Origin of the sequence: Sporosarcina thermotolerans (assembly GCF_042658975.1) — a bacterium.
Classification (GTDB): Bacteria; Bacillota; Bacilli; order Bacillales_A; family Planococcaceae; genus Sporosarcina; species Sporosarcina thermotolerans.
Window position 1 is genome coordinate 576,716 of record NZ_JBHSRM010000013.1, and the last position, 57,525, is coordinate 634,240.

Here is a 57,525-nt window from a genome sequence, read left to right on the forward strand (position 1 = left end):
GTATTCAACTGTTTCAGGCGTGATATTGGAGTTCCCTCCGTAACCGATCTCTTCATTGTTCGATATATAGAAGTGCGTTGTATTTGGTAATTCAATCCCATTTTCCGTTACCGAACGGACGAGGTCAACCAACAACGCTGTGCTCGCTTTATCATCAAGATGTCTTGATTTGATAAACCCGCTTGGAGTCACTTCAAATCTTGGGTCAAATGAAACGAAATCTCCCACCTCAATGCCAAGCGCTTTCGTTTCAGCTGCATTTTTCACCTTTTCATCAATGCGAACTTCAATATTGTCTGCATTTCTTTCTGCAGTACCTGAGTTGCGGTATACGTGAACTGTAGTTTGGTGCATAAGGATTGTCCCTCGAACTTCCTTGCCGGAAGCTGTATGTATATGACAATACTCTCCTTCAACAGCATTCCAATTAAATCCGCCAATCATCGCTAACTTAAGTCTTCCGTTACTCTTTATTTCTTTGACCATTGCTCCGAGTGTATCAGTATGTGCCGTCAATAATCGATGGCGGGAATCGTCTTTCCCTTTAACCGTCGCGATAATTGCCCCTTTATTCGTTCGTTTGTAAGTGACACCAATATTCGTAAATTCATCGCTGATTACTTTCATCACCTTTTCGGTAAAACCGGAAGGACTTGGTGTTTCCACTAATCTTTTTAACAGCTCTGTCGTTCTTGCCTCATTAAATTGATACATTCCCTACATCCCCTTTTTCGTTTTATATGATACTTATACTACTACAATAAAACAGGTTTTTCCCAGTATAATTATCGAATGATTCGCTTGATAAGCGAAAGTTTATTTCCATATGGCGGGAATCCCATACGCACAGAAAGTTTCGTACTCTTCTTCAAAATTGATTTTGAATGGGTGAACAAATCAAAACTTGCTTTGCCATGGTAGGCGTTCATACCGGATGCGCCGACTCCCCCAAACGGTAGATGAATGTTACCAACATGGGAAATCGTATCATTTATACAACCTCCACCAAATGGGAGATTTCCCAAAAAGTATTCCCGTGCTTGTGTATTCTCACTAAATAGGTAAGCTGATAGCGGCTTCGGTAATTTTTGAATTCTATGAATAACTCCCCCTAAATTCTGATAAGTTAGAATCGGTAGGATAGGTCCGAAAATCTCATCCTCCATGGACGGATTCGACCAAGTGACATTATCCAAAATCGTCGGGCTGATGAATAAATCATCGCGATCCATTTTACCGCCGAATACAATATTCTTCTTCTCTTTTTGAATCAACTCCGACAAACGATCAAAATGCTTGGAGTTAACAATCCTGCCGTAATCCACACTTGCGGAAACTTCTTCGCCGTAAAAATCTCGTATGCAATTGACAATTTCCTTTATCAGCTTATCCTTCACAGTCTCATGTACAAGGATATAATCTGGCGCAACACAGGTTTGTCCATTATTAAGAAATTTCCCCCAAACAATCCGCTCAGCTGCAATTTTTATATTCGCTGTTTGATCAACAATTACAGGACTTTTTCCACCTAACTCGAGCGTTAAAGGAGTAAGTCTTTCAGCGGCAGCTTTCATGACGATTTTTCCGACCGTTACACTTCCAGTAAAAAAAATATAGTCGAATGGTGCGTGTATAAGAGCATTTGTCTCCTCAATTCCGCCATTTACGACATGGATAAAATCGGATGGGTAGAGTTCCGTTAATAGTTCATTTATAAGTGTCGTTGTGTGAACAGTAGCTTCTGACGGTTTAACAACTGCACAATTACCGGCTGCAATGGCTCCAACTAACGGATCCATTATTAATTGGAAAGGATAATTAAAAGGGCCGATGATTAATACCGAACCATATGGCTCGCGTACGATGAAACTTTTTGCAGGTTGTAAATGGGCTGGTGTTTTCACTTGCTCAGGCTTCATCCATTCTCTCAAGTTTTTTATCATCAATGAAATACTCGATAAAACAAATCCTACTTCAGTTACATACGCTTCAAAAGGACTCTTCCCTAAATCTTTCTTCAAGGCTTCATGAATTTTATCTTCATTCAATTTGATCGCATCTCTCAAGCGCATCAACATTTCAATTCGAAAATCGGCGTCTTTTGTCTTGCCCGTCAGGTATAAGCTTTGCTGCAATTCGATTATTGTATCAATATTATTTTGAACATCCAACATCTCGGCGCCTCCTTCAGCGAAAACAAATTGTCAATATAGCAAAAGGACTGAATTTAAAACGACAAATTCCGACCAATTACGCAGTTTGGCGAAAAGCTTGTCAACATATACTATGGTTACACAAATCGTTGGGGCATTCCTGCTTTTCTGTTATTTTCAATTGAAATCACTACCAAAAGATGGATTGAAGGACTCCATCTAACAATAGGCCTTAAGATTCTTTTTCAATGGTTTACGTTTTAGTTCCTTTCAGTACAGGGTAAGGAATTACACAATCGCAAATAGTGAATATAATTGAAATGGAGGAAATGAACATGACAACAACAGATACTTGGTGGGAAACAATCTTTGAGGGAAATCTTTCATTAGGTCTCAACAAGGAACGCATCTCGGACCTGAACGATGAAAATTTCCTCTTCTTTGACGACCGCTTTGAACAAGAAAACGAACATACACATTCATAATAAATAACCTGGCTTTCCTATATAGGGAAGCTTTTTTCATGCTCAAAGTGTCACTCTATACTTCTCCATAAATACAATGCGGCGTAGCTTAAGTATGGTTTCCAAATCGGAATTTGTTCCATAATTTCTTCTTTTGTCGGTTTACGGTCCATTGCCCATATATTTTTCAGGGCGTTTTGCAACCCTATATCTGCTATAGGGAATAGATTCGGCCGCCCTAAACCGAACATGAGAAAGTTTTGTGCAGTCCATGGCCCAATCCCACGATGGGCAACCATTTCATGAATTATCTCTTCATCTTCCATCTTTTCAAACTTATTCAAGTCTAGATTTCCATCGACAATTGCACGTGAAAGTCCGATTACATATTCAGCTTTCCTCCCACTAAATTGAAGCTGACGTAAATCCTCCACTTTTAGTGCGGCGATTTTTTCAGGTTCTGGATATCGCCATACCCCATCTTGATTTTCGCCAGAGTTCTCAACAAATCGCATCGTTAAAACATGCGAAAATGCAAGATTTAGCTGTTGGTGAATGATACTTTTCATTAGTGTACCGTAAAGCGAGAACTCTTTGATAAGCGGTGTACCAGCATGTTCGACGAAAAGCTTCTCAAGGTTGGTATCCCGGAAATGATCAGAAACCGTATCTAAACGCCGATCAAAATGAAAAAAGGATTTCACTTTATCAACTTGCGATTCATCTATTGCGTTCTCCAGCAAAAACGAAGGTGAATCCGTGGTGCCTAAACCGCGTAGAGTGATGACATTCCCCTCTTCCATCGGAATCTTCACTTCCCGTTTTTGTAAATCGACTGCATTTACAGGATCCCCCGCCAACCGTTCGAGTGCTCGTTCAAAATCATAATTGAATGGTAAGGAAATTTGCATTTCCAGCCACCCCCCTTTTCTTTCCATTCTACCTTTATATCATCGAAAGAAAAAACTTTTAGAAATGATGTTGACTTCTTGGACAAACCCGCTATAATAATAAATGTGCAGTAAGCAAGTACAACTTCTCCCGATTCCGTAGCTCAGCTGGGAGAGCGCTACCTTGACAGGGTAGAGGTCGCTGGTTCGAGCCCAGTCGGAATCATTGGGTGCCAAACCCTTGGAAGTATTGTCGGAACAACGATACTTCTCCGAAACAGTCCTATTAGGCCGGATGCCTAGGGGCTGTTTTTTTATGGTTTTTTTACCTAATGTCCGCAATTTGTCCGCAGTTGCTTTTCTTGTTTTTTCTTCCTCCATAGCATCCGGTATGCCACTTCAATAAAAAAGGCTTTACTCCTTCTTGAAGTAAAGCTACCCGTTAGTAAAAACTCACTTTAAAAAGGACCTGTCAAAATACTCCTTTATTAGTATTGCTAGCCCCAAAATCGTAAACAACAATCCTACAACAAATGGGAATCCTAAGAATAAACTTTGAACAGTTTCAATCCCATATTGCTTTCCTCCAAAAATCGCATACCACAACTTTGAACCAGACCAACTAGTCATGCTTGGAATATACGTCATTGCTACCAAAATTATAGTTAGTGTAGTAAATAATCCCCCTATCATTATAAAACCACCAATTACTGTCCTTTTCATTCTTTCGCCCCCAATCTTTATCTCCAATCAAAATAGTATATTTTTTACTTCAAGTTAAAAATCCCCTTACCAGTTTCCATATTTATTGGCAATGATGAATGTTCATGAGCTATGACCCAAGATTCATTCACTTTCTTTAAACCAAATGTGAACCGATTGGTCATTTGACGAAGTTTCTCACCAGATTCTTCTTGGTGAGCAGCATATGTTATTGCACAATGAACAAATGCTATATATGAATCTTCTTCAACTACTATGTCATTAAAATCAACTTTAAGTAAAACGCCATCCTCACTCAATCCATTAAACCACTCTGTTACATTTTGCTTCCACGAAGAAATACCCTTGCTTTCCCAGTTCCCCCAGCAATCATAAATATGCATTTCGCGATCATACATGGATAAGAATTTTTCAACATCTTTTTCGTAAACTGCTGTTTTGTAATTTTCAAGTATGTCTTGAACTTTGAAAAAACCCTCCGTCATTAAGTGCATCCCCTTTACTAATCTCAGAAATGTAAGAATGTTACTATAGATAAATTCTATACTCAATCATTTTTTCCTTCTTCAATTACCTGCCCCTTTAGTTCAATTAAGAAATGATCCTCCAAGCAGTTCAATGATCTATTAAAAAACACCCGTTTGGATCAGAACTCAAATTCAAACGACATCAATCGATGCGAATATTCGAAACCCAATTTTCCAGCTACTCTTTTGGACGGCTCATTCGATTCATCAGTAGTCCAAAACACACCAATCCCTCTTTTCAAGCATTCCTTTATGTATTGTTGTCCTAGTATCGTTGCCAAACCGCGATTTCGGACATTTTGATCAAATGTTGCTATATAAATTTCATGGCGGTCTCCGTTCACACAACATGTGTAACATGTACTTATTACTTTACCATTTTTTAAAACAGCATATCCTTCCCCATATTGAGTAAAAGATTCCGCTGAAGACCAGTATTCTGTTAACTCTTCCCTTAGATTCTCGTCAGCGTTAATCAATTCCTTAGTGATCTTTACCATGGTAATACCTTCATCAAGCACATGACATAGTTGCTCCAAACCTTTATTGAAACGAACCGTATCCAATTCGTAATAGACGTTATATCCCACATAATATTTACGCCCATCAACCATTTTTTTCAGAGCCTCTTTCCAAGTTTCGTTAAAGATATTGGCGATAAACCAGGTTCCTCCACATAAATCCAGACTTTCTTGCTTTAATTGTGTGGAAATTAAATTACCCAGGTGGCTGTTAAACAACTCATTCTCTGGATCACCGAGCAGATAGTACCCCAAGCCCACCGCGTATACAATTGCAGTACGGGGCTCCTCTATCTGATCAACATATACTACGCCTTGATTCATTCCGCTAAGAACTGCATTTAATACATTTTCATTTTTTTCTTGCGGACTAACCAACAATTTATTAATTTTGTAATAATTTTCTTTTGGCAGTTTAACGATCATCATTTATTCCTCCCTTAAGGTTTTATTTTTATTCTACTAGTAACCAAGCGCATTTTTTCACAAACCTCTTATAATATAGAAAATATTATGTTGTTCAGTAAATACATTTCATAATCTCGCTGATTTCATTTAAATTCATATCAAATATAGTGGAATATGATGCGGTTGATTTACTTATCGATTCAAAGTATTTATCTTTACAATTTCATAGTTTCTTTTTGTTTCATTCATTTAATTTTCCTCCCCATGAGCTAATCAGTAATTCAAATTGTTCCGATAAATCCTTCTTCCCTTTATCTTACAATATTTACTAATGCAACATGACATTATCACAACTATATATTTGTACAAAAAGGCGAGGATTGAAGAGTTTTTTTCTATATAAGTTCAAGTTCATTGATGTTTCGGCATTGGATCGCAGGTATATAGGATATAGTTGATTGAAGCGGAGAACGGCGACTCCAACGGGAACAGCGCGAGCTGAAGACCCTGGACTGAGCGAAAGCCGTAACGTAGAACGGCTTTTGCGAGCAAAAGCGTAGCGTTGCGAGCACGGATGCAAAGCTGCCTTTATTTCTGCAAAATGCGCAGAAATACGGCAAATCGAACTCTTCGTGGTTCCATTGGCTGAAGCCTTGCCCGCGAAAAGCGTCCGTTCGGAGCGGAAATCAACATTGCCTAATATTACCCCTACAGTATAAAATTTTAAGTTAACCTCCACCCTTTATGGACGTCTAAATCTGTTACAATATATATTGAAATTAATTGGAAGGAATAGAGTATAATTTGACTGAAGTTGTTATCTTTTTAATAAAGGAGGAGAGTACAATCTACCCAGAGGAAATCGGTAGGAAGGTAAAAGAAGCGAGATTAAACAAGTCCTTTACTCAACAGGAATTAGCAGATAAATGCTCGTTAACAAAGAGTCATATATCCAAAATCGAGAATGGACAAGCTTCCCCCGCCTTAGCAACGTTATCGAAAATAGCAAAAGAATTAAATGCACCCTTGTCCTATTTTTTGGAATCAAATAATCAAAGCAAGATGGCAATCGTTAGAAATACTGAAAGAACATTAAAAGTTGGAAATGAAGAAATTGGTTATACATATGAAGCTTTGGCGAAGCGTCCTCATTTCAGCAAAATTGAACCAGTAATCGTGACAGTCTTGCCGGAAGCGGAATTAGTAGAACCTTTTACACATGCGGAGGATGAATTTATATTCGTCCTTTCCGGCTCCATTAATCTTTATTATGATGGTGAATTACATTTATTGGAACAAGGCGATAGTGCTTATTTCGAAGGAACGATTCCCCATATATTTCTTTCAACTGGAAAAATAGAAGCAAAGGTCTTAACGATGTTCATTCAGGTAGATAGCCTGTAGTCTGAAAAATAATTTTGTTTTGAATGTAAGTGTTTACATTATTTTCGTTTTCATGTACTATTTTGTGTAACCGCATTCAACTCAGTTGAATGTAATTACACAACAAGGAGTGTATATTAATGACAACTACTAGAATTCCAGGATTTTATCGTTTATCAACTCAGGAAAGATTAGATATTGTTACGAAGGGACGCGGCTTAACAGAGGATGAATTATCATATCTATCTGCCAATCAAACGCTACCTATGGACCTCGCAGATTCCATGATTGAAAATGTTGTTGGCCAAATCAGTATCCCGGTTGGAATTGCAACTAACTTTAAAATAAACGGAAAAGATACGTTCATTCCAATGGCTACTGAAGAACCATCAGTTGTAGCAGCAGCAAGTAATGCAGCAAAAGCTACATATGAACATGGCGGATTCTTCACATCTATGAGTGGAACAATTATGCGAGGACAGATTCAAGTTCTTAATGTTGCTGATCCTTATGCAGCAAAAGCTAAAATCTTCGAACATAAAGAAGAGATTATGAATCTTTGTAATGAGAAAGACCCAACATTAGTTTCTTTAGGCGGCGGAGTAAAAGACCTCGAAGTGCATATTATTCCAACGACAAATCATACTATGCTTGTTATTCATCTCATCGTTGACACGCGAGATGCAATGGGTGCAAATGCTGTAAATACGATGGCTGAATCCGTTGCGCCTATGATTGAAACAATAACAGGTGGTAGAGTGCTTCTAAGAATCATTTCAAATTTGGCAGATCGTAGACTAGTTCGTGCACGCGCAGTATTTTCAGCCGAAGCCCTTGGTGGCAAAGAGGTTGTGAAAGATATTGTAAGTGCTTATGAATTTGCAGAGTTTGATCCTTATCGTGCAGCTACACATAATAAAGGAATTATGAATGGTATTTCAGCGGTTGTTTTAGCGACTGGTAATGATACTCGTGCTGTAGAAGCGGGTGCCCATGCTTACGCTTCCATCTCCGGACATTATAAATCCTTGACGAAGTTTGAAATAAATGCGGATGGTGATTTATCAGGTTCAATCGAGCTTCCTATGGCGGTTGGAATTGTTGGCGGAGCAACAAAAACGCATCCAGTTGCAAAGGCTTCGTTAAAAATTATGGGGATAAGCTCTGCGGAAGAACTCGCAGGTTGCATTGCAGCGACAGGACTTGCCCAAAACGCTGCTGGTCTTCGTGCACTTGCATCAGAAGGCATCCAGAGAGGTCATATGTCGCTACACGCAAGAAATTTAGCGGTTATGGCTGGCGCAGCTAAGTCGGATATTGATCGAATTGTTGCTCAAGCAGTAGCAGAAAAAGATTTAAGATACGATCGAATTTTGGAGATCACTAAAGCAATTCAAAGAGGTGAATAATTTGAACGATAAACATGTCAATTCGACCGATACTTCTTCAAAAAATAAATACTTAGAAATACTTGGAGATACAATTGTACCTAATCAGTTGCTCTTCTCAATTGTAATAAGTGTCGCAGTAAGTTTAGGTGGTTATAATCTTGGTCTCTGGTTTTTCCCATCTATTGCGAGTGAAAATATGGTCGCTTCCTATTCCCTACTTCTTGGTATTACAGGAACCGTCCTTTCATTAGTATTATGTTCTTTTGTCTTTAAACCAAAACGAATATTGATCGAAGAAGAGACTTCAACTAACAGTATGAGAGAAGTTTTTGAGGATTTACAATTAGATGCAGATGAAGAGCTTGCACTAATAGAGAACGACCCAATTACCAAAAAAGAATTAGAAGAACTTGGTGTTCTTGAGCAGTTTAGAGCTCTCGGGGGTGACAAAAAGAAATGAGTTTATTACTAACGGCAATTATATTTGCATTTATTGGTGCAATTGTGTTTTCTTTAATCGGATTGATATCCGGTACGGATGAAACAGCGATCATGGTACCCCTTACTCTGTTAGTCATTCTTTTGGGCGCTCCCCCAGTAGCCGTCTTTTCATTCTTCATGGCTGCTGTTTTGGCAAAGCACCTCACGCATGCTGTACCTACAGCGTTAATGGGGATTCCTGGTGATACTACGGCGGTCCCTTTAATCGACCATGCCAATACACTAAGAAGAATGGGAATGCCCCATGTCGCTCTGAGAAAGATGATCTCTGGAGGTATTATTGGAGCGTTCATCGCCCTACCTACAGCGGTTCTGTTAGGACAATTTTTAGGTCAGTTTGCTGATTTCTTTAAATCATCGGCTGGAATCATTTTCACACTTGCAGCAATATTAATTGCCTACTTCTCAAAAGGTAGATGGGTAAGTGTTTTAATGATCATCCCTTTTGCATTCTTTATAAAAAGTTTAGATTTAATGAGTTTTACACTATTGGACAAACATTTATCAATCAGCTTCTTCTTAGGAATTGCTGTCGGCCCTATGTTTTCTGATATTTTATTTGCCACTTCTGCAAGTGCAAAACGTTCAATTGAAAGAAGCAAGCCTAAAGAGTATCACTTGGCTCCTGAGACGAAAGCATGGAAAGGATACTTTCCAAACCCATTAAAAATACTCACAGGCAGGCAAAAGTTTTTCACAGCGATTACGACATTTATTTCTTCATTAACGTTTGTTTTCAGTCCAGTCGGTATGACCTCATTAATGGGTGAAATCGTTGGGTCCCGTACGAAAGGGGCTTATAAAAAATCGACAACAAGTTTAACAGTTATGAATGGTGTTACTGAGTCTACATATATTGCAGAAGCAATCATTCCACTTATTGCGTTCGGGATTCCTTTGAGTCCTGTTGCATTAGGGCCAGCTTCTCCTTTATTCAATGCACCACCTGTTTTTACTGTTGACCCTGTCAATAATTTGCATACGTACATGACGTCATGGGATTTCTTCATTTATGGATTTATAGGTCTCGCTGTGGCTGCACTCATCGCATATCCGTTTTCAATGAACTATGCAAGAAAAGCTTCCGTTATCGTTATGAAATTCGTCAGTCAGGAAGCAATCGTTGCAATGTTCATTGGATTAGCATGTCTACTTGCTTTTCATGAGGCACAATTTGTCGGTATCGCGCTTACCTTTACGGTAGCAGCTGTTGGTGGGCTATTGAATCGTATCCTCGGTATTGGAGCAGGTGTACAGTTTATGGTGTTCTATGCTTCAGCTTGGATTATGGCTACCCTATTTGGATTTTAATTGAAAGGGGTTTGTATAAATGACATTTAAACAATTCCCGGAACAGGTATTTATAAGAGAAGTCGGTCCAAGAGACGGCTTACAGAATGAAAGCAAATTTATCAATACAGAGGACAAGATCGAATGGATAAACCAGCTTTCTTCAACTGGTTTGAGCTATATAGAGGTCACTTCTTTCGTTAATCCTACATGGATTCCTGCATTATCTGATGCGGATTCCGTTGTCAAACAGATTACAAAAGCTCCCGGAGTGACATATGCAGCTCTTGTACCAAATATGCGAGGACTAAACCGCGCTTTGGAGAGTCAAATAGACGAAGTTTCAGTTTTCATCTCGGCTAGTGAGACTCACAACAAGAAAAATATCAATAAGACAATTAGAGAAACAGAAACTGTTCTTGCTGAAGTTGTACGAGAATCAATTACAAACAATAAGTCGGTAAGGGGTTATATCTCAACTGTGTTTGGCTGTCCTTTTGAAGGTAACGTCGAGATAAATGAAGTACTTCGATTGACGGATTCTCTTTTTGAAATGGGCATAGAAGAATTATCATTAGGGGATACTATTGGCGTCGCTAATCCGTTGCAAGTAAGAATACTTTTGGAAGAGCTTTTAAAGCGGTATCCACAAGAAAAAATAGCGATGCATTTCCATAATACCCGTGGTACAGCTATGGCAAATGTGCTTGCCTCTTTAGAGATGGGGATCACTAAGTTCGACAGTTCCCTTGGCGGTCTTGGAGGTTGTCCATATGCACCGGGCGCATCGGGTAATTTGGCAACAGATGATCTTCACTATATGCTTTCAAATATGGGCATTCAAACAAATATAAATGCTGAAAAACTTCTTTCGGCAGCGATGTTCATGCAGGATAAAATGGATAAGCCTTTAGATAGTCATACCGTTAAGTATCGAATGAACAACTAATATAAGCATTCATTTACAATCCGAGACTAAAATCTTATAGTCTCGGATTGTCTAATAGAGAGGACGATTTAAGATGGCAGATAGGAAATCATTGGCGGATTATCAGAGGGAATATGAGATAATTATCTTTGCAGATCAACCAAAAAAGGATATACTACTTGCCGGTTTAATGAATGAGATGGAAAAACAATTCAATATCCCCTTCCCGAGAAATGTGTCTTGGGAAAGAGAGAATCCTAAGATTAATGCAATGTACAGGAAAATAGCGATTACTAGGACACTTTAACATCCTGTTCGAATAAAATAATAGTATGATCAATTCAGAGACTGGGTGAATAACGTGTTCATAGGTGATCAAAAAAGAAATGATTTGATTAATTATCCTAATGGAAATGGCGCACAACAGACGAGTGTAAGTAAAGGGGCCTTATTGGGATTAATAGGAGGAATCACCTCTACCATCGGTGACGCACTCCAAGCATTCGGGACAGCGGTATCCATCACGGAAGATCAACAACAACAAATTCAACAGGATCAACAACAGCAGCAGGTAAATAAGCAACTTCAGGATTTACAACAACAAATCGAACAGCTGAAACAACAGCAACAACAACAGCAAACCGAGCAACAAATGCAACAACAAATTCAACTATTACAGCAGCAGATGATTAAAACACAAGAGAAACAAGAGGAACAACTCAATATATTGAAAGAATTTATCAAGCATCTTCAAAAATAGTAAAGAAAGCCATGAGACAATTTCATGACTTTCTTTTTTCATTTATGAGAATCAATGAATCGGTATTAGGATTTCAACAACTTCTTCCTTTGCGCCATTCTCAAGGTAGAAAATTTCGATTGGACAAGAGTCGTTAAACTGGTTTTGTTTATATCCGTTCTCCCCCATCCAAGCAAACAATTTACTATACCCTTGGTCAATTGTTCTATTTGAGCAGCAGATTTTTGCGTATTTCATTAATGGTAATTCGAGTCCCATCATGCCATCAGGTATTTCATTTAACTCATCAACCTCTAAACTAGCAAAATAAGTGGCGAAGATACCATTGGACATGTATGGACTAAATAATACCTGTTTACTTTTGCTATTCGCTATCTCATCCATTCTTCTTTCGAAATCCATTTGAACCTTTATGGCAGCATCCGGGAATCCTTTAGGAAAGTTTGCGGTTATGCTCTGCCCTACCAACTGGTACTCCTTTTCGATAATTCCACATTCAAAACTGGCAATTGTTTTCACTTCCATTGTTATCTCCCCCACAACTGTATTTCCTACTAAATTCGCCATTTGTTTTTGAATTCCTTTCGAGTATAGTAAAAATATAAGGGGGAATTTAAATGGAAATTATTGCAGTAACTGAAAGACAAGATCTTTTCGAAAAGGCGGCAAAAGCATTTTGGGAGCAATGGGGAAACGAATCGAATTATAAGTTTTACAAGGATTGCATGATTCATTCGACAACTGAAAGCGTCCCATCATTTTACATTGCAGTGGATGGTGATTCAATCATCGGAACATATGCGATTTTGCGGAATGATTTGGTTAGTCGACAAGATCTCTCTCCGTGGCTTGCCTGTCTGTATGTGGACCCAGCTTACCGAGGACAAGCGATGGGCTCGAAGTTAATGGATCATGCTATTGCTGAGGCCAACAAGAAAGGATACGACAAGCTGTATTTGACGACCGATCATATTGGATATTATGAAAAATATGGATGGTCAAGACTAACAGAGTGCTATGACTTATTCGGAAATCAGACATCCGTTTACGAAAAAAAATGTTAACTATTTATTAATACAAAAACCGCCTACATCGTAAGCGGTTTTTTCTTCAGGATAAAAATGATGCTATGAAAATAACGATGATGGCAAGAGGTGCAACAAAACGTACGATAAACTTCCATGAACGATTCAAAAACGGATGCATTTTTAACTCATCATCGGTATCAGCAGTCGTTAGTACATAGCCGGCAAAAATCGAGATAAGAAGTGCTCCAATCGGTAATCCGAATCGGCTTGTCAGAATATCTGCGAAGTCGAAAAACGTGCCTCCGGGCAATTTCAGATTCTGTAACAATCCAAATGATAAAGCACTTGGGATCCCGACGATGAAAATAAGCAAACCAAACAACCAGGAAGCTTTCCTTCTCCACTCATGTTTTTTCCCAATTCCTGTAGACACGACAATTTCCAACATTGCAATCGAAGAAGTTAGCGTAGCAAATAATAATAAAATGAAAAACAGCACTATGAAAAATCCACCCAAAGGAATTTCATTGAAGATAGCTGGTAAGATAACAAATATAAGTCCCGGACCTTCAGCAGGTGATTGTCCAAGCGCGAATACAGCTGGAAAAATGACGATGCCAGCCAGTAGAGAGATGAAAATATTCAATATGGAGACATTAAACGCCGATTGACCGAGCTTTTCTTCTTTCGACAAATAGGACGCATATGTCAGCATCGCCGTCACCCCGACACTTAACGAGAAAAAGGCTTGTCCAAGTGCAAGTAAGAACGTTTTCGCGGTTAAATAAGACCAATTCGGAACGAAAAGAAACCGGATTCCTTCCATAGCCCCGTCAAGTGTAACCGACCGTATTGCAAGCACAATGAAGAAAATGAATAATAAAGGCATCATCCATCGACTCGCGCGCTCAATTCCGCCTTTAATACCGCTTTGAACAATCCAGATTGTCATAAGCATAAAGACAGCTTGAGCAAGCAACACCTCCATCGGATCTGCAATAATCGAATTAAATAGTCCGCTATAATCCGTGGTATCAAGACGTGAAACAATTGCCCTTGCGAGATAGGATAAAATCCATCCTCCAACTACGCTATAAAATGATAATAAAATAAATGAAGAACCTAACCCAAGCCAACCGATCAAATACCAGCTGCTTTTCGGTGCAAGACGTTTTAGGGATGTAACCGCATCATGCTGTCCCCTTCTTCCAACAACGAATTCTGCTAAAAGTATGGGCAGACCAATTGCCAACGTACAAATAATAAATAGCAAAACAAAGACACTTCCGCCATTTGTTCCTGCCATATAAGGAAACTTCCATATCGCCCCAAGTCCTATAGCGCTACCTGCGGCCGCTAAAACAAATCCAATCTTAGATGTCCATTGCTCTCGTTGTTTCACCAAAATCACTCACTTCGTATAATGTGTCCCCACTGAATTTTTCTTATTATACCTTATTCAAATTGAAATGATCATTATTTTATTATTCCGTAAAACAATAAGTAAAAAGCAAATATTTCCATTGATAATCCAGTAAAACACATGTATTATATAAACATAAGCTGCATTGTACGTATAACATTAAGTTTTAACCTTTATGCTGTAAAAGGGAGTTTTATATAAGAACAGGAATGGCAAGCCCTATCCTTTACTGATAGGGACAGACAGGAATGTTTTTGCGAACACCCACTTTGAGGAGTGGTGGTTTAAAACTTTCTATGATAAATACGGCAAAGGCGGCTTTACTTACATAAAATTATTTAGCACCTCCCTTATCTTATAGGGTGGTGCTTTTTTGAATGATTATAATCAAATTCGGCATCCTATAGAAAAGGAGCTGAATTTGAAATGCGAAATATGCTGATTGCTCTTGGGCTAATAATAACTACTCATTCTACACTGACTCATCATCCGGTGGTCGTTAACGAGCCTGTTGAACCTGCTTACGCAAAATGGGGACAGCTTGCTATGAAAGAAGTTAAAGCAAAGTACCCTAATGCAGAAATTATCGACTACTTGCACGAAGGAACCGAATCTGTTGGGGACTCAACAATTGAAAAGTTTAAACTATGGCTTAAAGAGGGAAACCGTGAATTCGGTGTTTTTGTGAGGATCACATATACAACCAAAACGGGTGAACTAAAAGGAATAGACTATCGGGAATCCGACCGATGAAATCAATTAGGATCAATCACAAGTTCGGATGTAATTGATCCATTCCTTCCCTTCTATTTCAAAAATAAAACCATTAATTCCTCATCAAAATATGTCCCATCAATTTTCAATGCATTTTTCTCAATCCCGTACGTTTCAAATCCAAATGAAGCATAAAGGCTATTTGCAGCCTTATTGGAACTGACCACTGCCAAATGAATTTGTTCAATGCCTTTTATTGTCCTTGCAGTTGTTATCGCTTCTTTGATAAGTTGTTTCGCTACGCCATTTCCGCGTTTTTCGGGTTTAACGTACATGGCGACAATCGATGCACGATGGTTAAGTTTCACCAATTTTTCTGGAATTAACGTAACGGTGCCAATTAATCCATCATCATCAAAAGCTCCAAATGTAAATGAATCATCGTTTCTAAATCTCTTTAGATACTTCTCGGCTAATTGCCCCTTCTCCTCCAAGTAACTAACAGCAAATGCTTCTGGGTTCATATTTAACGCCTCTAACCGAATAGCATAGTAATCTCCTGCATCTTGCGCGCATAATCTTTTAATCTGCATCACTTATCCCCCTCACCATGTTTTCTCTAACGATAATTTATACGACTATCATTGTCCAGTAAAATTAGCACACTCGTCTTTTACACCTCGAACATACATTAGTTTAGTATAATAGAAAAATATACAGACGTTGATAATTGCAGAAAGGGTGGTCAAATGTCAAAAGAACTTTTCATCACAACAGATCTACAAAAAGAATGGATGGCTAAAATAATGGGCCTGGAATCACAAATTCGAGGCTCTGCCGAAAAGACAGACAAACTTGCCGTCTTTCCAAAAGAAAATATTCAATCCCTCGTAGAGCTTGGCTATACAACACTCACACTTCCAAAAAAATATGGAGGTGGTGGAATTACGGTGAAAGACATGGTTTTATTACAAGAAACGATTGCATCCTTCGATGGCGCCACCGCGTTATCCATCGGTTGGCATCAGGGCGCGGTTGGTGATCTTTATGAAAACGAACTATGGGAAACGAGCCGGTTAGATCATTTCGCAAAAGATGTCTTGAATGGTGCATTAGTGAACCGTGCGGCAAGTGAAGCCCAAACTGGCAGTCCAACTCGAGGTGGTCGCCCACGAACAACGGCGGTCAAAAAGGATGGACATTGGGTCATTACCGGTCAGAAAAACTTCACTTCGATGTCACCTGTACTCACTCACTTCCTTGTCTCAGCTTGGGTAGAGGAACGCGAAGGCATCGGCTTTTTCCTCATCAAAAGAGACAGTGAAGGGTTATCCATAAAAGAGACTTGGAATATGCTCGGCATGCGTGGCACTGAAAGCCATGACTTGGTTTTGAATAATGTGAAGGTCAATGAGGAAGCCTTCGTTGAGTTCAGCAAAGGCCCCCGTGGAGACAAATTGAATGGATGGCTTCTACATATTCCAGCCTGTTATTTGGGAATTGCGCAAGCTGCCCGTGATTACGCCGTGAAGTTCGCAGTAGAATATAAACCGAATAGCATTCAAGGGAGTATTTCTGAATTGCCGAATGTCCAAAGTCATATCGGGCAAATTGATCTCGAATTGATGCAAGCGAGACATTTCCTTTATAGTGTCGCCGCCGCGTATGATGACACAGATAGACGGAAATCGATGAAACAAGAATTAGGAGCCGCAAAGCATGTAGTCACAAACGCTGCAATTCGAATTGTTGACCGCTCAATGCGTCTCGTCGGGGCGAAAAGCCTGGAGTTAACCAACCCACTTCAACGCTATTATCGGGACGTCCGTGCCGGTTTGCATAATCCTCCAATGGATGATATGGTCGTTTCGAAAATAGCGAAGGTGGCAATCGAGGATATGCTTAATGATTAAAAGACTTGTCATAACAGGTTACAAAGCACATGAATTAGGCATTTTCAACGATACTCATCCTGGTATTGGTATTATCAAAAAGGCGTTAGAAAGCAGATTGACTCCCCTTTTAGATAGTGGCCTTGAATGGGTGATCCTCAGCGGACAACCGGGCGTTGAGACATGGGCGGCAGAAACAGTGATTGACTTACAAGAAATCTATCCTTCGCTACAATTTGCAGTCATCACACCTTTTTTGGAACAAGAAAAAAATTGGAATGAAGCGAAGAAAGAAGCTTATGAATTCATCCTCACCCATGCAGACTATACAGTTAGTTTAACGAAACGTCCTTATGAAGCCCCGTGGCAATTTATCGAGCGCGATAAATTTTTATTGCGGAATTCGGACGGGATTTTGCTTGTTTATGATGAGGAAAACGATGGATCTCCGAAGTTCATGAAGAAAATGGCTTTGAAGTTTGCGGAAACGAGCGATTATGAAGTGCTGACGATAACGGCGGATGATTTACAACTAATAGCTGAGGATTTGCAGAGACGGGATTGGGATTGAACTTGATCGAACGAGAATTCCTCATGAAGAAACGAGCGCTTTTCAGTATAAACGAGCGGTTCCCGAAATAAACGAGCACTTTCCAGAATAAACGAGCGGTTCCCGAAATAAACGAGCGCTTTCCAGAATAAACGAGCGGTTCCCGAAATAAACGAGCACTTTCCAGTATAAACGAGCGGTTCCCGAAATAAACGAGCGCTTTCCAGAATAAACGAGCGGTTCCCGAAATAAACGAGCACTTTCCAGTATAAACGAGCGGTTCCCGAAATAAACGAGCGCTTCAATCAAAATAGCTGTCCGCCGGTCAGATAACGACCGATGGACAGCTATTCCTTTTATTACTTCTGATGCTTTTCCAAAAACTCCAACATCAAACTGTAAACCTTTATTTCATTCTCTTTCTTCGAAAAACCATGACCTTCATCTTCCAATATTAGGTACTCAACATCTCGTCCTAAGCCTTCCAACTTTGCAACAATTTGGTCAGACTCCTCTTTCACGACACGCGGATCCTTCGCGCCTTGAATAACCAACATTGGTTTCACCATTCCGTCCAGATACGTAACTGGGGAATCTTTAATGAATCGTTCTTTATCACGTTCAGGATCTCCAAGCCAGCGATCCATTATCGGCTTCCAGTGAGGAGGAACTGAATTGACGAATGTAAATAAATCGGATGGACCGAAAATATCTACGACTGCTTTGAAGTAATCTGCATGGCGACCGTGCAGCAGTAACGCCATATAACCACCGTAACTTCCCCCGACAAGGAAAAGACGGTCACGGTCCGTGATATCGTTATCGAATAACCATTCGATCCCTGCCAAACAGTCAAGGCGAGGGCCTTCGCCCCAGTCCCGCTCCACCATTTTCGTGAATTCCGAGCCGTACCCAGTACTTCCCCGGAAGTTTGGCGCAAAAATGTTATATCCCCTGTTCAAGAAGCATTGGAACATCGAACGGAACATTTTCCGTTCAGAGGCTTGCGGACCGCCGTGTGGCCAGAAAATCGTAAAGCCATTTGCATTCTCAGGCTTTGCCTTGAATAGTAAAGATTCAATTTCCAAACCGTCGAATGACTTATAGGAAACAACATCAGGCTCAACCATTCCATCTTTGCTGACACCAAGCACCCTGTTTTCCGTAAGCTGCTCCCACTCTTGTCCATCCGCTGATTTGAAAATATTATGCGGAGCTGTAGCACTTGCTCCTAAGATATAGAGATTTCCAGCTTTCGTAAAATTGATTTGATAAAGCACATCAACCGGCAACGTACACTCTTCCGGCTTTTCCCCTTCTAACTTAAAGCGGTATAATTTATCAGTTACCCCTCTGGAAGTGACGAAGTAGAACTCGCCTTTATCCTTATTGAACTTGATTGTCTGGATACTTTCCCCTTCAACTTCCAAAACTCTTGAAAATTCTTTTGTCGTCAAATCAAATTTCGCAATATAAGAGAAATCTCCCTCATAATCCGTTACAAAGTAAATTGTATTATCATCCGTAAATACCGGATCATAAGCGACATGCACCTTGGAAACGTCAGGCGTTAAGTTGAAAGTCTCTTCCCCGATTTTCACGAAACTAATTGAATATGTGTTCGCAAATGAACGGGAATATACAAACTTCTCTTCGTCATTTGATACTGCCGAAAGACGCGTAGGTGATGTCTCTCCAATATTCAATAAAGTATCTACACCACTTTCCAAATTCCGCATATGCGTATTCAAGTACATCGGATTATCCAAGGACGTCACATAGTAAATTCTTTTTCCATCTTCACTTAGGTGGCTGAAAAAGAATTTTTCATTAGAATCCCCTGTAATTAATGGATGTGGCAAACCACCTTCTAGGGGAATCGAATAGATTTGATAGTTTTCATCCCCATCACTATCGAATCCGGCAAGAACATATCGATTGTCCGGATCGAACTTGATGAAATTGCAGGACTCGTCCCGATGAGCAAATAAATAAGGAAACGATTTAGGAAGATCCATTGCCCATAAATTCATCTTTCCATTTAAATTCGTGTTGAAGACAAGTTTAGTTTCATCAGCATTTACATCAAAATTCGTAATTGCATACGTACGGAAAAACTGCTCAACTGTTGGTTTCGCGAAAGTAATCATGATTTTCCCCCTACTTGAATTCTATTTCCCACTCAAAGTATAGTATAACATTTCTATACTTATGAAAGAATCATATTTAACTATCTTTGTCGAATAATCGTACATCTCAGTTTTCATTCAAATTAGCAGCTCCACAAGCATACGCTGTCATAGTGGGGGTGAAGCTTTTGGAAATCGAAAAACAGCAAACAAATGGAATGGCTGTTAGTTCACTTGTTTTAGGAATTCTTGGAGTCGTGTTAAATCTAATACCAATCCTCCCTTATCTACTTGGTATTTTAGCTATCGTTTTCGGAACGATGGGCAAAAAAACAGAAAGTGGAAAAGGGATGGCCGTTGCGGGTACCATTTTAGGTGGTATTGCTTTAGCCATGAAAGTTGTTTTTTGGCTCTTTGTCATTGCGATTGGGGGACTAAATTATTAGGTGTTTTACAGAAGAAATCCGCCTCGAAAGAATCGGGACGGATTTTTTTCATACATTATTTAGTTGGTTCTCTACCAAATCTCCGATGAACGGCAATTTGAAGTAGTTTCCTTTATACGCCTGGTACATCAAGAAAATCATTAACACAAATGAAAGTGGACCTAACAGCAGACTAATCATGAAACCTATGATAGGAATGAACCCTAACACAATGCCGATTAAGAAAATTGCAAGTGCAGTGAAAACTGCTTGCAAGGCGTGGAATCTGATGAAACGATTTTCTTTTTCTATAATCAGAAAAACAATACCGATGATGAAGATATAACAAAGCATTCCCCCAACATTCTCTGTAAGTCCAATTGACGTCTTATCGGACTTATCTTGGGTAACTAAAAGATTACTTTGTTTGTCATCATCTAATTTGTTTTCACTCAATCAGCGTGCCTCCTTTTTAGCTACTATATGGGAGTGCCACTAAAAACATTCCATATATATTATGTGTTTGGATCATACTCATTTTGAGCCTGCTTTCCTTTCACTAATATACGAAAAACTTTTATCAATTTTTTCGGCGATAAAATGTGTTCTTTCAAACAAAACTGATTTCAGGAAGTCCATTTGCCGCATCAATTTGTCGACCAATCCTTCCTGCTGTTCAATCCTGTCCACGATTTTCTCCTGTGTACTCTTCTGCTCCTCCAGTGATATCGAAAATTGCTGCTGACGATCGAGTTGCTCATCCATCTTTCTCAAAAGCATTTCCTGATCTACGTCAAACTTTTTTAGTTGCTCGGCTATTTCCGAGTTTGATTGACTTAACTGATTAATTTGCTGGACGAGTTCTTCATTCTTTTTCCGCTTTTTCTCCAAAGCACTTTGCAGCTCTTTGTTTTGATTATCCAGACGTTCCAATGTTTCCATTGCTTCCCGCTCAAAATGGTGGTGCTGTGATTGATTTTCCAGGATTTCATCGAACCGATAGTCGGTCGTCTTCCATCGTTCGGATTGAATCCTTTTCTGATTACGAAGTTGTTTCTCCAGAACACCATATTTCTCATTCATTTTGTCAAAAGCTTTCTGTTGCTCTTCCAAAGCCGTTGAAACCGTATCAGTACGAAAGACCTCCTGATTATGATTATCTATATTGTTGCCTTCATATATTTTCAATTCATTTTTTCTGTTAAAGAACAATCCCATCATTCAACCCCCCATCCATCGTTTTCTTTATGATATGTCGTCAAGTCTGTATTTGTACGGAAGAGGTATTTAGTGCGATGGAAAAAATAGGCAAAAAATAGAGAAGGGAACCGAAAATCCCTTCTCTACATGTTCATCGGTTACTTTTCAAAAACTTGGTGGAGTACTTTGTCCGCCTGAACGTTAATTAAGTTTTTATAAATACTGTTATTCGGTTTAGTTCGAAGTGTTTTGGCAAATGAGTTCGCATGCTCCGCCTCACCAACTACATATAATTCCTTCCAGTCACGTTCTTTTCGGATCCTTTCGACAATGACGCCCATTTCTTTATAAAACCGCTGTAGATTTTCTTTAAGACGCTGATCAAGTCCATCGCTATTACCTTCACCTGTTCCTGTTTGAAGTGACGATTTCACCCTATTATTTTCTTTCCAAACATCCAAGCCCGAGTCAAATCCATATGACCTCTCACCCGTAATGAACCCCATCGCAGTATCCAAAATACGTACTTCCCCAAAGCTTGGCAAAACAATGCCCGCCTCTGGGTAAGCCTTTAGCATATACTCCATTTCCTCTGTAACTGGGTGGTCCTCCCAGTGGAAGCTGTTCTTCACTTGCACTTGAACGTAGTGGACTGACCATAATTCGGGATCCTCGGACGCAAAAATAACGACTCCTTTATTAAAGTCGCCTTGATTGGTTTCAATTTCCTTCGTTACTTTATCCCTCAATTTTTTGTACGCTTTTAATTCCTTTTCATCGTTAGAAGCTTCCAAATACTCATGGATGCGCTTCAATCCAGTTTTCAAATGGATTCGCCAAGCACCATTCTGTTGTTCCGGGTCGGCAGCGTTGGTATTTAAGTAAACACTTAACACACAGCGGGAGTCGCATTTGTATTCCTTCAGTTTTTGCAGTTCTTTACTAAATGTCATCTATCCCGAACCTCCTTAAAGTATGCTCACTTTTAGCATACCCTGGTGATTCAAATCTAAAACGAGGAGTTTCGGCATGTCAGTCGATTGTAATGTTTCACTGTAATTTCTCAGCATAAAACGATTGAATAGCGCCATATTATGAACGACGATAACGAAAGGAGCGAAAAAACATGGGAAGAGATAATCATAATAACAAGACCGGAAATAATAAAAACTCTTTGCCGCAAACTCCTAAAAACCAGAAGATCAAACCAGGAGATATGAAAGAGGAAATAGCAAAGGAATTTGCAGAGCTACGAAGTGGCAATAAGGATAAAAAGAAGAAACAATTTAGATGGCCTTAATAGTATGCCCCTACACGAAAAATTCACGTGTAGGGGCATCAGATTTTTAATTTTAAATGAATGAAATGAAATAAAAACGCATAAATGTCTGGAAAGAAGCATAAAACCCTAAAAAGAAGCATAAAGTCCCGGAAAGACGCATAAAAAATAGTTATGCGTATCTTGGTCGATTTATGCGCACCTAACAAGATTTATGCGCATTTCAACCAATTTATGCGTTTTTGTGATCAAATTAATTATTTTGTTCCAGACTTTCATATACAGCCATCATATCCCGTTTATTCAACTCACGAATACGGTCGAAAATTGGAATGTCTGATACGGCTTTTGAACTTTCATCCACAACGTCCCTAACTTTGCCAGTGAGCCAAGTTAGTACGTCTATCCCCTCGACGAGTTCCTTCAGACCTTCCTCATTGATGCCTGTAGCATGGCAGCTTACACAAGGGATTGTTAATTTGAACACGCCATCATGTAAATTTTCCTCTGATATCACTTTTTTACCTTTACAGAACGGACAAGGATGGGCTTTTCTAATTTTGTTAATATGTGTGACTAATTTTTTATAACCAAATGCTTCATAAACATAGGTCAGCTTTTTGTATTTTCCGTTTGTGAAATACTTATCGATAATTATTTCTCTTGTTTCATTCACATTGGGGAAATCGCAGATCGTAACTTGATTATTCCTACTGATCGACTCGATATTACCTTTAATGTTATCCCAAAAAGGCAAAGCATTCTGTAAGACGATTTCATATCCAGTGAAGCTTGCCTGTTCCAATTCAAACATTTTCAGTGCGACTTGTACTTCCCGAGGTTGCAATGAAATATCCTTCGTCAAAATCATCTCACCGCCGACAATCGATTTTAGTTTGACAAGGACAGGTAAATCACCAACGATTGCTAATACTTCACTAACTTTCAAATTGATCATTTCACGAATATCCGTGTTTTCGTACTTTAGCGGTTTTTGGTGGTTCAACACTGTACCTTCACAAATAGGACATCTAATCTTTTCTTTAGAGACTTTCATTTGCTCTTTAATATCTGATTTTGAAACGACCATATACATGCCTAAAATTGTATTAAATCCTACCCATGTTCTGCGCGCCTTTCCTTCCTTATCATAAAATGACTTCTCAAAGTATCCATACCAAAACGTATGCTTTTCTTCATCGGTCATCTCGTTATAACTCTTTGAAAGGTCATGTCCTAATTCGTTCTTAATTTCTTCAAATAGAAATTTCAGCTTATCGTGTTTATAATACTTCAATACTTCCATCACTTCAGGATGAAGCAATCCATTCCAGAAAGGAACGTCTTTGTTTTGAATGACAAGTTCTTTATCAAAAACTTCAATCTCAAGACGGCCGGAGCATGATGGGCAATGATTGTCTTTATTATAGAAATCAAAGCTTTTCGTATCTTTGTTTGTAGGATGCGCCGCCACGATATGGTTGATAAGCCCACCGATTTCATACAGAAAACTATATTGGCTATACAAATGTCTTTCAAGGTCAATGGCAATGACGGGTGCGATGGTGTCAGATTCGTATTCACCGTAAATCAAACGGGCCATCGAGGACAAACTTTTTAAGATACCGCCTTTATAGATGTTCTCTGCGTTTTTAAAGTAATCGATATGATTTTCTTTTAAATAAGAAATGCCATTTTGCTGTTTCAGTGTAGAAGAAATATGCGCGGGCACCTCAACATCTTCCCTATTTTTATCCTTATAATAATCGTTATGACTAACGACATCTAAATGTGTAACAGGGTCACTTATTCTCTTCCCAAAATCGGCGATGAAATCCGAACTCTCCATCATATACCCATTATGTTCAATCATGATAATTGAAACGGTTTCATCTTCAAGAATTAGCCTGAGACTATCAATGAATTGATTCAAAATATTTTGGGATAAACCTTTTGAAGGCTCGTCAAATATAAAAAGTGTATGCGGTTTTCTTGTGTTAGAAAACAGTTCTGAAACTAAATGGACACATTGAAATTCACCCGTCGACAAAGTCTGTGTCTTTCTTTCCAACGTTAGGTAACCGAGTCCAAGTTTGATCAATAAGCTCAAACGTTTATGAGCAATGTCTTCATTCGGCAGATCATCGATAATATCTTCAATCGACCGTTCAAAAATATCATCAATCTCATCGCTGTATTTATTAAGCTTCTGTTTAATATCAAGGAACGTTGCAACTGTCGAACGGCTCGTAATCGATTGGTTGCGGTCCTGGCCAACTGTGACCAATTTATCTTTCGGATATCGCTTCACAAAATCTTTGGCGACACATTCATTGATAAGTGTAGATTTACCGCAACCGGACTCGCCCGTAACGGTTACAAGTCTGTTTTTCGGAATCTCAAATTCAGCCATTTGGATATTACGGCAATAAAGATCCTTAAACAGATAGGTTTCTGTTGGCTTTTCTACATTCAGTTCCTGAAAAACAGGTTGTGGACGCGGTGATTCTTCAACAATTTTCCCGCCATATTTACCACTGCCAGGTCCGAAGAAAACTTGCTCATCCGTTATATCGAGCACCGTGTCCGAATGGTCGATGAGCAAGATTTGATTTTTATAGCCCAATTGCTTAATCTGCTCTAAGATTTTCAGTAATGTTTGGCGATCAAGACCGACTGAGATTTCATCGATAATAATAACGGTATTTTCACTAGCTGCCATGAATTCCGCCAAGTAAAGGCGTGTCAATTCTCCACCAGATAGTGTACCCATTATGCGGTTTACTGTTAAGTAACCGATATTCATATTGATAATATTTTTGAGGATCAGTTGTTTCGCTTCACTAATATGTAATTCTTCAGCAAGTGAAAGAATCGTTTCAACGCTCAAGTTGTTAATATCGGCAATCGTATGCGGTTTATCAAGTAATTCAATCGTATATTGCATTACATCTTGATTATAGCGTTTACCTTCACACGCCTTACATTCAACGTTACTATTACTCCCGCGTCCTTTACATTTCGGACACCAGCCTAATTCATTGTTGAATGAAAACACTTCTGGAGAAAGATTAAATTTATCGGCAATACTTGCTCGAATCTCTGTGAAAACGCCTGTATGTGTTCCAATGGTTGATCGTGGATTCGAAGAAATGGATGATCTACCGAGAAAAAGCACTAAAGGCATCTCTTCCATTTTGATGGCACTGAAATTGGTTTCCATAATATTTGGGAATAAATATTGGTAGTCTGCCTTCGGTAATAAGGAAACGAGTCGCTTCTTCGACTCTTCGCCGATTGTCTGGCAAAAAGTAGTTTTACCAGACCCGGATAATCCAGCAATGCCTAACGATTTATCTTCAGGAAGATCTGCATTTAAGCGTTTAATATTGTTAGCGATTAATTGGTTTATTTTCATTTTGACATCCTCTCCAATCTCTGACTATAGTATCGCCATGTTAATAGAACTTCATTACTTATTCCAATAAAAATGACGCTTTCCCTCTCCTGGAAAAGCGCCCTATAATAGGTTTAGTATGGAGTGTTCGTGGATATTTTACTCTTCTTCTAACACAATTGTAAGCTTCTCGGACATATTCGTCCAACCATATTGAGCACCCTTCAATCCGTCTTCACTGTGGATTCCGGTTTGATCAAGGTGGAGATTTGTGTTGCCATCCGGCGTCTCTGTTAATGTCCAAGTGACTACATGCTCTTCAGCGCCACTCGCCCATGTGTAAGAAATCATATTCGGCTCGTCCACTTCCAAAACTTCACCCTTGACGATTCCATCCCACCATTCACTTGGCTCGGCGCGGAATGTAAACTTATGTCCGACTTCTGGTTTAAAGTCATTTTTCCAGATCCACTTCTCAAGCATATCCGAATCCGTTAATGCGTGCCACACTTTGTCGATTGTTTTGTTGTACTGAAAATCCATAGTTAAAGATAAACTCATTCTTCTTCCTCCTCTAATAGTTGGTTAAGGCGAGACAGTCGGGCACTCCAGAACTTGTCGTAGAAAGCCACCCAATCTTGAATTTCTTTGAGCGGGGAGGCGTTCAACTTAAATCGGGTTTCCCTGCCTACTTTTCTGCTTGTCACAAGTCCCGCCTCTTTTAAGATTGCCAAATGTTTTGAAACTGCAGTACGACCCATTTCGAAATGAAACGTTAGCTCATTAAGAGGCGATTCTTCTACGTCTGCCAACAATTGAAGCAGTTTCCTCCGAGTTGGATCAGCTACCGCTTCATAAACATCTCGAGTAGGTCTTGTCCCGTTCAAAATCACTCTCCCCCAATTTTCGCAAAGTGATACCAAAAGGTGTCCTAATGGAATTAATAATACGACACTGTTGGGTGTCGTGTCAAGTATGTCCTTGTTGAATACTTTTAGTCAAAGTGTTTAGGGGGAGATGGGGATTGAAAGAAAATACTTCAAATAAAAAAACCTAATTTCTCATTTATTGTGAAGAAATCAGGCTTTTATCATTCAATTTAATCACTCAATATCGATCTGCTTTAGTATAGCATTGACCTGTATGCCCCGATTAACAAGCATATGCTCAAGTTCATCGGCAGTTTTTTTCCATCTTTGCCCCATAATTTCGGCATCGGGACTTTTTTTAATTAATTTTTTAAGGATCAAATATTGGGATACATATAATGCATGTTCTTCTGATACTTCTATGTGCGGTGCTACACCTATTCCTTCCCAATTATCATTGGTTATAGGATTTACTGCTCTGCCAATCGGAATATTTACAGTGAAGTGATCATTAATTCTTTGAAAGCCACCAGGATGTGCACCGCCACTCGTTCTTTCACCAACTATTGTAGCTCGCTTTAGTGCTTTAAGATTGTAAGCAAAGTCTTCTGCTCCAGAAAATGTCCTCTCACTTGTTAAGACAAACACATCTTTATCATGAAGAGTTTTGCCCTCAATATGGGAATTAGTCCAAATTTGCTCGATTCGGTTGCCTTTCCTCCAATGAAAATCATTCAAGTGCACTCGACCTTTGAATAAATAGCTGCAAATTAGGGCAACCATACCAGCATCCCCACCTGTATTTTCTCGCAAGTCAAATATTATGGCACTTGTATTTGTTAGGAAATTGAGTGAAGCAACCGCCACATCACCTTCGATTTCCGTTTCAAAGAACTTTACTGTTTTATGATAGCCAATATTCCCAGGTAATCTCTCAACTTTATCAAATCCATAATTATGCAATGCTAAAAGTCTATTTCTTTTTTCAGCTTCTTTTTCCTTATCTGATTCGGTCTGGGCTTTAGGCATTTCAAGAAACTTTAATCCAAGATGCTTATCCTTACTTATACTTTGCAAGTCTTTCGTTATTATTTGGCAAAATTGAGTAGGGTCAATAATTTCAATGTAATCTCCATTGTTTAACTTACTAAGAATTATATTCTCCACTTTCTCTGCTACTTCAGGAAATATATAGGATTCTTTTATTAACACAAGCATTCGTGTAATAACCTCTTGCTGTAAATCATCAGTAAGGACATATTGAATTTTAGTTGGTGTCTCGTTCATTATAATCCCCCTTGTACTCATCATTTTCCTACAGCAAATGTCTATCACCCAACGAAATCACTTGGAATACTGCCCTGTTCAGATATGTCTATCGTCCAAGCAATCATGGTAGTACTATCTCTTACATTATTATTTATAATTTTATCAAAAATACTAAAAAGAGTTACGACGGGTTCCCCCTCCATCAATATATCTCCTAAATCGATTGGGTTCGTGAAGGGTTCCCCTGGACATTCAAGCAAGCCATCCGTTGTCATGAAGATATGATTTGTCCCTTTTCTTAATTCCCGAACACCGGACGAGAAGCACGGCACAGCTTTATCAAACGTATTCACTTGACCGATCCACTCATAGAATTGCCTTTGATTCAGCTGAAATTGACCAAGAGCGATTAATTCCGGATGGAAAACGTAAACTACACAATCACCGACAGAAAACCACCAAAGATAGTTTTCCTTACGGATACAGATGAGACAAGCCGTCTCACCTTTGACCTTTTTGCATTGATCAAGAAATTCGTCACTTTGGAAGATATCAAGCAACTTCTCTTGAACATGGTGAAATCCCGGTTTGGCAATCAATACAGAAAGTTCCTGCTTGGATTTTTGCAGTGTATTGATCACAAGCGCGGCACTTTCAGCACTATAATGTGCATCAAGAACTGCGGCAAACTCCCAATCATCACCGACCCAAATGACACATCCGTCCTCATTCTTATATTGACCAGCTGACGAATTGCCGCCATAAAGCCCAACTGTTACGTTACCGATTGATTGCACAAAGGGATGATCAATGTAATGACGGTCGCTTCCAACCCATGAAAAACTATTCATGGTTATTTGTTTCCAAATATGATTTGATACGTAGACAAAGTTCCTTCACTTCTTTATTTCCGCCTACCGGGGCACCTTCCCAGTCATGAACGGACATCGGTCCCCAATATTCCCTTGGAGTTCCTAAATACCGCGGCACAATATGCATATGCAAATGAGGTACAGAATTTCCTGATACAAGCGAATAGATATGTTCCGCTCCTTCAGTCACCATAAGAGCCTTACTCACCCGTGCCATGGTACTTCCAAACGCCTTCGCTTCCTCTTCATACATATCCCCAAGTGTCGGTGTATGCCTCTTCAGATCAATCATTAGATGACCTAAATAACCGGGTTCACCGTTATTATCGATATGCCCAACATACACAAATTCATCTTCGTAGATGGTGATACCATCTGTCTGAATTTCCCCCTTATGTTTATCACAAATGAAACAAGACTCTTCCATGACTCCATTTCCCCCTCTTCTTGATTCCACAGAGTTTTTATATAGGCTTTTCACAAGGGCTCATTCTTCTGTCCTACGGGTCCGTTCTTTTCTACAAAGGCCCATTCTTTCCCTGTTTAGGTCCATTCTTTTATACAAGGGCCCATTCTTTCCCTGTTTAGGTCCATTCTTTTATACAAGGGTCCATTCTGGCACCTCAACGGCCCATTCTTCCTACAGCTTTATTTTCAACTAAATTGATTGAGATCGAGTCCTTCTGATTCGATGACGATTGCTTTCATCCCTTCGTCTGTTGATGTTTCATGTCCTTCTCCTTTACCCCAAATGACAACATCACCCGACGTAACTTTCACTTTCGGTTCATCGCCTGTTCGGACCCAGCCTTCACCTTCAATGATTACAAGCATTTGCGGGATGGTCGCTTCGTGATAACCTACCAGCCCATTTTCACCCAAGCCCATAATTCCGACGTGAGAGGGTTGATTTGTCATTAATAGTTTTCTCATATTAAAATTCGAGCCATACTGAGTAATGTTCTTTCCTATGACTTCATTCAAGCGTAAAATTCTCAACCTTCGTCCCCCTATGGTTTTGAGTATAGTCAGTGAGAATCGGCAAATCTGGAGGACTTATGTTGCTTGGCAATTCGTCAGTTGAAAAGAATCGCAACGACGATACTTCATTCTTATCTGCTATTAATTCCCCGCTATAACTTTTACAAATGAAAGTGGTTACAACGTTATATACTTCATCACCATGTGGATAGCGATAATAAAGTTCCTCCCCAGAATAGACGTTAAATAATGAAAGTTCGTTTGCAGTTAGATTTGTTTCCTCATAGAGCTCTCGTTTCGCCACATCTTCCAGTGATTCGCCAAGTTCCATAGACCCACCAGGCAGCCCCCAGCAATTATTGTCGATTCTCAGCTGAAGGAGTAGTTGATCTTCTTCATTTACAACTATTACATTTGCTCCTGCCATAATAATGGGCCGTGAACCAATCAATTTTCTCAATTCTTTTATATACCCCATAAGATACCCCTAATTTCTATCCTTGTTAAATGAAGGACTTAATTCGCTCCACACATCAAATTGATTTCCGTCTAAGTCCGAAAATACGAAATTGACTCCTGCGTGTCCCCTTTTTTCAATCTCGCCGACACTCACATCAATTTTAATAAATTGTTCATGGATTCTTTTTAGAGCCTCTTCCCCATCGACTTCAAATGTAAGAGAAAAACGCTCATTCCCATAGACATCCAAAAAGTTGGCAGTCTGTGATTCTTTCGCTTTTACAAGGAAGAAACTTTGATCTGTTAAATTTATAATCGCTTTGTCTTCGTCCCGATAACTTAATTCCGCATCCAACTTTTCTACATACCATTCAGCAGCCAGTTCAACATTGGATACTGGAATATATGTAATGCCTACCCTTAGTAATCTATTAGTACTCTTTTGTTTCACATCAACCAACTCAAATCGTTCACAAACAAGCAAAATATCCTCAGTGAATTTTAGACCAACTTTTCCTAATTCCCGTTTGAAGTAACGTTCATGGATTTCCTTCCAATTCCGGTACGATCCATCACCTTCCGCCAAAGCAAACTCCTCTGTCACTTCATTCATTGGAATTATTGATACATCCACTGTTTTGATGATCGCGACAGGCTCGTTTAGGCTATTCAGGATGATGCTGTACTCGTTAACTACTGGAATCGGTTCCTTCTCCAATTCATATAATACATGTGCTGAACAAGTCGCAGTCTTTCTTCCTTCAATCACCGCTTGCGCTAATTCATCAACCGCTTCGCCAAACATCCAAGCGCTGACATTTACGGGGCGATCATTCTTTCCCCAAAATTGATCCCAATAATCCTTCGCAGCTTGATTCATGATAATTCCCCCTATAATACCATTTCAATGATTTTCCGACACTTGTCCTCATCGGCATCAATCCCAAGTTCGTCACTCAAAATTTTATTTAACCTATAAAATTCGGGAACGATATTTTTCACTGTTCTCATGATGTCATGCTTATTTCTTCCACAATCCCAGCTTGCCAACTCGTCTAACTGTTTTTCATCTAAACGGCTTCGTTGTCCTTCAATTTTCGACCATACCCCATAGGAGCTATTTAAATGGCGACCTTTCTCCATATACCATCCATAAGCAATCAACCAGCGAATTCGGTCTAAATTTGATAAAGCATAATAATATTCTTCTCTCATAGCAGCTCGGTATGTTTCATGAATAAATGCCAAGACTTTACCACGCCAACGTTCAACTTCTTGTTTCGTTGGCGCATACACGATTCTTTCTGACTCCCCAATTCGCTTCGTAATGACTCCACTTTTATCGACATATACCTTCAGCCCTTGCAGCCATATGGAAGGTTCGATATCATCCGCAGTTTGATACCAAGAATCTACTTTCACAAAACAATCATAATGAGTTACGATTACGGGTGAGGAAGGCGAAGATTCCTCAAAAAATAATACATTTCCCCATTTCTCGGCCCGTGACCGTTTTTCTTCGATAAATTTCAATTTCATACTAGGCGCCACAATTACGTGCAAATCGATGTCCGAATAATTATCGTAATCGCCTCGCGCTAACGACCCACCTTCAAAAATCGCTTCCACATATGGATCGTCAGTCAAATCTCGTAATGCGTTATTCAATATCTTTTTACGTTGTTCCGGTAATTGTAAGTCTCTTTCCTTATGTTTAGATTCAAATCCCACACATAGAATGTCATCTCCTTTAAATTCCTACTTCCGCAACCCTCTTCACTCGCTCAACAAATTCAACAACCGGTTTATCATTTGCAAATAGTACGAATAACTTGATGAACCACTTAAGTGGTTTGTTTGTAGTTGTATAAGTGAAGCGTGTTTTCTCATCATTTATTCGGTAAAGTTTATATCCTGCAGTAATTTCAAACATCCCACCGAGTGTAAAACCGACTTTCATCTTTTTTTCATCTGGAGAATCGAAATAGTCGAGTGTTTCAACTTCATACTCCATGACACGCTTGCCTTCTCTATACTTCTGCAAATATATACTTCCTACCATTCCCTCGGTAATGGTGACAGTTTCGTTCGATACGACTTGAGGCATGATCTTTTGCATGTCCTCTAACGATCCATTTAAATACTTCCAAACATGTTCGATTGGCGCTTCAATCTCAATTTCCTTCGTCCACTTCTTCATTCCCAGATCCTCCAATCTTGACAACTAATTAACCGTACTTAAAAACTTGTAATGCTTTGAAAGGAATTCATCCAATATGGCCCTATGACTTTTCACGATATTTTCCGGAAGTTCATGTGGATAAAAATAGTTAAATGTAATGGATTCAGCCTGATCGACAACTATATCGCCAATTGCGTTTTCTGCGTAATAAGCGGTTGTCACCACATAAAATTCATCGCCATTTGCAGCTCGGATAAAATGTTCAGGACCCGAGTAAACATTGATTAATTTTAATTCATTGACTTGTAGACGGGTCTCTTCAAATAATTCACGCCTTGCCACGTCTTCCGTTGACTCCCCTAATTCCATCAATCCGCCAGGAATTCCCCAGACCCCCTCTGGAAATTTCCTTTGTTGTAGCAAGATCCTTCCCTTTTCATCAATTACAATTACTACAGATCCAACAAAAATTAGTGGTTGGTGTCCAACAAGTTTACGCAAATCTTCAATATAGCCCATTTCCAATCCCCCCTGTTTTATGATCGCACCGGTGAAATCAGCTGCACGTAAGATGTCTCAATTTCCGGCGTAATGACCGCCGGTTTCATAACTCCATAAAAACTGATTGTCACCTGTTCTTCCTGTATCCCTTTTAAAGCATCAAGCAAAAATCGCCCGTCAAATGTCATGTTAACGTCGGTGTTTCCTTCCACCATACTAATTCTCTGTTGTTCTTCGATTGCTCCTATTCCCGCTGAGTTTGTTGTTATTTTCAAAATGGTGTTGTCGATAATCGTCAAATGTACATTATTATGTTTCCATTCTTCGGAGAAAACGCATGCTCGGTCAATCCCTGCAATCAATGTCTTCGTATTCATCGTAATTCTTGTCGCGAAATCCGTAGGAATCAATGACTGTGTATTAGGGTAGTTCCCTTCGATTAATACGGAATACAAAATCGTATTTTCTGTGGAAAACAAAATCATATTCTTCGCAATTGTAATATGTACTGTAGCAAGGCTTGATTCCTTCAGTTGTAGAAGTTCGATCAAACTTTTACTCGGAACAATGACTGAATGGGAGTCCTCAGTGTATGAGATTTGTATCTCTCTATGCGATAAGCGATGAGAGTCTGTTGCGGTACAAATAAGTTTATTGTTATCAAACTCCATCTTCACACCAGTTAGCGCCGGCTTTTCTTCACTTTTCGAGACAGCAAATATCGTTTGTTTGATCACTTCCTTTAACGAGGTTAGATTAACCTCAATTGAATGGAGAACTTTGATTTCTGGCAGAGTTGGATAATCGGCTGCACGTAAGCCATTCAATCTTGTTACAATATCACCTGATTTAATGAGTACTGACTGCATATCGTCAGATGAGATTTCAATGTCGTCCGGCAGTTTTTTCAAGAGGGTCACAAAATGCTTGGACAATACAACAACGCTTCCCTCTTCATGCACCTCAACGACTGTTTCCCCATTTATATGCAGGGGGAATTTCTTTTTGATGAATAACTCTGCATTCCCGCCGACTAACACAACACCGTCTTTGCGTGCTTCGATTTTTATACCGGATAGGATCGGAAGGAGACTTTTATTCGAACTAATTTTATGTAGTTCAGAAACGATTGCCGTAAATAATGAATTCTTTATAGTGAATTTCATACAAATGCTCCCTTTTCTGATTTTCCCTTCATAATACTTCCACTTTGCTCCATATCGATTTCCATTTTTTCTTGTGAACACGATCTTCATAAATCACCATGCCCTCTTTTGTTTCATTAAAGAAAGGAGTTGGCCTTATGTGACAGTTGATAACATCACTTATTCCATGCGGAGCAGTCAATAGTACCTTGCCTCGTTCATCCAATTTCACGCCCAACGCAGTAGCAGTTTCAGGAAATTTGGCTATTGCATCAACTGAGGACGAATAGGGGTAGATATTGTTCACGCTATGCATTCTTGCTTGATTTTTCACAGACCACGGAATATTAGGTTGAAGACGATTTAGTATTTGTTCATAACTTTTCTCTATCTTTTCATCCACATTTACTTCATCGAAATAAATCACATCAATATCCGGCAAAGGTGTTCTTTCATTAAATTCATGCAGCACATCCCAGATTTTCGATCGCACGAAACCCGCACAAACCCACCAATCCGGTAAATTCAAAGACTTTGCACTCCGTAAAATATCCATCATCCACTCGTCTTCAGAAACCAAACGGATTACATCCTCCTCGTTATAAATCAACATACGACTACCTTTTTGTCGATTTTCAAATGAATCAATTCATGCTTTACTCCAAATCCAGCAGCTTGATACAGTCTTATTGCATTTTCATTTTCGTTATCAACACATAAAGAAATTTCTTCAATTTCCTCATAAGCAAACAATTGGTTCACTGCAAATGAGAGCAACTTTTTGCCAATCCCTCGTTTACGAAACTGATCAGAAACTGCGATGTATTCAATAGAGCCTTCCCCATGTAGAGGATCAGCTTCAATATAGACATAACCGGTCAATTGGTCACCACAAGTCGCAATAAATAATTGATTTTGTTCACTTAAACGTTCAAATATCGTTTGTGCGCTGTAATATGTAGAAGGAAATGCCTGGCCATGCAATTCTTCAAAGCCTTCTTCATAAGCAGAATCGTATTCTATTACTCCTTCATCAACGACTCGTCCCCATTCATTCTTCTTGGCTACTAAAACTGTATGTTGCCCCGTCGATTCCCCTCCATGTGAAATGGAGAATTCTTTTGCATATGCGTTTTCACGGTTCAGGAAAAAATTATATCGATCCACTTGCGAGGCGGATAGCGCAGTCACTTTCTCCCACAGTTCATTGACAAGAGCAGTATGTATATATGCCTCACTCAAAAAGGGCCCCCATACTTCCGCACTCCTGTCTTCCAAATCGATATCCAGTCCGATTGCACCTACAATTTCCTCTTTCTCATAAGCGACCATAAAAGAATTTTCTAAATCCAAGTCTGAGAAATCGCTTGTAAGCGTATCGTATATTTCCTCTTTTGATTCCCCGCAATAGCCGACATGTTGGCTCGTCTGTGTATTCATATTCGCAAGGTATATAGCCAAATCTTTACTATTTCTTGGTGATTCTATTTCTATATTCATCCTTTACTCCCTCATTTCACATAAGCATATAATGTTTCCGCAACGACATACGACAACTCTTTACAAATATGTAATGAATATGGACATGTGGAATCCACTTCTTTTTCGATGAATGAAATGCTATGCTTCACTGCATCCTCAATTTGTCTTTGAATCAATTTATCTAAGTCAGTTAGTCTTGTTAGATCAGCTACTCCAACCCACCCCAACTCCCAACTATTCTCATCGTACTCATACATAAGACTGAAGGCAATAATATCCAAACCGTCTACCATGACATAGCTATAGTCTTCCATTAATCCATCCATTGCAGCCTGTCTCCAACTATCACTCGACAAATTTGCAACAGGGTTGTCCGTATGAGTTTCTGTATACGTCTTTTTACAAAGTTGAATAAAACTATCCATTGCTGCTTCATTCGAACGAATCTCCCTAATAGATAAAATTCGTTCATCATGCCCCATTTCACTTTTTGGCAGAGTCGGCTCGATATGTATAATCTCCGTTTTTCTAATCATCCAGAACTGATCGCGTGTGAGAACTTCTATTAATCCATAAAATCTATTGTCTAACAGGAAAAATAATGGTTGATCATATTTATTTTTCAACATAGTAATCATAGATTGTAGAGCTCTCGCATCGACCCCATACAGATTATAAGCAAGTTGGACATATATACAATTTGGATGCCAAGTAGATTTATGGGTGGAAGCCACAATATGTATTTCCTTGTCAATTTCTAATACAAAAATGTCTTTATGCAATTTGGCGGAAATGTTAGTGTTCATTCGCGACTTCAAATCACTATTCTCTAAAAATACCTTGTCTATGAAAATAGTTAATTCGTTCAATTCACCTAAATTGTTTTTATCCAGCATCCTTATTTCCAATCCAATACTCCTTCCCATCATCACTGCGTTTCATAAAACCATAGTCGATAAAAAAACGTCGAATGGTTGCAAAATCGAGATATATTTCTTTCAGAATTACGTTTATCTCTTTTTCCAAATACACTTTTCCAACTTCAAAACGTTTTATTATTTCTTGGGCAATGATATACTTCCTTTTCTCTTTGCTCGGAAACGTATCAAGCGGCCCGTCTAATCCTTTTCTGAAATAGTTTTTAACCACTTTCTCTCGTTCTGTTTCAGTAACTTGGAACCTTTCTTCCATTTCTATCATTCCTTTATATTTATGTGCTTTGATAACTCTACGAAATGCACATTGGCTAATTCAAGAAGGTAAAATCGTTTATCATCAATCAATCTTTTCAACTTCCTATATTCCAACCATGCCTGGACATATTCATGTTTCGATATGATTTGCTGATTGAACGCATCTTCCAATTCATCCGCATCTTTCTCATTCACATCTCCAGTAGGCAGAACAATCAGATCCAAAAACCAATCATCCATCCACGGACCATTCGTATCACAATATCCATTTTGCTTACAAATATCGATGTACCATTGGACAACTTGATTTTCATCATTAAATACGGTTGTCACTGAATAATATTCACCTTCAGGAAAATGCTGAAGCCAGCTGTATCCCTTGTCAGCTATACAAGTATTTTTCTCACCATACTTTTTGAATAAAGGCTCTTTCACTTCATCCATACGGAAAAGGGTCACATGTCCCCTGAATCGCGGAGTATCATAATACTTTTCAACATAACTCTTTTTCAAAATCCGTTTCCAGTCATATCTGCTGCCATACTTTCTCTTCAACATTTACCCCCACCCCTAACTCGGTCTTTCGCTATATGGATGAAGTTGACCGATTATCCTTTCGTCTTTCTTATTAACAATATGCTCAACAACCCCGCCTGCGATTTCATCATGTGTCAGCCATCTTGAAGTTCCTTCCTCTTTCACAAAGCCAAGGAACACTTTTTCATATTCACAATTGACAGGGACTCGAATTTCTTCATCTTCAAAATACCTTCGGCTTCCTTTCATATGAATAAGTCGAAATGATGTTGCTTGCTCATTTATTTCACAAATCTGTTCAAGCGCACGATAATTCGGTGTCCAGCTGACGATCAACTTAAATGGACCCCTTTCCGCAATCGCTTTTTCCACTTTTGAAAAAAGCGTATTTGAATCATAGTCAACTTGGATTGGGAAAATAGTGCCCGATGGACTCTCTGCTTTCAAACGTTCAAACTTTGCAGCTGTCCGACCAATGACCGAAACCAAAAACCCTTCCTTTGCCAAGAACAACGATACACCTGCAAGCATACCCGTTCCACCGATGATGAGCGCGTGGTTATTTCTCACCTAAACTCACCTCCTGAGTTAAGAACTTCACATATTACCTACCCAAAAAAAATCTTTGATCCGCATTCTTAGGATTTCGATAGATAGTTTTTTGCCAAATGGTAAGCAGTCACCGTGAAAAGCTGGGTGATTTCTTTATTTCGAATCATTGCTTCTATACTCTCAAAAGGATAATGCTTAACATCTAACACTTCGGTTTCATCCAAGTTTTGTTCATGCATATGTACGGCATCAGTCATTAAATAGCTGATTACCTTATTCGTTTGTGTTGCAGGGTTAACCATGAACTCACCTAACAGGATCAGCTTTTGCTCCGAAATATACCCAGTCTCTTCACAAACCTCACGGCGGATTGCCTCCTCATACGATTCGCCTTCTTCTATTTTCCCAGCGGGTACTTCAAGATAAAAACCGTTCCCGGGATGGCGATATTGCTTTACGAGAACAATCTTCTTATCTTTCGTCAACACAACTGCATTTACCCAATCTGCATACTCGTTCACATAGTAATCTTCAATCACTGTCCCGTCAGACATTTCACAAGTATCTTTACGTAAATTCCCGAACGGCGACTTATACGTGTATTCACTGTTCAATACTTTCCATTTTTCCAACTTCACTACCTCCGTTTTCAATCCAATCTTTCAACACCCGGTTAAACAACTGCGGATTGGCTACTGGAAATCCATGTCCGATATCCGGCACAATGAATGACTCACAACACTTATTGCCATTGATGATTTTCTGAACACTCTTCTTCACTAATCCCTTCTCTTTTTCACCGGCAGTAACTAAAATACGTGCAGAGCTTTTCGGGAAATCTTTAGGAAGTTTGAAAGCCATATTCTCTTTCAAAACGGCTATAAGCGTTGAAGGATTCATCTTCAAGCTTTCTTCATAATACTTCGTGAAAAAATGCCCATCCATATACAATTGTTTCGCCTGTGCCTTGGCGAACGTCTTGTTTTTAATGAGTGGGAACGTCATTTTAATTGTCGGTGCAATGAAGGGGATCATGTATCCCATAGGAATGACAACAGCACTGTTTATCATGGCGGTTTTAATAAGAGTTGGCGCGAGGGTCAAGATTTCCAAACAGATTTGCGAGCCAATAGAGAAACCTATAATATGTACGTCCTTCTCAACTTTCTTCTGTAATATCAACTCGATTATTTCAAGTGCATTTCCACGTATGGAAAAAGCCGTTTCATCACTTCTGCTTCCATGTCCTTGTAGTGTAGGGATCAACACGTGGTAGTTTTTAAAATAGTCCGCCTGCTGACCCCACATCCACCCTCCTACACCGCCCCCATGTAGAAAAACGAGGAGCGGTGCTTCTTTATTTCCAAACTCTCTAACATGCATAACTAAAACTCACTCCTTGCTATCAAACCGTAAAATATGGGTCGTTTCAGAGGCAGAGTCATCGAACTCAAAGCCGCATGCACGATAAAATGCATCTGCTTTCGCGGAATCAGTTCGTACGGTGATTTCTTTGAAATGGTTTTTCGCATGATCCACAATTGTCTGTTGCAGCAAAGTCCCCACACCTTGGCGACGAACTTCATCCAATACGTAGAATCTTCTAAGGCGAGCAACTTCCGCATCTTGCGCAAATGGTGATTGGTTAATGCCACCGATTGCAACAACCTTTCCCTCATTATTAACTACACAAAAAAGGGCTTCGTCGGGCTTGGAAAATGTATTTGTTCCATCTTGAAATTCAGAGACCAATCTAGTGACAAAACGATAACCTTCCTTCTCGCTTTCCTGAACCAATTGCCCAATATCCAACACATTTAGATCATTAACCCTTTCAACGAAATACTCCATCTGCTCTCCCCCTCATTTTTGAATATACTATTTAATTAACTTCCACAAGTGCAACAATAAAACCTGCTTATTTTTAGATTATGTCTATTTAAAAAGTGAGCGACCGCTCTTTAAAGCAAAAGTAATAAAATATGGGGACACTTTGAGGATTTGCGGGAAGATTTTAAGGAAATGCGGGCACACTTTCAAAGTTTGCGGGGAAACCCGGGAGATGCGGGGATACTTTGCCTATTTGCGGGGGCATTTCATGCAATTGCAGGCACACATGCAACAGGCGAATCCGCAAACGCCTTCACAAAGAACGGCGTTTGTGGATTCAAGTTTTTCATTCAATCTATCTCTCAGTTTTAGTATTCATACTGCACTCTCATTGTTGAACGAATAGTAATTTGCCCTCCTTCAATCGGAGTACCTCCTGCAGCCATGTTAACTGATTTGAAAGCGACGGGAGGCTCTCTACCACCCGCTAACTCAGTTACTTTTATTGGCTCTGGATTGATTTGCAGATGTAATGTGTTCGCAATTGTGCGTGCCTTAACTTGTGCATCCTGCAAAGCTTTAACGATTGCCTCCTGCTTATGCTGTTCGACATTTCGAACAGAAAACTGTACATTCGACACTCGATTCGCCCCATTTGCCACCGCAGTATCAATAACAGTTCCTACCTGCTGAATGTCTGAAAGCGTTACGGCAATTGCATTCGTTACTTCATATCCCCTAAAAACCTGTTCGCCATCGACAAAATCATATCTTGGAAAAATGGAGTAAGACACTGTTTGGATATTTTCTCTTGGAATCCCTAACTGATATAAGGATTGAATCACTTGATTCATTAGTGTCGCATTTTCTTGCTGTGCATCTTGCAGTTCTTTACTTTGTGTATTGATCTCCAATTGTATCGTTGCAACGTCTGGCTCGGCCGCCACTTCACCATTTCCCACTACCGTTATCAAACGGTAAGAATGCTTCACTTGTTGACGGATATATGGATAATACAAAGGGAACCCCCTCTCCCTGATTTTTTGTTTCACTTCAATGTATGCCCGGCGTTTGAAGAAAATTAAAGATGCCCTCGACATTCTCAGTCGAGGGCATCCGCAAATACATACTATAAAATTTTACTAAAGAACGCTTTCGTTCTTTCATTTTTAGGATTTGAGAAAATTTCCTCAGGGGTTCCTTCTTCTACCAATAATCCTTGATCCAAAAATAAAACTCGATCTCCCATTTCTCTTGCAAAACCCATTTCATGTGTGACGACAACCATCGTCATCCCTTCTAAAGCCAGTTGTTTCATAACATCCAATACTTCCTTCACCATTTCGGGATCCAATGCCGATGTCGGTTCATCGAATAACATCACTTTCGGTTTCATCGCAAGCGCCCTGGCGATAGCCACCCGCTGCATTTGCCCCCCAGATAATTGTTCTGGGTATGCATACGCTTTATCGGCCAAACCGACCTTCTCAAGTAATTGGAGTGCCAATTCTTCGGCTTTCCCTTGACTCATTTTCCTGATTTTCTTTGGAGAAATTGTTATATTGTCAATGACACGCATATGTGGAAACAGGTTGAATTGTTGAAAGACCATACCGACCTCACGGCGTATTTCGTTTATATCCGTTTTGGGATCATTGATTTTCACACCGTCTATGAAGACTTCACCATCTGTAATTTCTTCAAGAAGGTTGATACATCTCAAAAAAGTACTTTTTCCCGATCCACTTGGACCGATGACACAAATGACCTCCTTCTCCTTAATGTCATAATCAATCCCTTTCAACACATCCAATTGCCCAAACGATTTATGCAAGTTCCTAACTTTGATCATCGTAACCCCCCTCCCATCGAAGAACGTCTCATTTTAAAAATCGACCTTCTTGAGGACGGTACGTAACTATTACTAAACCGTTTTTCAATATAATTAATGAGTTTCCCGCATGCGAATGTCAATAGTAGATAAAGGACAGCAACTGTTAAATAGGGCTCCCAAAATCTTTGATAGACCCCTGCCACAATCTTGCCTGCATAAAGAATGTCACTTGCCGCGATGACCATAAGGAGTGAAGAATCCTTTAGTAATGCTATCAATTCATTGCCAAGCGGCGGAATCATTCTTCTGAATGCTTGTGGCAGAATTACCAATTTCATAGCAGTGTTATGGGGCATTCCAAGCGAACGGGCAGCTTCCATCTGTCCCCTATCGATGGATTGAATCCCAGCTCGAATAATTTCGGCATTATAAGCAGCACTGTTAAGCGAAAGTGCTAATACTCCTGTAACAAAATAACCTAAAGAATGCCCGAAGAGACTTGGAATCAAAGCTGTGTGGATTAACAGGATTTGCACCAATAATGGAGTTCCTCGAAAAAAATCAACATAGTATTTCGCCGGATAGTAAATCCATTTTCTTTTCGACAACTTGCCCAAACCGACGATTAAACCTAAGATAAACCCTCCTACATAACCTGCAGCTGTCAATCCAAGAGTTACCCAAATTCCACGAATGAAAAGCTCACGATAACTCCAAATATTTTCCATCATTTCAAATCTTATACCTAAAAACTCCATGTTAATCACCTCCAGGATGGGAATGGCTGTTGCTTATAAGTCAACAATTACTCCACATCAAAGCCAGTGATCTCTTTTAGTTTTCCGTTTGCCTTGATCTTTTCGATTCCTTCATTTAATAGATCAAGTATCTCCTGGTTTCCTTTTTTGACCATTAACCCGTAATATTCCTTTTCAAAACTATCATCTTCAATCGTCTTTAATTTCACATTCGGATTATTTGCCTTGTAATCAATGATGACCGCATTGTCGCCTACTGAAGCATCTGCATTTCCATTGATCATCTCAGTGATTGCAAGTGGCATCGTTTCGGTTGCCACGATTTTTGAACTTGTTTTTCCTAACAGATCAGCAACAACGAGATGCCCTGTTGTATTAATTTGCACTGAAACTCTTTTATCAGCTAAATCACTGAATGATTCAACATCTGAATCTTCCGGGACTAAGATTAATTGATTCGCAATGAAATATGGATCAGAAAAGTCAAATGACTGTTTCCGTTCATCTGTAATTGTAATAGAAGATACTGCAAAATCGACCTCTCCGTTATCTACCGCTGGGAATAATGGCTCCCAACCATAGTTCTTATATTCGACTTCAAACCCAGCCGCTTCGGCAATCGCATTCACAATTTCAATATCAATTCCGATAATATTCCCTTTTTCATCCATAAACTCCATTGGTGCATATGTCGCGTCCGTACCAACGATCAACTTCTTTTTCCCACCAGAATTCGTTGCATCAGAACCACCACTTGAGTTCGTTGAACCTGCACCACAACCAATTAAAAGAATAGATAGACAAGCCATTGCAACCCCTAATAGTAAACGCTTAAATGATTTACTCCCCAATCTTACTCCCCCCTATATCCCTTTTAATTTACTGAATAGATTGATACTTTAATTGATTATATATGAAAAAGGGTCTATTCACAACAAAATATTTTAAATAAACTACCAATATAGAATAGTCCGTTATCACTGTATATAAAAACTGCTCCTTCGTCAAAATTCGACTTAAAGAGCAGTTTAGTAATATATACTATTTTCCATTCATGTAAAAGCAGGCATCGTAACAGCTACCATCAATAAGAATAATATCGCTATATAATTTACCGAATAAAGGAACATGACATATGCCCATTTATTATCATCTTTCGTGAAAAACCCGCGGATTGATATCGCTAAGAACCCAATATTCAATATTGTTGCAAGAACGATAAATACCATTCCAAGTGAACTTAAATAGAAAGGAAGTGGCAACAAACATGCGATATATACGAACATTTGTCGCTTTGTCATTTTGAAACCGCAAACAACAGGCAACATGGCAACATTCGCAGCTTTATATTCATCGTACTTTCTCATTGCAATTGCGAACGTATGCGGCATCTGCCAAATGAACAATATGATGAAGAGTATCACTGGAACAATATGATACGCGGGTGCAAGAGCTGCCCAGCCGATTAGCGGAGTTACAGCTCCGGAAATACTTCCAATGACGGTATTTAATGTGTATTTACGCTTCGTCCACATTGTATACATGATTACATACGTGAACCAGCCAATAAAGGCGTAAATTGCTGCTTCCATAGTGGTAAACATAAGCATGATCATACCAATCGCAGACATGGAAATCCCGATTCCAAGGACGGTCTTTAACGATATATTCCCAGTAACGGTCGGACGTTTTTGTGTTCTTTTCATCACAGTATCAATATCTACATCATACCAGTTATTTAAGACAAGAGCCCCACCCATTAAAATTGTGCTACCAATAATGGAGAGCCAAAACAACCTGCTGTTCGCAAGTAAAGTTCCCCCGGTAAAATGAAGGGCAAGCCAAAAACCGACGAATACGGGTAGTGCATTAGCAATTAACACGGGACCTTTGAATAGCGACTTTACATCCCTAATAATTGAGCCCGCCTTATCTTTATCCATTGTAGTATTTTCATTGTATGGAATTTCAATTTCTTTCGTCATCTATTTATCCTCCTTAGAGGTATTTCGAGATTATACCGTCCTAATCATAACATTTCATTCCTAATAATATAAACGTTTTCGGACTTTTTTTCAGGGAATCCCCTTACTTTATCAACAGTTCGTCACAAATTATTCAAATGTGGGCCTTTGTATATCACTGTGATTTGCCGGTTATGTTAAAGGTAGTGCATTGGAAAGGATGAATAGTTAAATGAAAAAAATAGTTTTCTTTATTTTCTTAGTACAATTATTGCTTATCGCATCTGCTTGTAGCGACCAAAATATTATACCGAAAGAGAAAGCAAGCGAAGTGGTCGAAACATACGGCATCAAAGCATTCACTGTCAAGATTGAGACGAAAGAACAAAAAGAAGCCCTTAAAGCAAGCTTTATAGAAAAAAAGGACCGTTCTGAAGCGGAATATTTAAATAAGAAGGATGATGTTACCCTTCACGGCAAAAAGGCACTAAAGAAAATAATGGAGGCATTTGAAAAACTTGACCCTAATCCCGAAGCCGATGAAACCGAATTAATCACGAAAACGGCTGAGGCATTCGGTTTCAAGGATTATAAAATGATCCGGTTGGAGGTCACATTTAAAGGACACGATAGCAAGGAAATTATGTTTTCTAAATAGAGGTGAGGCATCGGAGGCCAAAACGGCATTCGATGTCTTATTTACTTTATTAAACATTTATGAAAAAGGGTAAAGGGATAGACAAGTAGTTTGAGGAGGCGGTTTACTTGGAATGGAAAGGCAGAAGGGGTAGTACGAGCGCTTGTACAAGTAATTAAGCAGGTGAAGGATTCTTGTTCAGTTGAACATTTCCCTTCACCTGCTCGTTTGCTTTTAAACTACACTCGATACAATTTTCGACTGTTTGTCGAGTTCAGATGCCGATGAAGCAATTTTCAGGAAATCTTCCATCGCCACTTCAATTCTTTGCTGACAACGGTCCACATTTTCCTCAGCCAGCGTCGTCCCTTTGGAGATGTTTTGGATTTCCGCTGTAATTGCTTCTACTCCTTCCCGTACTTCAACAATCGATTTTTCCACCCTTGCTGACAATTTTCTTACTTCTTTTGCAACGACATCGAATCCTCGTCCATGCTCGCCTGCCCTTGCCGCTTCAATTGCAGCATTTAAAGCCAGCAAATTCGTTTGCGCCGCAATTTCCCTAATCGTCTTTACGATATATTGAATACTCTCAACATGGGTTTCTAAATTACCCAAGGTATTTGTATTGGTACGGGATATATCAGCAATGTCTTCGATAAGGGCTAACAATTCCTTACTTCGTACTATTCCAATATCCGCTCGTTCGGTCAATCCTTCTGCCATCTGACTCAGCTCTTCAACAACCGATGTGATGGATGCTTGCCGAGAAGTAATATTCGAAGCGACTTTTGAAATGCCGATCACCCTACTTCCATTCGAACTGAAAACAGGCATATACGTTGCTTCGAGCCACACTTTATTACCTCTCTTATCCTTTCGCACAACCTTCTCTTGTTTGCTTATTCCACGCTTCAATTCATTCCAAAACAGTTCATATTCCCTACTATTTGCATAATCATCGAAACATAAATCCTTATGAGCGATTCCAATCATCTCTTCTTTCGTATATCCCATTGCATTCGCAAAGATATCATTCACAAAAGCGATTCTATGATCTAAGTCAAATCGAATAATTGCGAGATTTTTTTCAAGAGATTTAACTACATGATCATCTGTAACCTGTTCAATAATCTGTCCCATGTCGTTCCCCCATTTGCTTTTATGTTCCTATTGCGATTTCACTTTCCAAGTTAGCGAGTGTTGCTATAATACTCGATCCAGTAATATGACTTGTCTTCGGATTATCTGGTGATGGGTTATTTTTAATCGTCAAGACAAACTCCCCAAAGGCACCAATTACCTCAATCTGATGAGTATTTTGGGTAACAGCTGGATCTGCTATTATTTGGACAGCTGTCTTGTCCACCCCTAATCCCGCCAAAGACAAGACAATTGCAACGTTTGCATTCTTAGGGAATTGTTTTATCGCTTCACGGGCTGAGCCTTCGAATAAGATTTGCTCCCCTGAAATAATTTCATCAGATAGTGAATTTGCAGGCTTTCTTGTTGTCAACATTACAGACTCCAACCCACCAGCCAATTTTGCCGCCTTCAATGCATCCAATCCGCCAATTGCACCCGATGGTAGATAAACGCGATTTCCGTATTTCCGTGCGTCCTCTTTTAAAATTTCGGCAAAAGGAGTATCGGCAAATGCTCCAATGCTAATCAACAGTAGGTTTTTCTTTTTAATGACTTCTGTAGCGTACAACTTGGCAGTTTCAATATTAGCGCATTCAACTACGATATCGATGCCTGACTTTAAGAATGAATGAATGTCTTGAAACGAGTCACAATCGTATTTTTCTGCAAGTATGGAAAGTTCGTCTTTCGCTTTTTCTCGTTCATCTAATATAGAGACAATCTTGTAGTCTTTAAGGATTTTTTCGTGATTTATTTTTCGTAAGAGAAACAAGCCTAAATTGCCTTTTCCGATTAGACCAATCCTGATTGGAATCAATCCTTTCGTTAATCCTTATTTTTAGAGGCCTTTTTGAGATACATTTGATAGATTGGTTTTAATGATTTCGGGTTTAAATCGATATCGTTTTCATACGCGTATTTCACGGCATGTCCAAGGGCAATTGTCATCCCACCAGCCACGCTTGCCCCCGCTACCATACCTGCACCAGGAACTACTTTTACGATTTGCCTAAAGATTGTCTTTCCGATATTTCCTACAATCGTAGCAATGATCAGTTCCTTAGCTTTGTCTTTCGTTATCGGTTTCCCGTAGAGTGTCGACAGCTTTAACATCAGACTTACTTGCAAAGCAGTGAGGGGAACAAAATCCGAGCCAGGTATCGGTACTGCACCGATTGCAGCTGCAGAAGCCCCTGCCCCCAATATCCACCGATTCGCAATCGCCGATTTATCGGCCATATTAGCGGCCATTAAAATGTCTTTTTTTTTCGTCTCGAGTAAATCAAGCACTTCTTTTTGAAGCAAGCTGATATTTTCTCCGGTTCGCGAGGATATCGGAGTGATAGGATAGTTATAATCCGTGTGCTCCTCGACATATTTCACCAAACTTGGTATATCGTCCGCTGCATCTATTTTGTTCAACACAAGAATTATATCTTTATTCACTTTAGCGATTTTCTTTAGTGATTTTAGTTCCGTTTCTGATAAAACAGTTCCCGCTGCATTTAGGAAGAATAAAATTAGATCGGCCTGTTTGTAAAACTTCAATGTTTCGGCGGAATGCTCCGTATATATATCATCCAATCCTGGTGTATCGACGAAAATGATTTTGTCCTTAAAAATGAATTTCCTAATTTCGATTGTTTCACCGGGTTTCGCACCTACCTGAGCGACTTCAGATCCCATTAGTCGATTGATGGTTGATGATTTACCCGCATTGACGTCACCAATCATAGCAATCAGAATTTCACTTTCCAATTGTTCGTTGATTTCGGATGATTTCTCGTCAAATATCTGGTCAAACTCTTCATTCGACATCCATTGCTTTTCCACTCGGATCACCTTCCCATTTAATGTCTGTCTATAGTACGGATAGTATGTGGTTAAGTTTCAGTACATTAATCATACCCCTATAAGGCATTGATAAAAAGTGAAGGCGGGATAGGTTCTATGCATTTAATAATTCATCAAACCATAAAGCACATTGGTAAGTATCCTTCCAATCGGGATCTTTATCCTCAATACTCCAACACGCATATAAAGTCGACAACCCAACAGCCGCTTTCAATAACCTTTCACGATCCAAACTTAATTGATCCAAGAGTGCATCGACTCGTAGTTTTAACAGCTTTTTTGGGTTAGGCTTGGAGAATAGATGATTGATCATGAAAGAAATTAGGTCAAAGTGTGAATCGCCCCCAACCCCTTTTGGGTCAATTGCCAGCCAGCCTCGCTCATTGGAATACAAGATATTTTCATGATGCAAATCACCATGCAATAATTGAATGTCCGTTGAAGTTTGCATGATTTCTTCTATATATGTTTCAGCCACTTTAACGTGTTCAGTGGGAATCGGACCATCATTAGCTAGATACAAGCCTATGTATTTTCCGAATGCAGATGCCCAGTTCGTGATCGTTGGAAATTCCCCGGTATTTGGCAGTGGCCTGCGGATTGATCGCCATACCTCGCAGAACGTTTGGATAACGACATGTTCATCTTCAATTTCAGAAAGCATTTTTCCAGGCTGCAACTTTTCGAGTAACATAGCACCGGCATCCAGATTCGCTTGAATCACCTTTGCACAACCCCTACCATCGTAAAGTTGCACAGTCCGTAATTCATTTTGGAAATCAAAACCTGGCAAACCCATCTTCAGTATGTATTGGTTATTATTCTTGTCGCTGACATTGATGACATAATTATAGGATAGATTGGCCACTGGATTTTCGAGTGTCAGTTCCCACTTCTCCGCTATTTCTTTTGTTTTTGCTTCCAATGAGTGTAGCCAAGTTTCACCCGAGACACCAAAGCAATTTATTATTTTTTCCTGAAATGAATGAGGAATGTCCATTTTACATCTCCTTATATTAACTTCGCCATGTAATATTCATCGATGTATTCACCATTAACGAGCAAGGAATTCTTTTTCACTCCTTCGATCTGGAAGCCAGCCTTTTCATACAAGGCAACGCCAGGGGCATTCGTTTTCATCACTGTTAATTCAAGACGATGGAGATTTTGTTTGCGGGCCCAATTGTCAAGCTCCGCAAAAAGTGCTTTGCCAATCCCTTGCCCTCTAAACTCCCTTGAAATTCCAATCACTAAATAGGCCGAGTGCTTATTTCTTTTTGACCCACCTGCAATTACCATTAAATATCCAGTCAATGCTCCCTCATTTTCAGAAATGAGAATGGTGGACGCATCCTCCCCAAATGATTCGATTCTTTTTCGAAATTGCTCCGCAGATAAATTTCGCTCACCCGCTTCAAATAACATAAAATCGGATGTACTTTCTACATGACTGATCAATTTTACTAATTGCTCTGCATCGGGTGGTTTAACCTGCCTGACTTTCATTTGATTTCCTTCTTTCTTTAATAATTATACGGGGGCATAAATTCATTCCCCTATCTTCCCGATATCTTCCCAATAATATGCAATCTCTTTAAATTGTTCTCCACCGATTTCAATCATGGTCTCAGCAAGTGGTTTCCCGCCGAGTGCTTCATAGAATTTCTTAGACGGATTAAGTTCAAGCACCCATACTAACATGGAAGAAAGTCCTTGTTTGTTTAGTTTATTTGCAATCTCCATCGTCAGCGTTTTTCCTATCCCTCCCCCTTGCGCTTCCTCTATTAGATAGATTGCATATAACTCGCCATCTACACCATAATTACCTGTTCGCTCTTTTCCACCGGTTGCGAAACCAACTATTTCTCCTCTTTCACTCTCAGCTACAAATATTGTGTTATGACCTATGCCGCGACGCCAATTTTCAGCGCGCTGCTCGTATGATAATTGTTGAAGATAAGAATCTGGCACTATCCCTTTGTATGTACTCCGCCAACTATCGACATGTACGCGTGCAATCGCTTCGACATCTTCTAATATTGCTTCTCTCATTTGCATTCCCTTTTCCCCCTGCCCCATTTCTATTAGTTTACCGCAAATTACAGAATAATAGAATTGTACAAATTTAATTGAAGAGAATTGACCATGATCTAAAACTTATCGGTCATATTCACAATTTTATCGGTCAGTTTAGTGGAGTTATCGGTCACTTTTACAATTTTATCGGTCAATCTGGCGAAGTTATCGGTCACTTTCACATTTATATCGTCTTTTCGTTACCTTTGACCTACAAAAAACCCTCACAAAAAAGCCGCCACTTGGACAACTCATCCAATGCGACGGCCAAATTCTCTTCAAGCATATCTTCGATGAACCTTTTTCCCATCATACGAGAACACGATTTGTTTAGAATCTGTATACGTCTCCAAGTGGACGATACGGCCCCATAATTGATGTATATAAGGAAGGACATTCTCCAAATAGGGGACATCTAATTCCGTTCCTTCAAACTTATGCACCAGATAAAGCTCACCATTTCGAACGTAGTCCCCATCGTGGACGACGATAAAAGGAAATCCACCATTTACTCGTTGCGCGATTAACCGCTCTTGCACATTTCGATATTCTTTATCTGATATTTTATAATAACTTCCTTTTTTCTCGAAAACATACATGTCTTCTTGTTGCACGATTTCCTTGGTCAAGTAGTTTCTTATGAATGAAATATCGGAATCCATTTCCCTAACTTCAAACATTTTTTCCCTACCCGAATTCGGAGTCACCCCAAACTCCATCATTTCTTTGGTAGGATTATCGTATCGGCGTTCAATATCCTCGAAAATCTTCAGTCCCAAATAATATGGATTAATGGATGTTCTTGACGGTTGAATAACGTTCGCATTCAATTTAGCAAATTCAATTGTTTCGTCTGACGTCAAGTCCATTTCCCTAAGGATCCGTTGATGCCAGAATGTTGCCCAACCTTCATTCATGATTTTCGTTTCCATTTGTGGCCAGAAGTAAAGCATCTCTTCACGAACCATCGTCAAAATATCTCGCTGCCACTCTGAGAGTTCCCGACTATGCTCCAATATGAAAAGCAGTATATCCTTTTCCGGTTGAGCAGGAACTCTTTTTCTTGTTGTTTCCAAAGTGGGCGATGATAGTTTACGATTATCAATTTCCCAAAGATCGTCGTATGCAGTTTTACGAAGGATGGGTTTCGTTTCTTCTTCCTCTACTTCTTCATTGCCATATCTCCATCTTACGAGTGATGGATCGATATGTTCCTGAATCGCAAGCACCGCATCCAAAAATTGTTCAACTTCGTCTTTTCCATAAGTCATTTCATAATTTGCTATACGTTCCGCTGTTGCAGTCATACTTTCTACCATATCCCGTCGCGTATTCGCAAACCTTGCATTGTTTTTAAAGAAATCGCAATGGGCTAAAACATGGGCGATGATCAGCTTATTTTGTAACAGTGTATTGCTTTCGAGCAAAAATGCATAACAAGGATTTGAATTGATCACTAATTCATAAATCTGACTCAGCCCTAAATCATATTGCAACTTCATTTTGTGGAACTGTTTTCCAAAACTCCAATGAGAGAACCGTGTAGGCATTCCGTAAGCACCAAATGTATAAATAATATCTGCTGGACAGACTTCATACCGCATCGGATAGAAATCCAGTCCGAAACCTTTGGCTATCTCCGTAATTTCTTCAACCGCATATTGCAGTGCCCTGCGGTCCGTCATTCGGATCCCTCCTGATGCTTGTGGAAAAACTTCTTTAATGCATGGTAAACATCTTTGTTATCTTTCAGTACATAATGACGGAATTTCGGATCTTCTATTTTATTGTACGTATTCATCAGTGTTGAATATCGGCTATGGGCATTCACTTCCCCATAACCGAACATATTTGAGACTTCCATCAATTCATTCACCAACGATAAACATTTCCCGTTATCCGATGACATATTTTCCCCATCTGAGAAATGGAAAGGGTAAATATTAAAACGTGTCGGATTATATTTCTTTGAAATAAGATCGAGCGCTTTTTCATAAGCGGTCGAGCAAATTGTCCCTCCACTTTCACCTTTGGAAAAGAAATCAGTTTCCGACACCACTTTAGCAATCGTGTGGTGGGCTATGAATTCAATTTCTACCTTTTCATATTTTGTGCGTAAAAACTTCATCATCCAAAAATAGAAGCTTCTTGCCATATACTTTTCAAAGGTGCCCATTGAGGCACTTGTGTCCATCATCATCAGAACGACTGCACTGGATTGGGGCTTTGTGACCTCATCCCAAGTTTTAAACCGCAAATCATCGTTATAGATTGGCATGATTCCGGTTTTACCATCCATTGCATTCCGTTTGAATGCAGCAATAATTGTTCTCTTTTTATCAATATTTCCGATAAGACCTTTTTTCCTTATATCATTGAAAGCGATTGTATCGTCGGTAATATCCACCTGTTCTCGTTGTTCAAGATTCGGCAATTCCAATTCTTTAAATAAGGCCGCTTCTATTTCAGCAATGGATACTTCGGCCTCATAATAGTCCTTGCCTGGCTGATCGCCTGCCTGTTTTCCTTTACCGTTGCCTTGTTTTCCGTCACTCGCAACAACGTCACCCACCTGGCTCTTCCCATCGCCTTGCCCGACATGCTTAGACTTATCGTGATTGTACCGGATTTTATATTCATCTAACGACCGTATTGGTATTTTGATAATCTCTTTGCCGTCCGACATAACAATGCTTTCTTCGGTGATCAATTCAGGTAAATTGCTATGAATCGCTTTTTTCACTTTATCCATATGACGTTTCTGATCCTGGTAGCCTTTTCGGTGAAGCGTCCAGTCTTCCTGAGAGACGACAAAAGACTCGTTTTGATTGTCATGCAATACTATTCACCTACCCCAGTCCATTCATTTTTTTAGTATATGCAACGACTGGCGGGTTATTGAAATCTATTAACGGTTTAGGAGGCTTCCGACATAACGTAATAATTCATTTGCAGAAACTGAATTATAGCCATATTCATCAATAAGTCTGGCAACGACTTCGTTGATTTTTTTCAAATGTGTTTCGTCTGGTGTAGTGGATGAGGTCGTAATTTTGACAACATCCTTCAGGTCCGCAAAGAGTTTCTTTTGAATGGCCTCACGTAACCGCTCATGCGATTTGTATTCGAACCGTTTGCCCTTCCTTGCATATGCTGAGATCCGGATAAGAATTTCTTCTCGGAAAGCCCGTTTAGCATTCTCAGAAATTCCAATTTGTTCTTCAATAGACCGCATTAGCTTTTCATCCGGACTCATTTCCTCGCCAGTGAGTGGATCCTTCAATTTATGTTTATTACAAAAAGCCTCCACGTTATCGAGGTAATTATCCATCATTGTCTTAGCGGATTCTTCATACGAATAGACGAATGCTTTCTGAACTTCCTTTTTAGCAATCTCATCAAATTCCTTACGCGCGATAGAGATATAATTCAAATACTCTTCTCTGTCTTCCTTTGAGATGGATGCATGCTGATCTAATCCTTCTTTTAATGCACGCAACACATCCAGGGCATTGATGGCATCCACTTCTTTTCGAATGATGGCCGACGATATCCGGTTAATAACATATCTTGGGTCAATTCCGTCCATTCCTTCATTCGGGTATTCCTTTTTCAATTCTTCCAAATCTGCAGAGTTAAAGCCTTCCACATTTTCTCCGTCATATAGTCGCATCTTCTTTACAATATCGATGCCCTGTTTTTTCGAAACCTTTAATCTCGTCAATACAGAGAAGATAGCTGCAACTCTAAGGGCATGTGGAGCTATATGAACATGGGACATGTCACTTTCCCGAATCATCTTTTCATAAATCTTTTCCTCTTGGCTTACTTTCAAGTTGTAAGGGATCGGCATGACGATAATTCTGGAATGGAGCGCTTCATTCTTTTTATTGGAAATGAAAGACCTATATTCCGTTTCATTCGTATGTGCAACGATTAATTCATCCGCGCTTATAAGAGCAAACCGACCTGCTTTGAAATTCCCTTCCTGGGTCAATGAAAGAAGATGCCATAAAAACTTCTCATCCAATTTCAGCATCTCTTGAAACTCCATCATTCCTCGGTTCGCCTTATTCAGCTCACCATCAAATCGATATGCACGCGGATCTGATTCGGATCCGTATTCGGCAATCGTGGAGAAATCGATACTGCCTGTTAAATCGGCAATGTCCTGAGATTTTGGATCGGATGGAGTGAATGTGCCAATTCCCACCCGTTTATCCTCCGAAAAGAAAATCCTTTCTATTAATACATTTTCAATCCGCCCATCGTATTCCTTTTCAAGGCGCATCGTGTTCAATGGAGAAAGACTGCCTTCAATTCGAATGCCGAATTCCTCAAAAAAGTCATCCCTTAAATAATCAGGAATTAAATGTAGCGGGTCTTCATGCATCGGACAGCCTTTAATGGCATATACAGCCCCATCATCTGTTTTTGAATACTGTTCCAAACCGCGTTTTAACAGCGTGACAATGGTCGATTTTCCTCCACTGACCGGCCCCATTAGCAAAAGGATTCTCTTTCTGACATCAAGTCGTTTTGCCGCAGGATGAAAATATTCATTTACCAACCGTTCGATTGTATCTTCAAGCCCATAAATTTCATCATCAAAAAAGTGGAATTTAGATTGACCGTTTTTCTTTGTTTCCCCATGGCTCTTAATCATTTCATACACACGAGAATGAGCAGTTTGCGCAACTTCCCTACGGCCTTTTAAAACGTTCAAATACTCTTCAAAGGTGCCTTCCCACTTCAACCTGTTTTCCTCTTCACGGAAGTGTTCGACTTTCCGCAATATATCCATTCATTTCCCTCCATTCAGGGCGTGGTTTCAACCATTATATGCAGGAGAACTCAGTAAAATGAGACTGACAAAATAAGCGGCTAAATGAATAAGTTCATTTAGCCGCCTTTATTAGGATTCTGGATAATTTTTTCTGAGAAACGTGACAGATTGGACAATTAGGTCCCTCAAGACTTCGATATCGATATCATCTACTTTGTTTATATACACACAAGATTTTCCTGATGTATGTTTCCCAAATTGCTTCAACAATTCATCCCGTTCAGTATCACCTGTAGCAAAATAGAGGCTTGTTTTCGCCTTGCGTGGTGAAAACCCCACTAATGGTGCATCCCCTTCATGCCCAGTTTTATATACATAATGGTAAGATCCAAAACCGATTATTGTAGGTCCCCACATTTTCGCATCAAAACCTGTCGTTTCGGTGAAGATATCCAAGAGCCTATAAGCATCTTCACGCTTTTTAGGACTTTCTACAGCTTCGATGAATTCAATGACACTAGCGTCCGTTTCCTTTGTCTTTTGTTCGTACATTTTTTATCCCGCCTCCTATAAATCTGAATGATTCAATTACTTGCTATTATACAGAACATATAATAGTGTTAAAAGCACCAAAACTCCTTCATTTACCTAATAGTAGAGAGGTTAGACGACTGGAGTGCAAAGTGCAAATAAATTATCTTGACTAGCTAACTTTTTACTTTATAATTAGAATGATTTTACCGATATTGTCGAAAAAAGGAGTGATATTCAGGTTGGAAAATAAGCTGAAATTGTACGGCTTTAACAACCTCACAAAAACACTTAGCTTCAACATCTATGATGTGAGCTATGCAAAAAGTGAGCGGGAGCAAAAAGATTATATTGCCTATATCGATGAGCAGTACAATTCTGAGCGTTTGACAAATATTCTGTATGAGGTTACCAAGATTATCGGTGCACAAATATTGAATGTCAGCAAACAGGATTATGATCCACAAGGCGCAAGTGTGACAATCCTTATTACAGAGGAGTCACTTCCAGTTGCCGTAATAGATGAATCTTGTAATCTTGGCGAAATCGATATTTTAAAAACCCGGGATTCCGTTGTAGGTCATTTAGATAAAAGCCATGTCACTGTCCATACGTATCCTGAGTATCACCCGGATAATTCAATTGCTACTTTTCGTGTCGATATCGAAGTATCAACTTGTGGGGAAATTTCCCCGTTGAACGCTTTGGATTACCTAATCGGTAGCTTCGATTCCGATATTATTACGACTGATTACCGTGTAAGAGGGTTTACTCGTGATGATAAAGGGAAGAAGTTGTTTATGGACCATAAGATGACGTCCATACAAGACTACATCGACAGTGAAACGTTACAAAAGTATGATGCCATAGATGTGAACGTATATCAATCCAACATTTTCCATACAAAACTGCTGATTAAAGATATCAATTTGCAAAATTACCTTTTCAATACGGATGTCTATGAAATACCACCGAAGGAAAGGCTGAACATTACAAACAATTTGCGCAAAGAGATGATTGAAATATTCAGCGGTTCCAATATATATGAAGAGTGAGAGGACGAAAAATGAACATTCTTTCACAACAGAAGGCTCCAATTATGGAGGCCTTAAACAAATACAAAAAAATGCGTGTCGTTCCTTTTGACGTTCCTGGCCATAAACGTGGCAGAGGCAATGCGGAACTGACCGCTTTTTTAGGCGAGAATTGCATGACAGTCGACGTTAACTCGATGAAACCGTTGGATAATCTAATTCACCCGGTTTCTGTCATTCGTGAAGCCGAAGAGCTTGCGGCTGAAGCATTCGGTGCAAAGCACGCCTTTTTCATGGTGAATGGGACGACTTCTGCCGTACAAGCGATGGTTATGACTGCATGTAAGGCGGGGGAAAAGATTATCATGCCCCGTAATGTGCATCGCAGCGCTATTAATGCCCTTATCCTAAGCGGGGCAGTTCCTGTTTATGTCAATCCAGGTGTCAATAAAGAGCTTGGAATTCCTCTCGGGATGGCCGTTAAGGATGTCGAAAGAGCAATCCTTGAAAATCCTGACGCTAAAGCAATTCTTATAAATAACCCGACTTATTACGGGATTTGTTCGAATATGCAAGCAATCACGGATCTTGCACATCGTCACGGAATGCTTGTCCTTGTCGACGAGGCGCATGGAACTCATTTCTATTTTAGTGACGAACTCCCTGCCTCTGCAATGTCTGTCGGTGCCGATATGGCCTCCGTAAGCATGCATAAATCGGGTGGTTCACTGACCCAAAGCTCTTTGCTATTGATTAATAATGAAGTGAGCGAAGGGTACACAAGACAAATCATCAATTTGACACAAACGACTAGCGGCTCGTATTTACTTCTTTCTTCATTAGATATCTCACGAAAAAACCTTGCATTGAATGGTAAGGACATTTTCCGGAAGGTTGGAGAAATGGCACAGTACACACGGGATGAAATCAATAAAATCGGTGGGTACTACGCTTTTTCTGAGGAATTACGAAATGGCGATACGATTTACGATTTCGATACAACAAAGCTTTCCGTCCATTCACTTGAAATTGGATTAGCTGGGGTTGAAGTTTATGA

Annotated in this window: 67 protein-coding genes, 1 tRNA gene, 1 other RNA gene and 1 pseudogene (2 of these 70 only partly in view); 19 read left to right on the forward strand and 51 right to left on the reverse strand. The window is 39.5% G+C overall.

Going from position 1 to position 57,525, the window contains the following annotated elements; genetic code table 11:
- Together ACFPZG_RS10710 and ACFPZG_RS10715 are read right to left on the reverse strand one after the other, a co-directional pair.
- Positions 1-714: the 5' portion of a M42 family metallopeptidase gene (locus ACFPZG_RS10710; protein WP_317940184.1), read on the reverse strand. Its footprint begins 336 nt before the window's first position; the window shows 714 of its 1,050 coding nt (coding positions 1-714); the start codon lies at positions 712-714; its stop codon lies off the left edge, out of view.
- 71 nt (positions 715-785) lie between these two features.
- Entirely contained in the window at positions 786-2,174 is a 1,389-nt protein-coding gene (locus tag ACFPZG_RS10715; RefSeq protein ID WP_283731570.1) for an aldehyde dehydrogenase, read from the reverse strand.
- Between the two features lie 314 nt (positions 2,175-2,488).
- Between ACFPZG_RS10715 and ACFPZG_RS10720 the strand changes: the two genes are divergently transcribed.
- Positions 2,489-2,638, forward strand: a complete 150-nt coding sequence (locus ACFPZG_RS10720; RefSeq protein ID WP_283731569.1) for a hypothetical protein — start codon at positions 2,489-2,491, stop codon at positions 2,636-2,638.
- Positions 2,639-2,688: 50 nt separating this feature from the next.
- On the opposite strand, the gene ACFPZG_RS10725 is transcribed toward ACFPZG_RS10720, so the two are convergent.
- Positions 2,689-3,528 carry a DNA-3-methyladenine glycosylase family protein gene (locus ACFPZG_RS10725; protein WP_283731568.1) on the reverse strand — a complete coding sequence of 280 codons (840 nt, stop codon included), beginning with the start codon at positions 3,526-3,528 and terminating at the stop codon, positions 2,689-2,691.
- A 132-nt stretch (positions 3,529-3,660) separates the two neighbouring features.
- Here ACFPZG_RS10725 and ACFPZG_RS10730 point away from each other — a divergent pair.
- Positions 3,661-3,733: transfer RNA gene (locus tag ACFPZG_RS10730), tRNA-Val, on the forward strand.
- Positions 3,734-3,960: 227 nt separating this feature from the next.
- On the opposite strand, the gene ACFPZG_RS10735 is transcribed toward ACFPZG_RS10730, so the two are convergent.
- The 3 genes from ACFPZG_RS10735 to ACFPZG_RS10745 all read right to left on the reverse strand — a co-directional run bounded on the left by ACFPZG_RS10735 (position 3,961) and on the right by ACFPZG_RS10745 (position 5,704).
- Complete coding sequence (locus tag ACFPZG_RS10735; RefSeq protein ID WP_283731567.1) at positions 3,961-4,230, reverse strand: hypothetical protein; 270 nt, start codon at positions 4,228-4,230, stop codon at positions 3,961-3,963.
- Positions 4,231-4,274: 44 nt separating this feature from the next.
- Positions 4,275-4,715, reverse strand: coding sequence for a YybH family protein (locus ACFPZG_RS10740; RefSeq protein WP_283731566.1), 441 nt, complete (start codon positions 4,713-4,715; stop codon positions 4,275-4,277).
- A 161-nt stretch (positions 4,716-4,876) separates the two neighbouring features.
- Positions 4,877-5,704 (reverse strand): GNAT family N-acetyltransferase, encoded by an 828-nt coding sequence (locus tag ACFPZG_RS10745; protein WP_317940185.1) that lies wholly within the window; start codon positions 5,702-5,704, stop codon positions 4,877-4,879.
- Between the two features lie 765 nt (positions 5,705-6,469).
- On the opposite strand from ACFPZG_RS10745, the gene ACFPZG_RS10750 reads away from it, so the two are divergent.
- From ACFPZG_RS10750 to ACFPZG_RS10780, 7 genes are all read left to right on the forward strand, one after another.
- Positions 6,470-7,090: a helix-turn-helix domain-containing protein gene (locus tag ACFPZG_RS10750; RefSeq protein WP_381427084.1), complete on the forward strand. Its 621-nt coding sequence runs from the start codon at positions 6,470-6,472 to the stop codon at positions 7,088-7,090.
- Between the two features lie 119 nt (positions 7,091-7,209).
- Positions 7,210-8,478, forward strand: a complete 1,269-nt coding sequence (locus ACFPZG_RS10755; protein ID WP_283731563.1) for a hydroxymethylglutaryl-CoA reductase, degradative — start codon at positions 7,210-7,212, stop codon at positions 8,476-8,478.
- A 1-nt stretch (position 8,479) separates the two neighbouring features.
- Positions 8,480-8,920, forward strand: a complete 441-nt coding sequence (locus ACFPZG_RS10760; protein ID WP_317940186.1) for a hypothetical protein — start codon at positions 8,480-8,482, stop codon at positions 8,918-8,920.
- Positions 8,917-10,272, forward strand: a complete 1,356-nt coding sequence (locus ACFPZG_RS10765; RefSeq protein ID WP_283731561.1) for a tripartite tricarboxylate transporter permease — start codon at positions 8,917-8,919, stop codon at positions 10,270-10,272. Before ACFPZG_RS10760 ends, ACFPZG_RS10765 begins: the two co-directional genes overlap by 4 nt.
- 19 nt (positions 10,273-10,291) lie before the next feature.
- Entirely contained in the window at positions 10,292-11,200 is a 909-nt protein-coding gene (locus ACFPZG_RS10770) for a hydroxymethylglutaryl-CoA lyase (protein ID WP_317940187.1), read from the forward strand.
- Positions 11,201-11,273: 73 nt separating this feature from the next.
- Positions 11,274-11,486 (forward strand): hypothetical protein, encoded by a 213-nt coding sequence (locus tag ACFPZG_RS10775; RefSeq protein ID WP_283731560.1) that lies wholly within the window; start codon positions 11,274-11,276, stop codon positions 11,484-11,486.
- Between the two features lie 54 nt (positions 11,487-11,540).
- Positions 11,541-11,939, forward strand: coding sequence for a hypothetical protein (locus ACFPZG_RS10780; RefSeq protein ID WP_283731559.1), 399 nt, complete (start codon positions 11,541-11,543; stop codon positions 11,937-11,939).
- A gap of 51 nt (positions 11,940-11,990) precedes the next feature.
- Here the strand turns inward: ACFPZG_RS10780 and ACFPZG_RS10785 are convergent, their stop codons facing one another.
- Positions 11,991-12,464: a GyrI-like domain-containing protein gene (locus ACFPZG_RS10785; protein ID WP_317940188.1), complete on the reverse strand. Its 474-nt coding sequence runs from the start codon at positions 12,462-12,464 to the stop codon at positions 11,991-11,993.
- Between the two features lie 92 nt (positions 12,465-12,556).
- Here ACFPZG_RS10785 and ACFPZG_RS10790 point away from each other — a divergent pair, with 92 nt between their 5' ends.
- Entirely contained in the window at positions 12,557-13,003 is a 447-nt protein-coding gene (locus ACFPZG_RS10790; RefSeq protein ID WP_283731557.1) for a GNAT family N-acetyltransferase, read from the forward strand.
- 46 nt (positions 13,004-13,049) lie between these two features.
- Here the strand turns inward: ACFPZG_RS10790 and ACFPZG_RS10795 are convergent, their stop codons facing one another.
- Entirely contained in the window at positions 13,050-14,369 is a 1,320-nt protein-coding gene (locus ACFPZG_RS10795) for a sodium-dependent transporter (RefSeq protein ID WP_317940189.1), read from the reverse strand.
- Positions 14,370-14,524: 155 nt separating this feature from the next.
- Here ACFPZG_RS10795 and ssrS point away from each other — a divergent pair.
- Positions 14,525-14,715: non-coding RNA, 6S RNA (ssrS, locus tag ACFPZG_RS10800), on the forward strand.
- Positions 14,716-14,816: 101 nt separating this feature from the next.
- Positions 14,817-15,143 (forward strand): DUF3889 domain-containing protein, encoded by a 327-nt coding sequence (locus ACFPZG_RS10805; protein WP_283731556.1) that lies wholly within the window; start codon positions 14,817-14,819, stop codon positions 15,141-15,143.
- A 53-nt stretch (positions 15,144-15,196) separates the two neighbouring features.
- On the opposite strand, the gene ACFPZG_RS10810 is transcribed toward ACFPZG_RS10805, so the two are convergent.
- Entirely contained in the window at positions 15,197-15,697 is a 501-nt protein-coding gene (locus ACFPZG_RS10810) for a GNAT family N-acetyltransferase (protein ID WP_317940190.1), read from the reverse strand.
- Positions 15,698-15,853: 156 nt separating this feature from the next.
- On the opposite strand from ACFPZG_RS10810, the gene ACFPZG_RS10815 reads away from it, so the two are divergent.
- Complete coding sequence (locus tag ACFPZG_RS10815; RefSeq protein ID WP_317940191.1) at positions 15,854-17,017, forward strand: acyl-CoA dehydrogenase family protein; 1,164 nt, start codon at positions 15,854-15,856, stop codon at positions 17,015-17,017.
- Positions 17,010-17,567, forward strand: a complete 558-nt coding sequence (locus ACFPZG_RS10820) for a DUF1273 domain-containing protein (protein ID WP_283731554.1) — start codon at positions 17,010-17,012, stop codon at positions 17,565-17,567. The genes ACFPZG_RS10815 and ACFPZG_RS10820 overlap by 8 nt, the downstream gene beginning before the upstream one ends.
- A 338-nt stretch (positions 17,568-17,905) precedes the next feature.
- Here the strand turns inward: ACFPZG_RS10820 and ACFPZG_RS10825 are convergent, their stop codons facing one another.
- Complete coding sequence (locus tag ACFPZG_RS10825) at positions 17,906-19,696, reverse strand: S9 family peptidase (RefSeq protein WP_317940192.1); 1,791 nt, start codon at positions 19,694-19,696, stop codon at positions 17,906-17,908.
- A gap of 86 nt (positions 19,697-19,782) precedes the next feature.
- On the opposite strand from ACFPZG_RS10825, the gene ACFPZG_RS10830 reads away from it, so the two are divergent.
- Positions 19,783-20,121: a DUF4190 domain-containing protein gene (locus ACFPZG_RS10830; protein WP_381427093.1), complete on the forward strand. Its 339-nt coding sequence runs from the start codon at positions 19,783-19,785 to the stop codon at positions 20,119-20,121.
- A gap of 48 nt (positions 20,122-20,169) precedes the next feature.
- Here the strand turns inward: ACFPZG_RS10830 and ACFPZG_RS10835 are convergent, their stop codons facing one another.
- The 3 genes from ACFPZG_RS10835 to ACFPZG_RS10845 form a co-directional block, all read right to left on the reverse strand.
- Positions 20,170-20,556, reverse strand: a complete 387-nt coding sequence (locus ACFPZG_RS10835) for a DUF4870 domain-containing protein (RefSeq protein ID WP_317940193.1) — start codon at positions 20,554-20,556, stop codon at positions 20,170-20,172.
- A 78-nt stretch (positions 20,557-20,634) separates the two neighbouring features.
- Entirely contained in the window at positions 20,635-21,318 is a 684-nt protein-coding gene (locus ACFPZG_RS10840; RefSeq protein ID WP_317940194.1) for a hypothetical protein, read from the reverse strand.
- A 140-nt stretch (positions 21,319-21,458) separates the two neighbouring features.
- Positions 21,459-22,253: a VLRF1 family aeRF1-type release factor gene (locus ACFPZG_RS10845; RefSeq protein ID WP_283731550.1), complete on the reverse strand. Its 795-nt coding sequence runs from the start codon at positions 22,251-22,253 to the stop codon at positions 21,459-21,461.
- Between the two features lie 173 nt (positions 22,254-22,426).
- On the opposite strand from ACFPZG_RS10845, the gene ACFPZG_RS10850 reads away from it, so the two are divergent.
- The gene (locus ACFPZG_RS10850) at positions 22,427-22,600 is read left to right on the forward strand and encodes a YfhD family protein (protein ID WP_317940195.1); all 174 of its coding nucleotides are present in this window, start codon (positions 22,427-22,429) and stop codon (positions 22,598-22,600) included.
- Between the two features lie 232 nt (positions 22,601-22,832).
- Here ACFPZG_RS10850 and ACFPZG_RS10855 read toward each other — a convergent pair whose 3' ends face one another.
- The 28 genes and pseudogenes from ACFPZG_RS10855 to cyoE form a co-directional block, all read right to left on the reverse strand.
- Complete coding sequence (locus tag ACFPZG_RS10855) at positions 22,833-25,997, reverse strand: ATP-binding cassette domain-containing protein (protein WP_317940196.1); 3,165 nt, start codon at positions 25,995-25,997, stop codon at positions 22,833-22,835.
- A gap of 138 nt (positions 25,998-26,135) precedes the next feature.
- On the reverse strand, positions 26,136-26,537 hold the full coding sequence (locus ACFPZG_RS10860; protein WP_283731549.1) for an SRPBCC family protein: 402 nt from the start codon (positions 26,535-26,537) through the stop codon (positions 26,136-26,138).
- Entirely contained in the window at positions 26,534-26,863 is a 330-nt protein-coding gene (locus ACFPZG_RS10865) for an ArsR/SmtB family transcription factor (RefSeq protein ID WP_283731548.1), read from the reverse strand. Before ACFPZG_RS10865 ends, ACFPZG_RS10860 begins: the two co-directional genes overlap by 4 nt.
- Before the next feature lie 216 nt (positions 26,864-27,079).
- Entirely contained in the window at positions 27,080-28,132 is a 1,053-nt protein-coding gene (locus ACFPZG_RS10870) for a S41 family peptidase (RefSeq protein WP_283731547.1), read from the reverse strand.
- Positions 28,133-28,176: 44 nt separating this feature from the next.
- Positions 28,177-28,911 (reverse strand): protein phosphatase 2C domain-containing protein, encoded by a 735-nt coding sequence (locus tag ACFPZG_RS10875; RefSeq protein WP_381427104.1) that lies wholly within the window; start codon positions 28,909-28,911, stop codon positions 28,177-28,179.
- A gap of 46 nt (positions 28,912-28,957) precedes the next feature.
- Entirely contained in the window at positions 28,958-29,413 is a 456-nt protein-coding gene (locus tag ACFPZG_RS10880; protein WP_283731545.1) for an HIT family protein, read from the reverse strand.
- A gap of 227 nt (positions 29,414-29,640) precedes the next feature.
- On the reverse strand, positions 29,641-29,985 hold the full coding sequence (locus tag ACFPZG_RS10885) for a cupin domain-containing protein (RefSeq protein ID WP_317940197.1): 345 nt from the start codon (positions 29,983-29,985) through the stop codon (positions 29,641-29,643).
- On the reverse strand, positions 29,963-30,445 hold the full coding sequence (locus tag ACFPZG_RS10890; RefSeq protein ID WP_317940198.1) for an NUDIX hydrolase: 483 nt from the start codon (positions 30,443-30,445) through the stop codon (positions 29,963-29,965). Before ACFPZG_RS10890 ends, ACFPZG_RS10885 begins: the two co-directional genes overlap by 23 nt.
- 9 nt (positions 30,446-30,454) lie before the next feature.
- Positions 30,455-30,877 carry a VOC family protein gene (locus tag ACFPZG_RS10895; protein ID WP_381427208.1) on the reverse strand — a complete coding sequence of 141 codons (423 nt, stop codon included), beginning with the start codon at positions 30,875-30,877 and terminating at the stop codon, positions 30,455-30,457.
- Positions 30,866-31,306: pseudogene (locus tag ACFPZG_RS10900) on the reverse strand (ASCH domain-containing protein); the annotation flags it as partial. The gene ACFPZG_RS10895 and the pseudogene ACFPZG_RS10900, both read right to left, overlap by 12 nt.
- Before the next feature lie 11 nt (positions 31,307-31,317).
- On the reverse strand, positions 31,318-32,157 hold the full coding sequence (locus ACFPZG_RS10905) for a nucleotidyltransferase domain-containing protein (RefSeq protein ID WP_283731544.1): 840 nt from the start codon (positions 32,155-32,157) through the stop codon (positions 31,318-31,320).
- A gap of 19 nt (positions 32,158-32,176) precedes the next feature.
- Entirely contained in the window at positions 32,177-32,626 is a 450-nt protein-coding gene (locus tag ACFPZG_RS10910; protein WP_283731543.1) for an SRPBCC family protein, read from the reverse strand.
- Between the two features lie 24 nt (positions 32,627-32,650).
- Positions 32,651-33,127, reverse strand: a complete 477-nt coding sequence (locus ACFPZG_RS10915) for an NUDIX hydrolase (protein WP_283731542.1) — start codon at positions 33,125-33,127, stop codon at positions 32,651-32,653.
- A 17-nt stretch (positions 33,128-33,144) separates the two neighbouring features.
- Positions 33,145-34,275, reverse strand: coding sequence for a DNA polymerase III subunit beta (gene dnaN / locus ACFPZG_RS10920; RefSeq protein ID WP_283731541.1), 1,131 nt, complete (start codon positions 34,273-34,275; stop codon positions 33,145-33,147).
- 28 nt (positions 34,276-34,303) lie between these two features.
- On the reverse strand, positions 34,304-34,867 hold the full coding sequence (locus ACFPZG_RS10925) for a nucleotidyltransferase family protein (RefSeq protein ID WP_283731540.1): 564 nt from the start codon (positions 34,865-34,867) through the stop codon (positions 34,304-34,306).
- Positions 34,861-35,754 (reverse strand): GNAT family N-acetyltransferase, encoded by an 894-nt coding sequence (locus ACFPZG_RS10930; RefSeq protein ID WP_283731539.1) that lies wholly within the window; start codon positions 35,752-35,754, stop codon positions 34,861-34,863. Before ACFPZG_RS10930 ends, ACFPZG_RS10925 begins: the two co-directional genes overlap by 7 nt.
- 11 nt (positions 35,755-35,765) lie before the next feature.
- Positions 35,766-36,644: a hypothetical protein gene (locus tag ACFPZG_RS10935; protein ID WP_283731538.1), complete on the reverse strand. Its 879-nt coding sequence runs from the start codon at positions 36,642-36,644 to the stop codon at positions 35,766-35,768.
- Positions 36,622-36,927 carry a DUF2087 domain-containing protein gene (locus tag ACFPZG_RS10940; protein ID WP_283731537.1) on the reverse strand — a complete coding sequence of 102 codons (306 nt, stop codon included), beginning with the start codon at positions 36,925-36,927 and terminating at the stop codon, positions 36,622-36,624. The genes ACFPZG_RS10935 and ACFPZG_RS10940 overlap by 23 nt, the downstream gene beginning before the upstream one ends.
- Positions 36,928-36,932: 5 nt before the next feature.
- Positions 36,933-37,487, reverse strand: a complete 555-nt coding sequence (locus ACFPZG_RS10945; RefSeq protein ID WP_283731536.1) for a DUF402 domain-containing protein — start codon at positions 37,485-37,487, stop codon at positions 36,933-36,935.
- Positions 37,488-37,499: 12 nt separating this feature from the next.
- Positions 37,500-38,036: a Rossmann-fold NAD(P)-binding domain-containing protein gene (locus ACFPZG_RS10950; RefSeq protein WP_283731535.1), complete on the reverse strand. Its 537-nt coding sequence runs from the start codon at positions 38,034-38,036 to the stop codon at positions 37,500-37,502.
- Between the two features lie 68 nt (positions 38,037-38,104).
- On the reverse strand, positions 38,105-38,656 hold the full coding sequence (locus ACFPZG_RS10955; RefSeq protein ID WP_381427117.1) for an NUDIX hydrolase: 552 nt from the start codon (positions 38,654-38,656) through the stop codon (positions 38,105-38,107).
- The gene (locus tag ACFPZG_RS10960) at positions 38,622-39,401 is read right to left on the reverse strand and encodes an alpha/beta fold hydrolase (protein WP_283731533.1); all 780 of its coding nucleotides are present in this window, start codon (positions 39,399-39,401) and stop codon (positions 38,622-38,624) included. Before ACFPZG_RS10960 ends, ACFPZG_RS10955 begins: the two co-directional genes overlap by 35 nt.
- A 9-nt stretch (positions 39,402-39,410) precedes the next feature.
- A complete protein-coding gene (locus ACFPZG_RS10965) occupies positions 39,411-39,869 on the reverse strand; it encodes a GNAT family N-acetyltransferase (protein WP_283731532.1) in 459 nt (152 codons plus the stop codon).
- A 347-nt stretch (positions 39,870-40,216) separates the two neighbouring features.
- Positions 40,217-40,867 carry an SIMPL domain-containing protein gene (locus ACFPZG_RS10970; RefSeq protein ID WP_283731531.1) on the reverse strand — a complete coding sequence of 217 codons (651 nt, stop codon included), beginning with the start codon at positions 40,865-40,867 and terminating at the stop codon, positions 40,217-40,219.
- Positions 40,868-40,977: 110 nt separating this feature from the next.
- Positions 40,978-41,700: an amino acid ABC transporter ATP-binding protein gene (locus ACFPZG_RS10975; RefSeq protein WP_283731530.1), complete on the reverse strand. Its 723-nt coding sequence runs from the start codon at positions 41,698-41,700 to the stop codon at positions 40,978-40,980.
- A complete protein-coding gene (locus ACFPZG_RS10980) occupies positions 41,697-42,440 on the reverse strand; it encodes an amino acid ABC transporter permease (RefSeq protein WP_317940200.1) in 744 nt (247 codons plus the stop codon). The genes ACFPZG_RS10975 and ACFPZG_RS10980 overlap by 4 nt, the downstream gene beginning before the upstream one ends.
- 47 nt (positions 42,441-42,487) lie before the next feature.
- A complete protein-coding gene (locus tag ACFPZG_RS10985) occupies positions 42,488-43,249 on the reverse strand; it encodes a basic amino acid ABC transporter substrate-binding protein (protein WP_317940248.1) in 762 nt (253 codons plus the stop codon).
- Positions 43,250-43,492: 243 nt separating this feature from the next.
- Positions 43,493-44,425, reverse strand: a complete 933-nt coding sequence (gene cyoE / locus ACFPZG_RS10990; RefSeq protein ID WP_317940201.1) for a heme o synthase — start codon at positions 44,423-44,425, stop codon at positions 43,493-43,495.
- 211 nt (positions 44,426-44,636) lie between these two features.
- Between cyoE and ACFPZG_RS10995 the strand changes: the two genes are divergently transcribed.
- Positions 44,637-45,062 carry a YusW family protein gene (locus ACFPZG_RS10995; RefSeq protein ID WP_283731528.1) on the forward strand — a complete coding sequence of 142 codons (426 nt, stop codon included), beginning with the start codon at positions 44,637-44,639 and terminating at the stop codon, positions 45,060-45,062.
- Between the two features lie 213 nt (positions 45,063-45,275).
- Here ACFPZG_RS10995 and ACFPZG_RS11000 read toward each other — a convergent pair whose 3' ends face one another.
- The 10 genes from ACFPZG_RS11000 to ACFPZG_RS11045 form a co-directional block, all read right to left on the reverse strand.
- Positions 45,276-46,184, reverse strand: coding sequence for a methyl-accepting chemotaxis protein (locus ACFPZG_RS11000; protein ID WP_317940202.1), 909 nt, complete (start codon positions 46,182-46,184; stop codon positions 45,276-45,278).
- A gap of 19 nt (positions 46,185-46,203) precedes the next feature.
- Positions 46,204-47,004 (reverse strand): aspartate dehydrogenase, encoded by an 801-nt coding sequence (nadX, locus tag ACFPZG_RS11005; protein WP_283731526.1) that lies wholly within the window; start codon positions 47,002-47,004, stop codon positions 46,204-46,206.
- Positions 47,005-47,012: 8 nt separating this feature from the next.
- Positions 47,013-48,005: a YcjF family protein gene (locus tag ACFPZG_RS11010; protein WP_381427211.1), complete on the reverse strand. Its 993-nt coding sequence runs from the start codon at positions 48,003-48,005 to the stop codon at positions 47,013-47,015.
- A 130-nt stretch (positions 48,006-48,135) separates the two neighbouring features.
- A complete protein-coding gene (locus ACFPZG_RS11015) occupies positions 48,136-49,041 on the reverse strand; it encodes an aminoglycoside phosphotransferase family protein (protein ID WP_317940204.1) in 906 nt (301 codons plus the stop codon).
- 11 nt (positions 49,042-49,052) lie between these two features.
- Positions 49,053-49,547: a GNAT family N-acetyltransferase gene (locus ACFPZG_RS11020; RefSeq protein ID WP_283731524.1), complete on the reverse strand. Its 495-nt coding sequence runs from the start codon at positions 49,545-49,547 to the stop codon at positions 49,053-49,055.
- A gap of 42 nt (positions 49,548-49,589) precedes the next feature.
- Positions 49,590-50,099 carry a GNAT family N-acetyltransferase gene (locus ACFPZG_RS11025; protein WP_283731523.1) on the reverse strand — a complete coding sequence of 170 codons (510 nt, stop codon included), beginning with the start codon at positions 50,097-50,099 and terminating at the stop codon, positions 49,590-49,592.
- Between the two features lie 296 nt (positions 50,100-50,395).
- Positions 50,396-51,802, reverse strand: a complete 1,407-nt coding sequence (locus ACFPZG_RS11030) for a SpoVR family protein (protein WP_283731522.1) — start codon at positions 51,800-51,802, stop codon at positions 50,396-50,398.
- Complete coding sequence (gene yhbH / locus ACFPZG_RS11035) at positions 51,799-52,956, reverse strand: sporulation protein YhbH (RefSeq protein WP_283734532.1); 1,158 nt, start codon at positions 52,954-52,956, stop codon at positions 51,799-51,801. Before yhbH ends, ACFPZG_RS11030 begins: the two co-directional genes overlap by 4 nt.
- Positions 52,957-53,025: 69 nt before the next feature.
- Positions 53,026-54,921 (reverse strand): PrkA family serine protein kinase, encoded by a 1,896-nt coding sequence (locus tag ACFPZG_RS11040; protein ID WP_283734531.1) that lies wholly within the window; start codon positions 54,919-54,921, stop codon positions 53,026-53,028.
- Between the two features lie 111 nt (positions 54,922-55,032).
- Positions 55,033-55,455, reverse strand: coding sequence for a DUF1801 domain-containing protein (locus tag ACFPZG_RS11045; protein WP_317940205.1), 423 nt, complete (start codon positions 55,453-55,455; stop codon positions 55,033-55,035).
- A 221-nt stretch (positions 55,456-55,676) separates the two neighbouring features.
- Between ACFPZG_RS11045 and speD the strand changes: the two genes are divergently transcribed.
- Together speD and ACFPZG_RS11055 are read left to right on the forward strand one after the other, a co-directional pair.
- Positions 55,677-56,489: an adenosylmethionine decarboxylase gene (gene speD / locus ACFPZG_RS11050; protein ID WP_283734529.1), complete on the forward strand. Its 813-nt coding sequence runs from the start codon at positions 55,677-55,679 to the stop codon at positions 56,487-56,489.
- An 11-nt stretch (positions 56,490-56,500) separates the two neighbouring features.
- Positions 56,501-57,525: the 5' portion of an aminotransferase class I/II-fold pyridoxal phosphate-dependent enzyme gene (locus ACFPZG_RS11055; protein WP_317940206.1), read on the forward strand. 436 nt of this gene lie beyond the right edge of the window; 1,025 of the gene's 1,461 nt are visible here — the first part of the coding sequence; the start codon lies at positions 56,501-56,503; the stop codon falls past the right edge of the window.

Coding starts and splice junctions, on each gene's coding strand:
- ACFPZG_RS10715 (WP_283731570.1), bottom strand. CDS start 2,174: ATGTTGGATGTTCAAAATAATATTGATACAATAATCGAATTGCAGCAA.
- ACFPZG_RS10720 (WP_283731569.1), top strand. CDS start 2,489: ATGACAACAACAGATACTTGGTGGGAAACAATCTTTGAGGGAAATCTT.
- ACFPZG_RS10725 (WP_283731568.1), bottom strand. CDS start 3,528: ATGCAAATTTCCTTACCATTCAATTATGATTTTGAACGAGCACTCGAA.
- ACFPZG_RS10735 (WP_283731567.1), bottom strand. CDS start 4,230: ATGAAAAGGACAGTAATTGGTGGTTTTATAATGATAGGGGGATTATTT.
- ACFPZG_RS10740 (WP_283731566.1), bottom strand. CDS start 4,715: ATGACGGAGGGTTTTTTCAAAGTTCAAGACATACTTGAAAATTACAAA.
- ACFPZG_RS10745 (WP_317940185.1), bottom strand. CDS start 5,704: ATGATCGTTAAACTGCCAAAAGAAAATTATTACAAAATTAATAAATTG.
- ACFPZG_RS10755 (WP_283731563.1), top strand. CDS start 7,210: ATGACAACTACTAGAATTCCAGGATTTTATCGTTTATCAACTCAGGAA.
- ACFPZG_RS10765 (WP_283731561.1), top strand. CDS start 8,917: ATGAGTTTATTACTAACGGCAATTATATTTGCATTTATTGGTGCAATT.
- ACFPZG_RS10770 (WP_317940187.1), top strand. CDS start 10,292: ATGACATTTAAACAATTCCCGGAACAGGTATTTATAAGAGAAGTCGGT.
- ACFPZG_RS10775 (WP_283731560.1), top strand. CDS start 11,274: ATGGCAGATAGGAAATCATTGGCGGATTATCAGAGGGAATATGAGATA.
- ACFPZG_RS10785 (WP_317940188.1), bottom strand. CDS start 12,464: ATGGAAGTGAAAACAATTGCCAGTTTTGAATGTGGAATTATCGAAAAG.
- ACFPZG_RS10790 (WP_283731557.1), top strand. CDS start 12,557: ATGGAAATTATTGCAGTAACTGAAAGACAAGATCTTTTCGAAAAGGCG.
- ACFPZG_RS10805 (WP_283731556.1), top strand. CDS start 14,817: ATGCGAAATATGCTGATTGCTCTTGGGCTAATAATAACTACTCATTCT.
- ACFPZG_RS10810 (WP_317940190.1), bottom strand. CDS start 15,697: ATGCAGATTAAAAGATTATGCGCGCAAGATGCAGGAGATTACTATGCT.
- ACFPZG_RS10815 (WP_317940191.1), top strand. CDS start 15,854: ATGTCAAAAGAACTTTTCATCACAACAGATCTACAAAAAGAATGGATG.
- ACFPZG_RS10820 (WP_283731554.1), top strand. CDS start 17,010: ATGATTAAAAGACTTGTCATAACAGGTTACAAAGCACATGAATTAGGC.
- ACFPZG_RS10825 (WP_317940192.1), bottom strand. CDS start 19,696: ATGATTACTTTCGCGAAACCAACAGTTGAGCAGTTTTTCCGTACGTAT.
- ACFPZG_RS10840 (WP_317940194.1), bottom strand. CDS start 21,318: ATGGGATTGTTCTTTAACAGAAAAAATGAATTGAAAATATATGAAGGC.
- ACFPZG_RS10845 (WP_283731550.1), bottom strand. CDS start 22,253: ATGACATTTAGTAAAGAACTGCAAAAACTGAAGGAATACAAATGCGAC.
- ACFPZG_RS10850 (WP_317940195.1), top strand. CDS start 22,427: ATGGGAAGAGATAATCATAATAACAAGACCGGAAATAATAAAAACTCT.
- ACFPZG_RS10855 (WP_317940196.1), bottom strand. CDS start 25,997: ATGAAAATAAACCAATTAATCGCTAACAATATTAAACGCTTAAATGCA.
- ACFPZG_RS10860 (WP_283731549.1), bottom strand. CDS start 26,537: ATGAGTTTATCTTTAACTATGGATTTTCAGTACAACAAAACAATCGAC.
- ACFPZG_RS10870 (WP_283731547.1), bottom strand. CDS start 28,132: ATGAACGAGACACCAACTAAAATTCAATATGTCCTTACTGATGATTTA.
- ACFPZG_RS10880 (WP_283731545.1), bottom strand. CDS start 29,413: ATGGAAGAGTCTTGTTTCATTTGTGATAAACATAAGGGGGAAATTCAG.
- ACFPZG_RS10890 (WP_317940198.1), bottom strand. CDS start 30,445: ATGGGGTATATAAAAGAATTGAGAAAATTGATTGGTTCACGGCCCATT.
- ACFPZG_RS10910 (WP_283731543.1), bottom strand. CDS start 32,626: ATGAAGAAGTGGACGAAGGAAATTGAGATTGAAGCGCCAATCGAACAT.
- ACFPZG_RS10915 (WP_283731542.1), bottom strand. CDS start 33,127: ATGGGCTATATTGAAGATTTGCGTAAACTTGTTGGACACCAACCACTA.
- dnaN (WP_283731541.1), bottom strand. CDS start 34,275: ATGAAATTCACTATAAAGAATTCATTATTTACGGCAATCGTTTCTGAA.
- ACFPZG_RS10925 (WP_283731540.1), bottom strand. CDS start 34,867: ATGTTGATTTATAACGAGGAGGATGTAATCCGTTTGGTTTCTGAAGAC.
- ACFPZG_RS10930 (WP_283731539.1), bottom strand. CDS start 35,754: ATGAATATAGAAATAGAATCACCAAGAAATAGTAAAGATTTGGCTATA.
- ACFPZG_RS10940 (WP_283731537.1), bottom strand. CDS start 36,927: ATGGAAGAAAGGTTCCAAGTTACTGAAACAGAACGAGAGAAAGTGGTT.
- ACFPZG_RS10945 (WP_283731536.1), bottom strand. CDS start 37,487: ATGTTGAAGAGAAAGTATGGCAGCAGATATGACTGGAAACGGATTTTG.
- ACFPZG_RS10960 (WP_283731533.1), bottom strand. CDS start 39,401: ATGCATGTTAGAGAGTTTGGAAATAAAGAAGCACCGCTCCTCGTTTTT.
- ACFPZG_RS10965 (WP_283731532.1), bottom strand. CDS start 39,869: ATGGAGTATTTCGTTGAAAGGGTTAATGATCTAAATGTGTTGGATATT.
- ACFPZG_RS10975 (WP_283731530.1), bottom strand. CDS start 41,700: ATGATCAAAGTTAGGAACTTGCATAAATCGTTTGGGCAATTGGATGTG.
- ACFPZG_RS10980 (WP_317940200.1), bottom strand. CDS start 42,440: ATGGAGTTTTTAGGTATAAGATTTGAAATGATGGAAAATATTTGGAGT.
- ACFPZG_RS10985 (WP_317940248.1), bottom strand. CDS start 43,249: ATGGCTTGTCTATCTATTCTTTTAATTGGTTGTGGTGCAGGTTCAACG.
- cyoE (WP_317940201.1), bottom strand. CDS start 44,425: ATGACGAAAGAAATTGAAATTCCATACAATGAAAATACTACAATGGAT.
- ACFPZG_RS10995 (WP_283731528.1), top strand. CDS start 44,637: ATGAAAAAAATAGTTTTCTTTATTTTCTTAGTACAATTATTGCTTATC.
- ACFPZG_RS11000 (WP_317940202.1), bottom strand. CDS start 46,184: ATGGGACAGATTATTGAACAGGTTACAGATGATCATGTAGTTAAATCT.
- ACFPZG_RS11010 (WP_381427211.1), bottom strand. CDS start 48,005: ATGTCGAATGAAGAGTTTGACCAGATATTTGACGAGAAATCATCCGAA.
- ACFPZG_RS11015 (WP_317940204.1), bottom strand. CDS start 49,041: ATGGACATTCCTCATTCATTTCAGGAAAAAATAATAAATTGCTTTGGT.
- ACFPZG_RS11020 (WP_283731524.1), bottom strand. CDS start 49,547: ATGAAAGTCAGGCAGGTTAAACCACCCGATGCAGAGCAATTAGTAAAA.
- ACFPZG_RS11025 (WP_283731523.1), bottom strand. CDS start 50,099: ATGCAAATGAGAGAAGCAATATTAGAAGATGTCGAAGCGATTGCACGC.
- ACFPZG_RS11030 (WP_283731522.1), bottom strand. CDS start 51,802: ATGACGGACCGCAGGGCACTGCAATATGCGGTTGAAGAAATTACGGAG.
- ACFPZG_RS11040 (WP_283734531.1), bottom strand. CDS start 54,921: ATGGATATATTGCGGAAAGTCGAACACTTCCGTGAAGAGGAAAACAGG.
- ACFPZG_RS11045 (WP_317940205.1), bottom strand. CDS start 55,455: ATGTACGAACAAAAGACAAAGGAAACGGACGCTAGTGTCATTGAATTC.